Raw genomic sequence first — 54,945 nt, 5'->3', positions numbered from 1 at the left:
TGTTGGCGACGCCCTGGCCGATCGACTCACGGGTCTTGTGGGAGTGCGTGTCGGTGATGTCGTCGACCAGCTTGGCCGTCATCAGCGACTCCATCAGACCGACCAGCGCCATGGCGAGGGCGTACGGGGCGATAGTCGTGAGGGTTTCGAGCGTGAACGGCACGTCCGGCAGACCGGGCACCGGCAGCGAGGACGGCAGTTCGCCCTTGTCACCCACGGTCGGCACCGCGATGCCGGCGGCGACGGTGATGACGGTGAGGATCGCAATGGACACCAGCGGCGCCGGGACCACGGTCGAGACCCTCGGGAAGAACACCATCAGCGCCAGCCCGCCCGCGACCAGCGGGAAGACGGGCCACGGCACGTCCCTCACCTCCGGCACCTGCGCCATGAAGATCAGGACGGCCAGGGCATTGACGAAGCCGACCATCACCGAGCGCGGGATGAACCGCATCAGCTTGGCCACGCCGAGCGCGCCGAGCACGATCTGGAAGACACCGGCGAGGATGACGGCCGCGACCAGGTGGCCCAGCCCGTGCTCCCGGTTCAGGGGGGCGATCACCAGGGCGACCGCTCCGGTCGCGGCGGAGATCATGGCCTTGCGGCCGCCCACGAACGCGATCACCACGGCCATGGTGAACGAGGCGAACAGACCGATGCTCGGGTCGACCCCGGCGATGATCGAGAAGGAGATGGCCTCGGGGATCAGGGCCAGCGCGACGACCAGCCCGGCCAGCACCTCGGTCCGCAGGACCTTGGGGGACTCCAGCCAGTCGGGCTTGGACAGACGCAGCTTGGGAGCTGCGGACAGGGGTGAGGACATGCTGCCGTTTCCGTCTCGGGGCGCGGGGAGCCGAGGGGGCTCGGCCGGGGAACTCTAACCTGACGTGAGGGGAGAGTTCGAATCGCATGTCTCCGTAGAATGACTCACTTCACACTCTCGAAACCGACGGACATCCGAGGGAGACGGCGCGGCGATGAGCGAGCGGCAGATGCAGATCGGCGAAGTGGCCGAGCGGACCGGCCTGTCGCTGCGTACCATCCGCCACTACGAGGAGGTCGGCCTGGTGATCCCCTCGGCCCGCAGCAAGGGCGGCTTCCGGCTGTACACGGAGTCCGACGTCGAGCGGCTGATGGTGATCCGCCGTATGAAGCCGCTGGACTTCTCCCTGGAGGAGATGCGCGACCTGCTGGAGATCACCGACCGGCTCGCCGCCACCGACACCCCGCCGACGGACGAGGAACGGAAGCTGCTGCGCGAACGGCTGGACGCCTACCGCGAGGTCGCCGACGCACGCTGCGAGACCCTGCGCGCCCGCCTGGCGATGGCCGAGGACTTCGCGGACACCCTGCGCCGCCGCCTGCACGCGGAGGCCCACCCGGGCGCCTGAACCATGGCGCCCGGAGCGATCAGTAGGAGGGCCGGACGAACGTCCTGGCTGGTTCGAGACGATCTCGTCGGTGCCCGCCTAGCGGGCCGCTGCGAGGCTGTCGGCCAGGCGGAGCAGGTCCGCACCGAGCGGGGAGTCGGCGCTCCACACGGCCTCGACGGAGATCTGCAGCCCAGACCCAGCTTGGTCCAGTCCTCCAGGACCTGGTAGCCGGAGGCTTCCCCCGGATACGTGCGCAGGGGCATCTCATGCGCCTGGAAGAGCTGCGTGGTGAACGTGGTCAGCCCGCAGGTGTCCGGGACGAGGATGAAGCACTCCTTGCCGGCCTCCACCCTTGTGGCGGGAAGCGGGGCTGGCCGGAGCGGCGTTCAGCAGGACCGGCCCGCTCCAGGAGATCCACGACATGTCGGGGCCCGACGGCCGGCCCTCCGCGCTCTTCGGCTTCGCGCACGCCCACGTCGTCCAACCGCCTTCAAGGACGCCGTCACCGCACAGCTCACCCAACTCTTCGGCCCGGCCGCGGCCAACACTCGACGGCCGCCTGCACTGGGCGTCGACCGAGACGGCACCCGACCACGCCGGACATATCGAGGGCGCCCTGGCAGCGGGCGAACGGGCAGCACAGGCCGTCCTGGCCGCGCCCGACGCTCAACTCCGCCCCGGGAATGGCCAGTCCCCTGCTCATGAGAGCGTCCGCGGTTGACTTGCGAGCCTTCCTTCCGGCTCATACCGCATCGCCGCCGCCCCCGAGCCGAACCCCGACCGGCTCAGGAGAGTGCACCACGATCTCGTACTCGTCGATCAATCCCGGCTCCGCCGGCGCCGGCTTCACGCCCGCCACGGAAAGCCAGGCCGGGCGTGGGGTGCCGGTCAGCGCACGCGGAAGACACCGTGCGCGCCGCGTTCCGCGTCGGTCATGACGTGCGTGACGAAGGGGTAGTCGCCCGCTTCTGGGAAGGTCGTCTCGACGAATCCGCCCGACGCGGGAGCGAGGTCGAGGACCTGTGCGCCACCGCGTTCGGAGCCTCCCGGTTGCAGGTCGTAGGCGCCCTCACGGTAGACGGTGTCGAACTGGCCGCCCACGACGTGGAAGGCGCTGGCCGCATTCGGCCCCGCCGCCAGGACCCAGATCCGTACGCGCTCACCGGTCCTCGCTGTCAGCGGGTCGTGGTCGTACTGGTTGGCGTACCCGTTGAAGGCGACCACGTCGGGCTCCTTGGCGTTCACCTTGTCGGCGTCGGCGGTCCCGTTCTGCCGGCCCAGGTAGAACTCCGACTGGACCAGCACGTACTCACGGTCCACCTTCGGCAGGTCGGGCGGATCGATGATCACCGCGCCGAACATGCCGTTGGCGATGTGCAGGGACATCGGCATGGTCGAGCAGTGGTACATCCACACCCCGCTGCGGGTGGCCGTGAACCGGTACGTCAGTGACTGGCCGGGCTGGATCGTCCGCATCGGCCGGTCCGGCGCCAGCGCTCCGGCGTGGAAGTCGACGGAGTGGCCGATCGTCCCGTCGTTGACGAGGATGATCTCGAAGATGTCACCGACGCGGCCGCGCAGTACGGGCCCGGGAGCCGTCCCGTTGAACGTCCACAGCGTCTGCCGTACACCGGGGGCGACCTCCGCTTCCGCCTCCTTGACGGTGAAGGTCCGCTTGTGCAGCGTGGGGCTGGATCCGCCCGTCAAGGGCGGCAGTTCGGCGTCGCGGGCGGTGAAGCCGTCGGTCGGCTCGGCCATCGGATCGAACGCTTCCGCGGCGGACTCGCCCGTGCCCCGGGAAGTGCCCCCGCCGTGGTCGTGCGCGGTTCCGCTGCCGTCCTGGGACCCGGTGCCGCCGGCTCCGTCGCGGTCGGCCGCCGTGTCCGACGCCTCGGCGCCCGTGACGCGTACCGCGAAGACCATGCCCATCTGGCGGTGCCCGACCACCGAGCACCAGCCCGAGAGGTCCCGGCCGACGACTCCCGCGTCCAGCGTGCCGCGCTTACCGGGGCTGAGCCGGTCGGTGCGGGCGCCGGTCTCCAGCACCAGGTCGTGCGTGTCGGTGCCGGTGTTGTGCAGGCGGATCACCAGGCGGTCGCCCGCGGGCACATCGACCGCGGAAGGGGAGAACCGCATGTCACGGATCGTCACATCGACCGTGGTGGTACGCCCGGTCGGCTCCACCTCGCTCACGCCGTCCGCGCTCGTGGCGGCGGACCGGCCCACGAGGGGCAGCGAACGCACATCCACCGCGCCGCCCCCCGCGACGGCCAGCATCACGACCGCGAGCCCGAACGCCACGCCGCCGAGCACGCGATGCGGGGCCGACGGGCCCTCGGTGCGCGCCGGGGCCGGCGCGGGCACCGGGTCCGCGTGGCCACGGGCCGCCTTACGCCGCTTCCGCGTGCCGCGAACCACCGTGAGCACGAGCAGGACGAGGAAGTACAGCAGCATCACCAGCAGCAGCACCGAGCACACCACCCGGACCATGGACGGCACCGGGAGCACGCACAGCAACAGCGCGGCGTTGGTGATGGCCAGCCGGGCCGGCCAGGCCCGTTCGAGTCCCGTGGTGGCGGCGCGTACGGCCGCGGGGCCACCGCCCAGGACCACGGGCACGAGGAAGCTGAGTGCGCCGAGCAGCACCTGTGCGATCCAGCCGGCCGCCAGCGGCGCGGTCAGCACCGAGGTGCGCTCCGCCACCGTCGTCCAGGACGTGGTGGAAACGAGGATGCCGGCCAGGACCGTCAGGGATCCGGCGAGCCAGAGGCAGCCCGCGGCCACCGACCAGGCCGCAAAGGATCGCGGCGCCTTCGCCCGGGCCTCGCGCAGCCAGGGCCGGCCGGCGACCACGAGCCCGGCGGCGTAGCCGGCCACACCGGGGGCGGCCAGGGGCGGCGGGGCGAGCAGTGCGCCGGCGACGGCCGCGGCGAGGCCGGTCAGCAGGACGGGAAGAGCGGCGCGCCCCGCCCGTTCGGCGCCGTCCGCCACGCGGGTGCGCAGCATCGTCGGCCACAGGGTGATGAGCGTCCCCGCCACGGTGAGGCCGACCCAGCCGAGCAGGTTGATCATCTCGTGCGCGATCAGCAGCCGGTCGGAGAGATCACCGGCGAGATCACCGCGGGCCATGACGACACCGAGCGCGGCACCCGCGGGCAGCAGGGCGGAGGCGGCTATGTAGTAGCGCACGGTCATGGAGAACCGGCCGGGCAGGGCCCGGCGCAGGAGCCGGACCAGCCACACGGCGTGGGCGGTGACCGCGGCCGCGACCAGGCACCCGCCGATGAGCACGGCGTTCCGGCGCCCGATGAGCATGCCGCCGATCACGGCGACGGCTCCGGCGTTCAGGCAGGCCAGCCGCAGGGCCGCGGGGGCGCCCCGGTTCGACTCGGGCAGCCGGAGCACGGACGCGGCGAAGTGTCCCGACCAGATGACGACGGCGTTGGTGACCGCCCCGAGCAGCAGTATGTGGACGAGCAGCCAGGAGGCGTGCGGCAGGAAGTGATGGGCGGTCGCGACCGCGGCGAACAGCCCGAGCCAGGCGACCACGATCGCGTTCACGCCGAGGTGCCAGAGGGCGCGCGGTGATCGTCCTGGCGGCTTCGGGGCGGGTCCGCTCGCCGTGGAAGGAGACAGGTCCGTGGTCACCGGGGGTCCCTCGGGTGGTCGGAGGAGGTCGCCGCGCCGGTCTCGGCGGGCCTGGGCCGGGCGGTGGTCCGTGCCGCCCCGGGCGCACGTCGGGTGGCGGTCACCGACGCGGTCGCCGCCGTCAGGACGAACAGCAGGACGGCGGCGATGTTGAGCGCCCCGCCGAGCTGCCACGCCCCTCTGACGTCGCGGAGGTCACCGATCACCACGCGCAGGGCCAGGGAGAGGTGCAGCAGCCAGGCCGCCACCGCGAACGCCGGGTGGTAGGGCAGGGGGCGGCGGAGTACGGCGGGCAGGATCACCGGGGCATGGGCCATGATCATCGACAGGACGAATCCCAGGAAGACGGCGTGCACCACGGCGTCGTAGCGGGTGCCGTCGGTGACCGGCCCGGCCAGCAGCCACAGGGTGCCGGCGAGGCCCAGCCATGCGTATCCGGCGAGCAGGCACGCCGCGGTGAAGCGGGGCAGTCCGGTGGAGCGCAGCAGACGGCGGGCCACGTCGTGCACGACGAGCCAGGCGACCAGCGCGAGCAGGGCGGCGCCGAGCAGCAGGGTGCCCGTCGCGGGCCACAGGAGCGTGGTGACGACGCCGGTGACGACGGCGCCGACACAGCCCAGGAAGGTCCGTTCCGCCGAGGGTACGAGGGCACCCACCCGGGCGAGTTCCAGCCGCTCCCCCGCGATGGTCAGGACGAGGAACGCGACCAGCCAGGGCAGCATCCGCGGAATGTCCAGGCCGCCCAGCCACAGCAGTGCCGCGCCGAGTGCCGACACGGCGCCCGCGGCCTGCGCGAGCAGGGCGGCACTCGGCTGCCGCTTCCAGAAGCGCATGTACAGGGCGGTCAGGGCGGCGGACCCGGCGACGAGCAGCAGCCGCGGGACGGCCAGGTCGACCGGGCCGAGCAGGAGCAGGCCCCCGGCACCGAGGCAGGCGGGGGCGACGTACGGCAGGCGGCCGCCCAGGGCGACCGCGCGTTCCAGCGCCACCAGCGTGCCGGCGAAGCCGAGCACCAGCAGCACCCCGTGGACCTTCGGCAGCCGGTCGCTGGTCACCGGGGCAGGCAGTCCGAGCAGAACGAGGGCGGCGTCGAGACCGGCGAGCAGACAGAGACCGGCGGCCAGCAGCAGGGGTGCCCGGCGGGTGCCCCTACGCCGGTCGGCGGCGGGGATCACCGGTCGTCCCCAGGCGTCGTGGGCGGGTGCGGGTCCTGTGTCGTGTCCGGGTCCCCCGGTCCGGTACCTGTGTCCAGGTGGAGACGACAGGCATCGGGTTCGGCGAACGGAAGCAGTTCCATGTCCTGGGCCGTCTCGCTCAGGGCGGCGAGGGCGGCCCGGGCCAGCCCTTCATGGACGCCGCAGATGACGCCGGGGTGCTCGCGGGCCGTCTCCACGAAGGGGCAGCGCCGCAGCCGCACCCGGCGGACCTGAGCATCCGCCTCCGGTGCGAAGCCGATCTCCCCGAGAAGGTGCAGCAGCCGTGTCCGCGCTTCCTCGGGATCCGCCGTCGGCTCCTGCCCGGCGGTCAGGACGCGTCCCCAGTCCTTGCCCGCGGCGAGGGCGTCCGCACGCGGATCGCTGCTGGAGCGGGCGATCTGGGCGGCGAGTACGGCGGCGAGCCCGGCGTACTCCCGTGCGGGGGACTCCTGCGGCGGGCGCGCCCGGTAGCGCCAGGCGGGACGACCGCGCCCCGACGGCGCGGACCGCTCGCGTACGGCGAGCCCGTCGGCCACCAGGGCGTCCAGATGTTCACGGACGGTGTTGACGTGCAGCGCGCACACCTGCGCGAGCGCCGTGGCGCTCACGGGGGCGGCTTGGCCGCGCAAATACTGCAGGACACCGCGGCGCTGCCGGGACAGTGGCAGACGGGTCGATCCGCTGCCGGGGAGCGGGCCGTTATTTTCCACGGACATGTCCGTACTATATCGCGGGCAGCAACTCGAACCGACCGGGCTGCCCGTGACCGCGTCCACCTTCAAGGCGGAGATCTCCCACCTGTGCCGGGCCCTCGGCGGCGACATCGCCACCGGCAGGTACGCGCTGAGCACCCCGTGTCCTGCGACGCCGCCGAGGTGCTGCGTGCACTGCGTCACGGTGATGCGGACTCTGCTGCGCCGGTACGGCGGTCCCCTCCTCTCCCGCTCGGACACGCCCTGGACCGGGGCGTGGCGCACCCATCTGGACGTGGCCGTACGCGAGGCGGTCCTGGCCAGCAGCCAGGTGGCCTGGGGTGAGCGCCGCTGTTCCGGAAGGCTCAGTACGGAGGAGGCGTGAGGACGACCTCCCCAACTCGTGACACATCAACGCCCCGTTGCGAGCGTGCATTGACCGGCCTCAGTGAGGCCGGTACTCGCCATCATCGGCTAAACCCTTCGCCCTGAGGGCCCGGCCCATGAACGCCGGCCCGGCCGGCCCAAGCCGACCGGATACAGTGCGCGAGAAGGCAGCCTGGTCAGGGAGGGCAAGCGTGACCGACACCAGCGACACCCGGCCCGCCGAGGGTGAAGCGCAAGCGCCGCGGAAGAGCCGACTGCACCGCCTGATGCGCTACCTCCCCCTGATCGCCCCCGTACTGCTGTGGGCCGTGCCCTGCTGGGTGCTCCTGCACACCGGCCAGCATTGGCCGCTGCCTGTCACGCTGGTCGGCACCGCCCTGTTCGCCCTCGGCCTCATATGTATGCCGCTCGCGATGGTGCGCGGCCACGGCCGGCGCCAGCAGGACCGGGCGGCCATCACCGGTGACACCCTGCTGGGCACCAGCTGGGTCTTGTTCACCTGGTCCGTCCTGCTCGGCGTCCTGTTGCGGCTCGCCCTGACAGTGGCCGGCGTCGGCGAGAGCCAGGACCGGGCCCGAATCGTCACCTGGGCCGTCCTCGGCGTAACCGCCGTACTGCTCGGCTGGGGGTACGCCGAGGCCCGCCGTGTGCCGCGCGTGCGCCGACTCGACGTGCAACTTTCCCGGCTGGGTCCCGGGTTGGATGGCCTCCGCGTCGTCCTCATCACCGACACCCACTACGGCCCCCTCGACCGCGCCCGCTGGTCGGCACGGGTGTGCGAGACGGTGAACACCTTGGAAGCCGACCTGGTCTGCCACACCGGCGACATCGCGGACGGCACGGCCGAACGCCGCCGCGCCCAGGCCGCCCCACTCGGTACCGTGCGGGCAACCCGGGCCCGTGTATACGTCACCGGCAACCACGAGTACTACAGCGAGGCCCAGGGCTGGGTCGACCTGATGGACGAGCTGGGCTGGGAACCGCTGCGCAACCGCCATCTGCTGCTCGAACGCGGAGGCGACACTCTCGTGGTCGCCGGCGTGGACGACGTCACCGCCGAGTCCTCCGGCCTGGAAGGCCACCGTGCCCACCTCGCCGGAGCCTTGAGCAGCACCAACCCCGAGCTGCCCGTCCTGCTCCTGGCACACCAGCCCAAGTTCGTCGACCGGGCGGCAGCCGCCGGCATCGACCTCCAACTTTCCGGCCACACCCACGGCGGCCAGATCTGGCCTTTCCACCACCTGGTCCGCATCGACCAGCCTGTCGTCGCGGGCCTGAGCCGACACGGCACCCGCACCCTCCTCTACACCAGCCGCGGCACCGGCTTCTGGGGCCCGCCGTTCCGCGTCTTCGCCCCCAGCGAGATCACCCTGCTCGTGCTCCGCTCCCCCCACGTGCCCACCTCGCCGTAGCACCAGGTGTGCCATCTCGATCCATCGTGACGCCCGGCTTGCCCTGACCGATGCAGCCGAGGATCTGGTGCGGCGGCTGACGTGCCGTCACGGCCCGCTGGTTTTCCACCAGTCGGGCGGCTGCTGCGACGGCAGCGCACCCATGTGGTACCGCGCGGCGAGTTCCGCGTCGGCGGCGCGGACGTCCTGCTCGGCCATGTCGCCGGGGACACCCCGTTCTGGATGAGCGCCGGCCAGTACCGGTACTGGCCGCACACCTACCTCACCGGTCCCGGGTTCTCACCGACGAGGAGTGGGCGCGTCGAGACGGAACCACCGCTGCCCACTGGGGCCGACGGCGGGTGAACGAGCGTTCCCACCCCTCCAGCAGGACGTACACACCCAAGAATGATCAAGGGCCGGCTTCGGATGCCTCCGAAACCAGCCCTCATCTGCGACTCTCACGAGTCGGGACGACAGGATTTGAACCTGCGACCCCTTGACCCCCAGTCAAGTGCGCTACCAAGCTGCGCCACGTCCCGTTGCGCGACCGTGCGGTGTGCCGCGTGATCGTGCGAGCAGAACTTTACCGCACGGGGGGCGGTGCACCGAAAGGGCACCCGCGCGGGACAATCGCGGTATGGGCAGCACTGGGCACACGAGCGGCCGCCGGCCGGCCGGCGCGCGGGACCGTGACGGTGAGGGGCGGGCACGCAACGCGCGGCCGCGGGACGGGCTGGGGCGGCCGCTGCCGTACGGCGAGCAGGGGGTGGCGCGGCAGCCGGAGGGCGTGGTGCGCACGCCGGAGGAGACCGTCGCCGAGGCGCGGGCGCTGCTCGCCGCGGGCAAGCCGTTCCACGCGCACGAGGTCTTCGAGGACGCCTGGAAGTCGGGCCCGGAGGACGAGCGCGCCCTGTGGCGCGGGCTCGCTCAGCTCGCGGTGGGGCTCACGCACGCGGCCCGCGGCAATGTCACGGGCGGGCCCCGGCTGCTGCGGCGGGGCGCCGGGGCCGCCGAGGAGTGGGCGGCCGGGTCGGGGCGGTGGCGTCCGTACGGCATCGACCTCGCCGGGCTGGCCGCCTGGGCGCGGGAGCTGGCGGCGGACGTCGAACGCGGCGCTGGCCCCGTGGACGCCCGCACCCGGGCACCCCGCCTCTGACCGACCCCGCCCGTGAAGCGGTGCCGGTGCCGTCACCGTCAGTGGGGTACGGCAGACTCGTGGTGTGCGAAAGATTCATGTCATCGGCATCGGCGCGGGCGACCCGGACCAGCTGACCCTGCAGGCGGTGAGGGCGCTGCGGAGCACGGACGTGTTCTTCGTCCTCGACAAGGGCGAGGTGAAGGGCGACCTCACGCAACTGCGTCACGACATGCTCCGCACCCACATACCGGAGGGCGGCTACCGGGTCGTCGAGGCCCGCGACCCGGAGCGGGACCGCCGGGCGGGCGGCGCGGCGTACTCGCCGGCCGTCGAGGACTGGCGCAGCGCCCGCGCGGACATCTACGAGCGGCTGATCACCGAGGAGCTCGGCGAGGAGGAGAGCGGCGCCTTCCTGGTGTGGGGCGACCCGGCGCTCTACGACAGCACGATCGGGATCCTGGAGGAGGTGCTGGCGCGGGGCGCGGTCCCGTTCGCGTACGACGTCGTGCCGGGCATCAGCAGTGTCTCCGCGCTCGTCGCCCGGCACCGCACCGGTCTGAACCGGGTGGCGCGCCCGGTGCAGATCACCACGGGGCGGCGGCTCGCGGAGGGCTTCCCGGAGGGCGTCGACGACGTGGTGGTGATGCTCGACGCCCAGCAGACCTTCCGGAAGTACGCCGACCAGGACATCGACATCTACTGGGGCGCGTACATAGGCACCCCGGACGAGATCCTCGCCTCCGGTCCGATCGCCGAGGCCGCGCCCCGCATCGAGCGGCTGCGCGCCGAGGCCCGTGCGCGCAAGGGCTGGATCATGGACACGTATCTGCTGCGCCGCAACCCGAAGAACACCTGACAAGGACCCACGGTCCCCGGCCGCGAAAACCGGGTGCCTCCGTGGGCGTGCGGCGGCCATACTTCAGGCCATGTCTGCCTCCCCCGTCCGTTTCCGTGACCCGCGCAGCGGCATCTATGAGTTCCTCGACTCGATCCTGGTGCGCTGCCCGCGCTGTGAGGGCGTCGCGCGGGTGCTGGCGGTGCCCGGGGAGGGCGCCCGAGCGGCCCTCGTCGCGCCGCGTCGGCTGATCTGCCGCTCCTGCGGGCCGGCCCGGACCCGTGACAAGGGCTGGGTCGCCTTCTGCGGCAGCTCGCAAGGGCCCGCGCGTGACCCGTACTTCGGTGCTCCCCTGTGGTTGCAGACCGAGACCCGCCACGGCTGGCTGTGGGCCTACAACCTCCGGCACCTGGACCTGATCCGCCGGTTCGTCGCCGCGGACCTGCGGGAGCGGGCGCCCTGGTACGACACGGGGCAGAAGATGACGCTGCTGGCCCGGCTGCCCGCCTGGATCGTCAGCGCCAAGCACCGCGCCGAGGTGCTGCGCGCCCTCGATCGCGTGCGGGCCTCGGTGGTCACGCCGGGCTGAGGCCGAGCCGGGCGAGCGCGCCGGCCACGTCCGGCACCGCCGTGACGCCCTCTGGCAGCGGCGGCCGCCGTACGACCACCACCGGCAGGCCCAGCTCCCTGGCGGCCGTCAGCTTGGCCGCCGTGGCCGCTCCCCCGCTGTCCTTGGTCACCACGACGTCGAGCCGGTGCGACCGCAGCAGCGCCAGCTCGTCCGCCACGGTGAACGGCCCGCGCGCCAGGACCAGTTCGACGTCCGGCGGCATCGGTGGCTCGGGCGGCTCCACGGACCGTACGAGGAAGTGCAGGTCCGTCAGGTGTGCGAAGGCGGCCAGGCCCAGGCGGCCGGTGGTGAGGAACACCCGGCGGCCCACCGACGGCAGCAGCCGAGCCGCCGACTCCAGTGAGGCGACGTCGTGCCAGCGGTCGCCCGGTCCCGCCGTCCAGCCCGGCCTGCGCAGCACCACCAGCGGCAGACCGGTGGCGGCGGCCGCCCGTGCCGCGTTCGCGGTGATCCCGGTGGCGAAGGGATGCGTGGCGTCCGCCACCGCGTCCACGCCGTGCTCCCGCAGCCACCCGGCCAGCCCCTCGGCCCCACCGAACCCGCCGGTCCGTACGTCCCCGTCGAGCGCGCCCGGCCGGGACACCCGGCCCGCGAGCGAGGTGGTGACCCGGACACCGGGGCGGGCGGTGAGGGCGGCGGCCAGTTCGCGGGCCTCGGTGGTGCCGCCGAGGACGAGGACGTGCGGGGACATGGCGTCGAGGGTACGGGTGGGGCTTGTTAGCCTGTCCGCCGGATCGATTCAGCACGGACTCCGTGCATCAGGCACGGCCACGACGGACGAGGGGCGGGACCGCACACCGATGGACGTCGTCCCCACCCTCCCCGGCACCCCCGCCCACGCCCTCCCCGCCACTCCCGCTCACGCCCTCCTCGACGACTTCTCCCTGGAGATGACCGGCAAGGACGTGGCCCGGCTGGAAGAGGCGCACGGCACCATCCCCGCCGGCACCCGCGTCAACGTCACCTTCCTCGGCAACGAGGACCTGGACATGCGTCTGGCGGCCGCCCGCGCCGTGCGGCGGCTCGGCCTCGTGCCGGTCCCGCATGTCTCCGCGCGGCGGCTGCGTTCCCGGGCGGAGCTGGCGGAGTTCCTCGCCGCGCTGCGGGAGGCCGGAGCGGTGGACGACGTCTTCGTCGTCGCTGGTGACCCGGCGGTGCCGCTCGGGCCGTACGACGACTCGCTCGCCGTGCTGCGCTCCGGGCTGCTCCAGGAGTACGGCGTGCGGCACGTCGGTGTGAGCGGCTACCCGGAGGGACACCCGGCGATCGCCGCAACAGTGCTGTGGTCGGCGCTGGAGGAGAAGGCCGCCGTGCTGCGGGAGGAGGGCCTGCAGGGCAGCGTCACCACCCAGTTCGGCTTCGACGTCGACGCGGTGCTGACCTGGGTCGAGTCCGTACGCGAGCGGGGCATCGCGCTGCCGGTGCGGGTCGGGGTGCCGGGGCCGGCCGGGATACGGCGGCTGCTGACGTACGCGCGCCGCTTCGGCGTCGGCACCAGCGCGGGCATCGCGAAGAAGTACGGGTTCTCGCTCACCAACCTGATGGGCACCGCGGGCCCCGACCGGTTCGTGCAGGCATTGGCCGAGGGCTACGACATGCGGCGGCACGGCGATCTGGGGCTGCACTTCTACACCTTCGGCGGTCTGCGGGCCACCTCCGACTGGGCCGCCGCGTTCCGGGCGCAGGGACCGTCGGGCGACTGACGCGCACCGCCGGTGGTGGGCCGCTAGGGTCGGCCGTATGGGTCCGGTGCGTGCCGTGCTGATCGACATCGACGGGGTGCTGACCGTCTCCTGGAAGCCGCTGCCGGGTGCCGTGGAGGCGCTGCGGGCGGTGCGGGAGGCCGGGTTCGGTGTGTCCCTGGTCACCAACACGACATCCCGTACGCGCGCGTCGATCGCACGGACACTCGGCGAGGCGGGCTTCCCGGTGGCCGCCGACGACATCCTCACCGCGCCCGCCGTCACGGCGGCGCATCTGGCCGCGCGGTATCCGGGGGCGCGGTGCTCGCTGCTGAACAGCGGTGACGTACGGGAGGACCTGGTCGGGGTGACGCTGGTGGGCGACGACGAGGACGGTGACGTCGACGTGGTGGTGCTGGGCGGGGCCGGGCCCGAGTTCGGGTACGCGGCGCTGGACCGGGCCTTCGGGCAGGTGCAGCGAGGTGCGCGGCTGGTGGCGATGCACCGGAACCTGTATTGGCGTACCGACGCGGGGCTGCGGCTGGACTCGGGCGCGTTCGTGGCCGGTCTGGAGGCGGCGGCGCGGGTGGAGGCCGAGGTGACGGGAAAGCCGTCACCGGCGTTCTTCGCGGCGGCGCTGGGCCGGCTGGGCGTGGGTGCGGACGAGGCGCTGATGGTCGGCGACGACGTCGAGTCGGACGTGCTGGCGGCGCAGCGGGCCGGAATCGCCGGGGTGCTGGTCAGGACGGGCAAGTTCCTGCCGGAGACGTTGGAGTCGGCGAGCGGTACGCCCGATCACGTGGTCGACTCCTTCGCGGACGTACCGGCGTTGCTAGCGCAGTAGCAGTTGCAGGGCGCCGACGACGGTCGCGGCGATGACGAGTTGTTCGAAGAGTCGCTGGTTGATCCGGTCCACTGCCCATTTACCCAACAGGGCTCCGGGGACGACGAACACGACGAGCGCGGCGTCGAGGAGCAGTGAGCGGCCGTCGATCAGGCCGAGGCCCGCGCTGAACGGCACCTTCGACACGTTCACGATGAGGAAGAAGAACGCCGAGGTGCCGAGGAAGCCGAGCTTGCGGAAGCCGGCCGACAGCAGGTACATCGACATCACCGGGCCGCCCGCGTTGGCGACCATCGTGGTGAAGCCGCCGAGCACACCGTACGAGCGGGCCTTGACCCGGCCCGCCCGCGTGACGACCGCGTCGGGGTCGGCGGCCCGCCCGGCGGTCCGCCGTCGCCACACCGTGACGCCCGCCATCAGCAGCAGGATCGCGCCGATCGAGGTCCGTACGATCGCGTCGTCGGCCCACATCAGGAACAGCGTCCCGACGACCACGCCCGCCGCGACCGCCGGGAACAGCCGCCACAGCGTGGGCCAGTGGGCGTGCCGCCGGTAGGTGAGGACGGCCAGGACGTCCCCGGCGATCAGGATCGGCAGCAGCACGCCGGTGGAGGCGCGGGCGGGCAGCACGGCCGCGAAGATGGCGAGGCTGACGGTGTTGGCCCCGCTCACGGCCGTCTTGGAGAAGCCGACGAGCAGGGCCGCGAGGGCGAGGGCGGCGAACTCCCAGCCGGTGATGTGCCAGAGCGTCATAGTGTCCATGCGGATGCCGATGCTATGCGCACGCATCTGCCGCCGGTAAGGACCGTCTCGCCCAGCGACCCGCCCGGCCCGCCGGAACCGCGCTCAGTGCCGCTCGACCAGGACCGCGCTCCCCTGCCCCACCCCCACGCACATCGTCGCCAGGCCCCGCTCCGCGCCCGTGCGGCGCATGCGGTGCAGGAGGGTGGTCAGGATGCGGGCGCCGGAGCAGCCGAGCGGGTGGCCGAGGGCGATGGCGCCGCCGCTGGGGTTCACCAGGTCGGGGTCGATGCCCAGCTGGTCGACGCAGGCCAGGGCCTGCGCGGCGAACGCCTCGTTGAACTCGGCCTCCTGGATGTCGCCGATGGTCCACTCGGCGCGGGCGAGTGCCTTGCGGGTCGCCGGGACGGGTCCGATGCCCATCACGTCGGGGTGGACGCCGGCGGAGGCACCGGCGACATACCGGCCCAGGGACTCCAGGCCCAGCTCGTTGAGGGCCTCCTCGCTGACCAGGAGGAGTCCGGCGGCGCCGTCGTTCATCGGGGAGGCGTTGCCCGCGGTGACGGTGCCGTCCTTGCGGAAGACGGGCCTGAGGGCGGCCAGCTTCTCGTGGGAGGTGTCCTCGCGGATGGACTCGTCGGTGTCGACGACCACCGAGTCGGGGCGCTCGACCGGCAGGATTTCGTCGTCGAAGTGGCCGTTCTTGCGGGCCAGCGCGGCGCGCCGGTGGCTGCGCAGGGCGAAGTCGTCCTGCCGTTCGCGGGTGATGCCGTACCGCTCGGCGACCTCCTCGGCGGTCTCGCCCATGGACAGCAGCCCGTGCAGGTCCTTCATCGCCGGGTTGACCAGCCGCCAGCCGAGCCGGGTGTCGTAGGTCTCCATCCGGTGCGGGAGGGCCTCGTCGGGGCGCGGCAGGACGAAGGGGGCGCGGCTCATCGACTCGCTGCCGCCCGCCACCACGATGTCCGCCTCCCCGGCGGCGATGGCGCGGGCGGCGGTGGTGACGGCCTCCAGGCCGGAGGCGCACAGGCGGTTGACGGTGGCGCCCGGCACGGACTCCGGCAGGCCCGCGAGCAGGGCGGCCATGCGGGCGACGTTGCGGTTGTCCTCGCCCGCCTGGTTGGCGGCGCCCCAGTAGACGTCGTCGACCCGGGCCGGGTCGAGCGCGGGCATGTCGGCGACGAGTCCGCGGATCACGGCCGCGGCGAGGTCGTCGGGCCGCACCGAGGACAGGGCGCCGCGCAGTCTGCCGATGGGGGTGCGGCGGGCGGCCGCGAAGTGGACGGGACGCACGACAGAACTCCTGAAGCTCCTGGCCGACACATTAATTACCACTGCTAGTTTTGGACTATAGACCGCTGCCCGGCCTCCTGGGAAGATCCCATCCCGGCAACCCCGCTGACGCACCCGGAGGACCGATGGCCGACAGCCGCGAGCACACCTTCACCGGTACCCGGGGCACGATCCACACCCGCGAGTGGCCGAACGACCGGGCCCGGTACCTCGTGCTCCTCGTGCACGGCTACGGCGAGCACACCGGCCGGTACGAGGGGCTCGCCGACGTCCTCGTGGCGCACGGCGCGGCCGTCCACGGCCCCGACCACATCGGGCACGGCAGGTCGGCGGGCGAGCGGGTGCTGATCGAGGACTTCGAGGACGTCGTCACGGACGTGCACACGGTCGCGGACCTCGCCCGGGCCGCGCACCCCGGCCTGCCCCTCGTCCTCGTCGGCCACTCCATGGGCGGTCTGATCGCCGCCCGCTACGCGCAGCGGTACGGCGACGAGCTCGCCGCCCTCGTCCTGTCCGGGCCGGTGATCGGCGCCTGGGAGACCCCGGGCCGGCTGCTGGCGCACGAGGAGATTCCCGACATCCCGATCAACCCGGCGGCGCTCTCCCGCGACCCGGCGGTCGGCGCGGCGTACGCGGCGGACCCGCTGGTGTGGCACGGGCCGATGAAGCGGCCGACGCTCGAAGCCTTCGTACGGACCCTGGAGGCGGTGGACAAGGGCGGGGACGTGGGCCCGCTCCCGGTGCTGTGGCTGCACGGCGACGACGACCGGCTGGTGCCGCTGCCCGGCAGCCGGGCCGGCGTGGAGCGGCTGAGCGGGGGCGCCGCGACCGGGCGGATCTGGCCCGGGGCGCGGCACGAGGTGTTCCACGAGACGGTCCGGGCGGAGGTGTTCACGGCCCTCACGGAGTTCCTCGACCGGGTGCTCCCGGGCTGACTCGCCTGGGGTTTGCGGAGGTGCGCCCGGGGCACCCGCGCCCCCGTGGAGTGGTCGCGCCGTGCGCGGAACGGGCACGTCCGCTCCGCACCGACCGGATGCATCGGGACCGCGTGACAAGGAGAGGCACCGTATGACTGTCGTGAAGAGCCCGCTTCCCGAATCGGCCCGCCGGGTCACCTTCGAGGCCCTGCAGAGCACTCTGGTGGATCTGATCGGGCTCTCCCTCGTCGGGAAGCAGGCGCACTGGAACATCGTGGGGCCCCGGTTCCGCTCGATCCACCTCCAGCTGGACGAGGTCGTCGACGCCGCCCGGTCCTACGCCGACACGGTCGCGGAGCGGGGCGCCGCGCTCGGCATGTCCCCGGACGGACGGCCGGAGACGGTCGCGACGTCGTTCGCGCTGCCGGGCCCGAAGGACGGCTGGCTGCGCGACGCGGACGTCGTGCAGGTGATGGCCGACTCGCTGGGACGGGCCATCGAGGGGCTGCGCGAGCGGATCGACGCGACCGCCGAGCCCGACCCGGTCACCCAGGACCTGCTCATCGGCATCACCGCGGAGCTGGAGAAGCAGCGCTGGATGTTCGAGGCGGAGAACCTGCCGCACGAGAGCTGACCTGCACGGGGCCGGACCGACACGGGAAAGGGGCACGCCATGGCCGACGCCCTCGAACTCGAGGCGCTGTGGGAGGACTTCCACCGCGTGGTGAACATGACCTCGGCGGAGCTCGCCGACTGGCTGCGGGTACGGGACGCCGCGGAGGACGTGGAGCCCCTGCCGGACCGGGCGGGCACCCCGACGGGGCAGCACGTCCTGGCGATTCTGCAGAAGCGGCGCATGGACCTCACCGACGACGACATCCGGGTGATGCGCCAGGTCGTGGACACGGTGTCCGGGCAGACGGACATCGCGAACGAACCCGACGCCGAGGACACCCGGCGCCGGCACCGGCTGATGACCATCGGCCACGATCCGCTCAAACCATGACCGGCGACGACCGGCGCGTGGTGCGCGAACTCCTCGACGCGCACGGGCGGACGTACGCCGAGGAGGCGGGGATCAGGCTGAAGGACACCCCGCAGCCGCTGTACCGGCTGCTCGTACTGGCCCATCTGCTCAGCGCCCGGATCCGCGGCTCGATCGCCGTCGACACCGCCCGCGCCCTGTACGACGCGGGACTGCGCGATCCCCGCCGGATGGCCGACGCGGACTGGCAGGAGCGGGTGGACGCGCTGGGCCGGGGCGGCTACCGGCGCTACGACGAGCGCACCGCGACGCAACTCGGCGAGGCGGCAGAGCTGTTGACCGAGCGCTGGGGCGGCGACCTGCGACGGCTGCGCAAGGAGGCGGACGGCGATCTCGGCGAACTGCGCCGACTGCTGCAGGAGTTCCCGGGCATGGGCCCCGCCGGCGCCGACATCTTCCTGCGGGAGGCCCAGCGGGTCTGGCCGGAGGTCGGCCCCCTCCTGGACGACAAGGCCCTCGCGGGAGCGAAGCGGCTCGGCCTGCCGACCGATCCGGAGCGCCTGCTGAAGCTCGCGGGCGACACCGAACCGGCCGTGCTCGCCGCCGCGTTGGTGCGGGCGGCGCTGGACAAGGAAGTGGTCGAGGAGGTGACCGGCCGGGCGGCCTAGGAGGCGAGCCTGCTCAGCGCCGCCGACACCAGGGTCCGTACCCCCGGCATCAGCACCGACAGGTCCGGGGCGAACAAGGGGCTGTGGTTTCCCGGCACGTTGGCGAGCTTCTCCGTCAGGTCCTCGCCGGGCGCGGCCTCCCACACCGCCGACGGGGTCGACGACACGAACCAGTAGGCGTACGGCACACCCTCGGGGGCGAGCAGGGAGAAGTCCTCGCTGCCCATCGCCGGGCCGAAGTCGAACACCCGCTCCGCGCCGAACAGTTCACGGTGCACGGCGGCGACCGAGGCGTCCAGGTCGGCGTCGTTGACGGTGTTCGGGTAGCCGGGCCGCACCGAGATCTCCGGCGGCACCGGACAGCCCGCGGCCTGGCACTCGCCCTCCACGATCCGCCGGACCACACCGAGGACGTGCTCACGGACCCGCGTGTCCTGGGTGCGCAGGTTCAGGGCGAGCCGCGCGTCGGCCGGGATGATGTTGTGCTGCGTACCGGCATGGAACTGACCCACCGTCAGCACGACGGAGTCGCGGGCGGCGACCTCGCGGGCGAGCACGGTCTGCAGCCGCGTGACGACGTACGCCGCGGTGACGACGGGGTCGACGGTCGACTCGGGGCGTGAGCCGTGCCCGCCCACGCCGTGCACCACGATGTCGAGGTCGTCGGAGGCGGACAGGATCAGCCCGGGGGTGTGCGAGCAGAACCCGGCCGGTCCCGGGGTGACATGCTGCCCGAACAGCGCGTCGGGGCGCGGGAAGCGCTCGTGGATCCCGTCCCGCACCATCGCCGCCGCCCCGCCGCCCGCCTCCTCGGCGGGCTGGCCGACCACGACGAGCGTGCCGGACCAGGTGGCGCGGCCCGCGGCGAGCGCCTCGGCGGCGGCCGCGAGCCAGGTGATGTGCAGATCGTGCCCGCACGCGTGCATCACCCCGGCGTTCCGGGACGCGTACTCCAGGCCGGTTGCCTCCGCCACCGGCAGCGCGTCCATGTCGCCCCGCAGCCACACCACCGGCCCGTCCCCGTTCGCCAGCACCCCCACCACACCGGTGTGGGCGATGCCCTCGACCACCCGGTAGCCGGCGGCGCGCAGCCGGCCGGCGAGCTTCGCCGCGGTGCGGTGTTCCCGGTAGGCCGTCTCCGGGTGGCGGTGCAGGTCCCGGTAGAAGTCCTCCAGGTCGTCCGTCTTCAGCCCGGAGGTCAGCTCCCGGGTGAGACGGGCGACAACGGACGGCTCGGTCATACGGCTTCCCTCTCGACGAAGGCCCGGCGGACATCCCGTCTCACGATGGCACAGTGGAGGCTTCACGACCGACCGCGCACGCTTCACGACCGACCGGGAAACGAAGCCTGCGACTCGGCGAGGCCCACCCCAGCGCTCCCGCCGGAGGCCACCGTGAGTCCCGTGAGGAGGCCGGAGGCCGGCGCGGGCACGGCGGTGCGCACCGGCAGACCGAGCCGCCCCGGCCGCAGCCCCGGGCGGTTGCGCTCTTCATGCCGATCACCGTAGGTCGAGCCGGCCCGCGCCGGGATCGGCCGAACGGCCGAGGGCCGCACCGAACCCAGGCCGGACGGCCGGGGCGCCCCCGGGCAGCGTGACCGTACCCACGGGGAAGGGCGCGTGACCGCATGCGGCTGCGCCGCGAGAGCGCGACCAGAAGCCGACGACCGCACCCGGAGCCCGCACCATGACCACCCGGCGCCCATCCGAGTCCTGATCGCGGACGACCAGGAGATGGTCCGCACGGGCTTCCGCTTCTTCCTCGACGCCCAGCCCGACATGACGGTGATCGCCGAGGCGGCGGACGGCGAGGAGGCCGTGGAGCTGGCCCGTCGCCACCGCCCGGACGCCTGTCTCCTGGACATCCGCATGCCGAAGCTGGACGGCCTTCGACCTCGACGAGCACGTCTGGTCTCCCCCTCCGTCACGGTCCGCCTGCTGAGGCAGCTCACGGCCCCGCAGGACCCGGCACCGCCCCGCCCGGCCACACCCCCGCCGGCCGAACCGCTCACCGACCGGGAGGGCGAAGTGGTCCGCCTGGTGGCCCTGGGCCGCACCGACGCGGAGATCGCGGCCTGGGCCTGGCCGCACGGCCACGTGCAGCGGGCCTGACGCGCGCTCAGCCCGCGAGCGGCAGGTCGAGCACCCGGGCGATGGTCCGCAGCACACCGTTGTCGTTGTTGGACGGGGCGAGATGGCGGGCCCGCCGGACGACCTCCGGGTGGGCGTTGGCCATGGCGAAGGACCACTCCGCGGCGTCCAGCATCTCCAGGTCGTTGAGGTAGTCGCCGAAGACCATGGTCTGCGCGGGTGTGACGCCCAGCTCCCGCTGGAGGCGGCGCAGGGCGGCGCCCTTGTTGGCGGTGCGGTTCATGACGTCGACCCAGTGCTCGCCGGAGACGACGACCTGGTGAGTGGCGGCGAAGGACGCCAGCGCCGGGGCGGTGGTCCGTTCGGCCGAGCCGAAGTCGTAGAGGGCGACCTTGATGACGTCGTCGTCGACGGCGGTGACGTCCTCCACGATCTCGTGGCGGAGGTAGTACTTGCGCACCTCGGCGAGGAACGCCTCGTCGGTGCGCTCCACGTAAGCGGACCGTTTGCCGCAGACCACGGCCCCCACGTCGGCCGCCAGCCCGCGTACGCACCGCACCACCTCCGCGGCGACGCCCCGTTCCATCGGGTCGGAGCTCAGCTCCCGCCCGTCGCGCACCACGTAGGTGCCGTTCTCGGCGATGAACACCATCCCGTCGGCGACCTCGGCGAACTCCCGCTCCAGGGTGGCGTACTGCCGTCCGCTCGCCGGGCTGAACAGCACCCCGCGCTCCCGCAGCCGCGCCAGCACGTCCCACAGCCCGGCGGGGGGCCGCTTGTCGTCGTCCAGCAGCGTGCCGTCCATGTCGGTGACGATCAGCCGTATGTCGGCGGCGGGCGCCGACGACTGCGCGGGCCGGTTCAGGGGCGAGGCGGAGGAGTAGGGCATGTCCTGCCTTCTGTGCGGTGAGGGGCCGCTCGTCACCCTACCGGGGGCCCGGGACAGCCCCGGTCGTACCGCCGAGCGCATCGTTTCCGGGACATGCCGATCTTCGGGGGGCACAATGGCCGCGTGACCGGCAGGGACGTGGAGGGGACCGAGACGTGAGCGACGAGGGCACCCCGGCGGAGGGCACGGCGCGGCTGAACACCGCTGTGGCGCACAACGCACGGGTGTGGAACTACTGGATCGGCGGCAAGGACAACTACGAGGTCGACCAGCACATCGGCGAGCAGGTCGCCGGTATGTTCCCGGTGATCCGTGAGGTGGCCCGCGCGGACCGCGACTTCCTGGGGCGGGCGGTGGCGCATCTGACCGCCGAGCGCGGGGTGCGGCAGTTCCTGGACATCGGCACCGGACTGCCCACCGTCGACAACACGCACGAGATCGCGCAGCGGATCGCGCCCGAGTCGCGGATCGTGTACGTCGACAACGACCCGATCGTGCTGGTCCACGCCCGGGCCCTGCTGACCGGGGCGGAGGAGGGCGTCACCGACTACGTCGACGCCGATGTGCACGACCCGGACGCCATCCTGGAGCGTGCCGCGCACACCCTCGACCTGACCCGGCCGGTCGCGGTGATGATGCTCGGCATCCTCAACTTCGTGCTGGACACCGAGGAGGCCCGGGACATCGTGCGCCGGATCATGGCCGCGGTGCCCTCCGGGAGCTTCCTGGTGCTGACCCATCCGACGTACGACGACGAGCTGGGCGGGGCGGGCCAGGTCCCGGCGATGCGGTTCTGGAACGAGAACGCCACTCCGCCGATCACCGCCCGCGGCGGCGCCGACATCGCCGCGTTCTTCGAGGGCCTGGAGCTGCTGGAGCCGGGCCTGGTGTCGTGCTCCCAGTGGCATGCCGAGCCCGGTGCCGCGGCGGTGCCGCAGTACGGCGCGGTGGCCGTGAAGCCGTAGGACGATCCACGAGACCCGGACGTTCCAGACGATCCACGAGACCCGGAGCCGGATGATGACCACCCTTGGCGACCCGGTGCCCGGCGGGCGCCCCGGTGACGTGGAGCGGGCGACCGCGCTGAGCGGGGAGCTGTCCGGGCGGGGGGTGCACGGTGTCGTCCTCGCCTACGTCGACACCGCGGGCGTCGCCCGGGTGAAGACGGTGCCGACGGCGAAGCTGCCCTCGGCCGCGGCCTGGGGTGTGGGGATGTCCCCGGTGTTCGACACCTTCCTGGCGAACGACCAGATCGCCACCACGGACGTACTCGGCACCCCGGACGGCGATCTGCGGCTCTACCCGGACTTCGACCGGCTGGTGGTGCTGGCGGCGCAGCCCGGCTGGGCGTGGGCGCCGGTGGACCGGATCACCCAGGACGGCGCACCTCACCCGGGATGTGCGCGCACCTTCCTGCGGCACACCGTCGCCGCGGCGGCCGCTGAACGGGGTCTGTCCTTCCGCGCGGGCATCGAGGTCGAGTGGGCGGTCGGCCTGGGCTCGGCGCCCGAGGGAGAGTTCGTCCCGGCGGCGACCGGGCCGGCGTACGGCGCGGCCCGGCAGGTGGAGCTGAGCGACTGCCTCGCCGATCTGCTGGCGGCCTGCGCGGCGCAGGGGGTGGAGGTCGACCAGGTCCATCCGGAGTACGCAGCCGGGCAGTTCGAGATGTCGGTCGGTGCCCTGGACCCGGTGGCGGCGGCCGACCGCAGTGTGCTGGTGCGCCAGACGATCCGGGCGGTGGCCCGCCGCCACGGACTGCGGGTGTCCTTCTCCCCCGCCGTGTCCGCGCTGGGCGTCGGCAACGGCGGCCATGTCCACCTCTCCGCGTGGCGCGACGGCCGCAATCTGCACACGGGCGGTGAGCGCCGCCACGGCATGACCGCCGAGGCGGAGTCCTTCGCGGCCGGTGTCCTGGCCCGGCTGCCCGCGCTGACGGCGGTGACCGCGCCCAGCCCGGCCAGCTATCTGCGGCTCAAACCGTCCCAGTGGGCGGGGGTGTTCACCGCCTGGGGCCTGGAGACCCGCGAGACGGCGATCCGGCTGGTCCCCGGAACGGCGGGGCACCGCGCGGAGCAGGCCAACCTGGAGGTGAAGCCCGTGGATCTGGCCGCCAACCCCTATCTGGCGCTGGGCTGTCTGATCGCGGCCGGCCTGGACGGCGTCACGGCGGGCGCGGCGCTGCCCGAGGAGACGACCGGCGACCCGGTGCGGCTGCCCGCCGGTCAGGCGGCGGCCCGGGGTGTGCGCCGGCTGCCCACCTCGCTGGACGAGGCCGTCGCGGGCTTCCGTACGGACGACGTGCTGCGCACCGCGCTGGGCCCGGTTCTCGCGGACGCGGTGATCGCCGTCCGGGAGGGTGAGTGCGCGGCGGTGGACGGCCTGGACGACGCGCGGGTGGCGGCGGCCTACCGCTGGCGGTACTGACATGGGCGCCGCGCGGGGGCCGGTGCACGAGGCGCTGGCGGAGCTGGAGCTGGTGGACCACCACTGCCACGGCGTGGCCATCGCCGACCTGGACGGCCCGGCCTTCGAGTCACTGCTCACCGAGGGCGAGTCCTGGCCCGGCGTCTCGGCCTTCGACACTCCGGCGGGCGTGGCGGTACGACGCCACTGCGCACCCTTGCTGGACCTGCCCCGGCACACCCCCGCCGAGGTGTACCTGGCCCGGCGCGCCGAGCTGGGCGCCGGGGAGGTCAACCGGCGGTTCCTGGCAGCCGCCCGCACCGGCGTGCTCTGCGTCGACACCGGTTTCGCCCCGCGGGCGCTGGCCTCGCCGGCCGAGCTGGCCGAGGCCGCGGGCGCCGTCGCCTGCGAGGTGGTACGGCTGGAGGGCGTGGCGGAGGGTGTGGCCGCGCGCGGCGTGGAGGCGGGGGCGTACGCCGATGCCTTCCGGGCGGCCGCGCTGGACGCGGTGCGGCGGCCCGGTGTGGTCGCGGTGAAGTCGGTGGCCGCCTACCGCACCGGCTTCGACCTGGACCCGGCCCGCCCCTCGGACGCCGAGGTCACCTGGGCGGCCCGACGGTGGCTGACGCGGGGCGGCCGGCTGGCCGATCCGGTGCTGGTGCGGCACCTGCTGTGGACGGCCGTGGACCTGGGGCTGCCGCTTCAGCTGCACACCGGGTTCGGGGACAGCGACCTCCGGCTGCACCGGGCGGACCCGAGCCTGCTGACGGACTGGCTGCGCCTGGTCTCCGGCACGATCCCGGTCCTGCTGCTGCACTGCTGGCCGTACCAGCGCCAGGCGGCCTACCTGGCGGCGGTCTTCGAGCACGTCTACCTTGACGTGGGACTCACCCTGCACCATGTCGGACCGGTGCGGGCGCGGGCGGTGCTGGCCGAGGCGCTGGAGATCACACCGTTCCGCAAACTGCTGTACAGCTCCGACGCCTATGGTGTCGCCGAGTTCTACGCGCTCGGCTCGCTGGCGTTCCGCCGGGGTCTCGGGGACCTCCTCCAGGACCGGGTGGACGCCGACGAACTGAGTCCGTCCGACGCGCTGCGCCTGGCGCGCTGGGCGGGCGCGGACAATGCCCGCCGGATCTACCGGCTCCCTCACAGTCATTGAAAGTATGATCAAGCAATGTCTGACATGACCGAGACCACGCCCGGTTGGCTGAGCCAGGACGAGCTGGAGCTGGCCCGCGCCCGTATGCCGATCCTGTACGTCGAGGCCGTACCCGTGCGCGTCGACGACAGCGGCGAAGTCACCCGGATCGGCCTGCTCCTGCGCATCGGACCGGACGGCAATGTCAGCCGCACCCTGGTCTCCGGCCGGGTCCTGCACCACGAGCGGGTCCGTGACGCCCTGCTGCGCCACCTGGAGAAGGACCTGGGCCCGGTTGCGCTGCCCCGCCTGCCGGCCTCCCTGCAGCCGTTCACCGTCGCGGAGTACTTCCCGACGCAGGGCCTCACCCCCTACCACGACCCCCGGCAGCACGCGGTGTCGCTGGCGTACATCGTGCCGGTGACCGGTGACTGCCAGCCCCGGCAGGACGCCCTGGACCTGGTGTGGTTCGACCCTCAGGAGGCGGCGTCGCCGGCGGTGCAGAGCGAGATGCCGGGCGGGCACGGGTTCCTGCTGCGGCAGGCGCTGGCCCACGTCGGCCTGTCGGCCTCCTGACCGGGGTGGCAGCGAGTTCCGGGCTGCCCGGGCCGCGCGCGGCGAGCGGGCGGGTGGCGATCGGGGCCGCCGCCCGCCGCCCCTGCACGGTGGTCGTCTGCCGGGGCTGCTGCTGCGGCGTGGCCCGCAAGCACCCCGGTTTCGACCACGCCTGGCAGCTGGAGCGGCTGCGCGCCGGTGCGGCCGAGCACGGCTTCCAGGTCCGTACGACGGACTGCCTCGGCCCCTGCGATCAGGCCAACGTCATCGTCGTCCAGCCCTCCGCCGAGGGACGCCGGGCCGGTGGCCGGGCCACCTGGGTGGGGTTCGCGACGGACGACGACTGCACGGAGGAGATCGTGCGCTGGGCGGCCGAGGGCGGCCCGGGCGTGGCCGAACCGCCGGTCACACTGGAGCTGCAGTTCATCGCGCCGCCGAGGGACGCCCGGGTGCGCAGCCGCCGCTGAGGCACTGCCCGACGGATGTCGGCAGGTCGTAGCGCACCCCGGTCAGCCGTTCCGACAGGTCCCACACGCGGCGGCCCGTCTCCTCGTCGGCCGCCGCGTCGGACAGCCGTACCCGGGTCGGCGCGCCGCGCAGCTCGCCCCGGCCGTCGGGGCCGATGAAGTCGCCGCCGTGCGCGTCGGGCGCGGTCGCGGCGTACAACTGCGGGAGCGCTCCCTGTTCGGCGGGCTGGGCGAACAGGGGTGCGAGGAGATGCCCGAAGACCAGCCGCACCGCACCGACCGTGCCGTTGAACTGCAGGTTGGTCCGGGTGTAGCCGGGGTGGGCGAGCAGGCTGCGCACCGGGCTGCCCGCCGCGGTGAGGCGACGGTGCAGCTCCCGGCCGAAGACGGCGTTGGCGAACTTGGACTGGTTGTAGAACACCATGGGTTTGTAGCCCCGCTGCCCTGACGGGTCGTCATGGAGCGTGCCCTGCCGGTGGTTGAGGGAGCTGACCGTGACCACCCGGGGATCGCGGCCGGCCGTCAGCAGGTCGAGCAGCAGCCCGGTGAGCGCGAAGTGACCCAAGTGGTTGGCGGCGAACTGCAGTTCGTTGCCCTGGGCGCTGAGAGTGCGGGGCGGCGCCATCACGCCGGCGTTGTTGACCAGTACGTCCAGCCGTGGACGGTCCGCCCGCAGCCCGTCGGCGAAGGCGCGCACCGAGTCGAGGTCGGCGAGGTCGAGCCGGCGCACCTCCAGTCGGGCGTCGGGCTGTTCGGCGGTGATCACGTCGGCCGCGGACCGTCCCTTGGCCGGGTCCCGTACGGCGAGGATCACCTGCCCGCCGCGCCGGGCGAGGGCCCGGGCGGTCGCGAGGCCGAGGCCGCTGTTGGCCCCGGTGACGAGGGCCACCCGCCCGGTCTGGTCCGGTATCCGGTCTGCGGTCCAGCGCTGCTGTTTCGTCATGCACCCCACGCTGCCGAAGCTGTCACCAAGTGTCAAGACGCTACTCAGTGACATCAATGGCAGCAGGTACGATGGGGCGGTGAACACGCGTCCAAAAGCCAGCCTCGCCCAGCGCAAGCGTCAGCTCGTCACCGAGGAACTCATGGAGGCCGCCCTGCAGTTGCTCGCCCGACGCGGCTTCGACGCGGTCACCATCGACGAGATCGCGGCCGCGGCCGGCGCGTCCAAGCGGACGTTCTTCCGGTACTTCGCGTCCAAGGAGGACGTGGTCGTGCAGTTCCTGTCCGGTATGGGCGAGCAGATGTCCGCCGAGCTGGCCGGCCGGCCCGCCGGGGAGCGCCCGTCCGTCGCCATGCGGCACACCGTCCAGGTGCCGCTGGCCGCCTGCGCCGACCGCTCCGACCATGCCGAACGGGCCCTGCGGGTCGTGCAGTTGATCCTGCGCACCCCGTCCCTGCGGGCCCGGTTCCTGGAGCACCAGGCTCAGTGGCGTGACGCGCTCGCCGAGCAGCTCGCCCCACGGCTGGCGCCCGGCCCCGACACGGAGCTGCGCGCTCGCCTCGCCGCCGGTGTCGTCCTGACCGCCTTCGACACCGTCCTCGGGCAGTGGAGCGACAGCGACGGCACGGCGGACATGACAGCCCTGGTCGACCGGGTGTTCACGGTGCTCGCCCCCGCGCTGGACGGCGGGCGTTAGCGTGCGGCCATGGCTGATCCGTATGAGCTGACGCTCAGGCGGGACCTGCGGGACCAGCCGTCGGAGGCGGAACTCGCGGAGCTGCGCCGACAACCGGGCCTGGGACCCGAGCCGGAAACGCTGCGCATCGTGACCGACTTCCCGGTCGTGCCGGCGGGCGGGGACGCGGAACTCGTCGTCGAGAACTGCCCCGAGCCGCTGGTGGTGCGGGACGGCACGGTCGCCCGGCCGCGGTAGCCGGGCGCTCAGGCGTTCCCGGCGAGCGTCGCGAGCACCTGCGCGCCGATCGCCAGGGCCGTCTCGGCGGGCGTACGGGCGCCGACGTCGAGGCCGATCGGGCACGCCCCGCGCGGCCCTCCCGTCAGGCCGCGGTGTACCCCAACCGGCGCCGCATGTACGGCGTCAGCAGGGTCTTGCCCTTGGCCAGGGTGGAGGTGCCGCCGCCGTAGAAGCGGGGCTGCCTGCGGTCCGGCCCGAACCGCGCAGGTACGTACGGATGTTGCGGGCCGCGAGGTCCGCCTGCGCGAGCGCGGCCGGGGTGATCTCGAGCTCGCTGACGTCGTTCACGTCGCCCACCGCGAAGACGTCCTGTCGGCCCTCGACCCTCAGCATCCGGTCGACCTTCACATGCGCACTGCCGCTGAGCCAGTCACCGTGTCCGGCGAGCCGCAGCCAGAGCGTGTTGGCGGTGGTGCCCGTGGCCCAGAAGGATGAGGTCGGCGGCGAGGACGTCGCCGCGCTCGTCGCGGTAGGTGCCGAAGCCCTTGCCGGGCGACATGAAGGAGTCCAGGCGTACCTCCACGCCGTGAGCCTCCAGCCACGCGCGGGCCTTGCGCCCCGCCCGGTTCCTGCCGGTGGCGTGCAGCAGCTCCGGCCCGGAGTGGGCGAGCGTGACCCGGGCGTCCGGCCGGGCCGGCCGGATCTCGGCACCGAGTTCGTCACGTCGCCTCCCTGCGCGCCGCCCGGAGTGGACGACGGCACCGTTCATCCCGTACGACAGACTGAAGAAGACCTCCTTGCGGTCCTCGAGGGTGACCCGCGCCGTCCCGTCCAGCCGCCTGGCCAGCCGCACGCCTGCGTAACCGCCGCCGATCACCACCACGTCGCCGTCCTGCACGCCCGACTCTCCAATACCTGCGGGGCGCCCGACCCCTCCCCGCCCGGCGCGCCCGCGCGAAATTTCCTGGCAACAAGCCATTGACATGACATTCGACGCGGGCCATTGTTCTCGCACTAGAGCGCGCTAGTAGACCGCTCCAGCCACCACCCTGGAGCGTTCTCGCCGCACGCCGAACACAGAGGCCCCGGCACCACCACCGGCCTCGCCCCCGTTCCGTGCCGTCGAAGACCGCCGTCGATCCCGCATGCCCGCGGCCGCGCGGCGCGGCTCCCGACAGACTCCGCAGAGAGGTAGAACCATGCCGCACCCGGCTCCCTCACCCCGAAGAACCCGTCGGCTCCCGGGCTGGCGTGCCCTCGCCCTCGCCCCCGCCGTCGCCCTGCTCGCCGTCGGCTGCTCGGCGGGCTCCGACGACTCCGCGTCGGCCTCGGGCAAGGGGACGTCACTGGCATCGGGCCTCGGCAGCAAGGCCGAGGACCGCAAGATCACCTTCCTGCTCCCGCAGGACCCCGGGGACCCGTTCTGGACGACCATCGCGCAGGGCGCCAAGGACGCCGCGCAGCTGCTCAACATCGACCTGAACATGCAGACCAGCTCGGGCGACCAGTCCAAGTACAACGACCTGATCGGCAGCGCGGTCGCCGACAAGCCCGCCGCCCTGGCCGTCGTACTGGACGACCCCAACAAGTACACCGAGAACGTCTGCGCGGCCCAGAAGGCCGGCATCCCCGTGATCAGCTACAACATCACCCAGGAGGGCGAGGTCGGCGCCTGCACGCTCGGCTTCGTCGGCCAGGACTTCGAGGAGGTCGGCTATCTGCTCGGCAAGCGGCTGCTCGCCGACAACCCCGACATCGGCCGGGGCGACACCGTCCTCACGCCGGTCGAGTTCCCGGACCAGGTGTACGCCGTCCAGCGCCACGCGGGCGTCAAGCGCGCGCTCGACGAGGTCGGCGCCAAGACCGAGATCCTCGGCACCGGCATCGAGGACTCCGCCGCCCTCGACAAGATCACCCAGTATCTGCTCGGCCACAAGAAGACGGCCGCGATCGTGCCGCTGGGCGGCACCCCGCACCGCAACATCCCCAAGGCCCTGGAGGACTCCGGCCTGAAGGTGCCCGTCGTCGGCTTCGACCTGGCGCCGCAGATCGTCTCCGGCATCGAGTCCGGGGCCATCGGCGCCGCGGCCGACCAGCAGGGCTACGTCCAGGGCTTCCAGTCGGTCATGCAGCTCGGTCTTCTCCTGGACTTCGGCCTCAGCCCGGCCGACATCAACTCCGGTGGCAGCGGCCTGGTCGACAAGGACAACGTCGGCATCGCCAAGGAACTGGCCGGCAAGGTCCGCTGACCACATCCCCGACCACCACCCCGCCCACCCCATCCAGGAAGGCAGTACGACCATGAGCGAGCGGAGCGGTCAGGCGACCGCGGGGACCACCCCGGCGGAAGGGGGCACCGCGATCCCGGGGGACGTCACCACTCCACAGGAGGTGACACCCCGGAAGCGGACCCTCGCGGACTCCGCCCCCACCACCAGGGCGGAGCGGCTGAGCGAACGGCTGCGCCATGTCCGCGGGCGCGGCGCACTGGAGATCGGCCTGGTCTTCGCCCTGGTGCAACTCGGCTGCGTCATCTACTACTTCATCGACCCCGCGGGCTTCCCCTACCTGGAGAAGTCGAACTTCAACGTCCTCAGCCAGTCCATCCCGGTGCTGGCGATCCTGGCCATCGGAGCCGGCATCCTGATCATCGCCGGCGAGTTCGACCTGTCCCTCGGCGCCAACTTCACCTTCTGCGCCCTGGTGTTCACCCGCTGGTACGCCGACGGGGCGGGCGCCTGGGCCGCCGCCGGCATGGCCGTGCTCACCGGTGTGGCGATCGCGGTGGTCAACGGCCTCCTCGTCACCAAGGCGAAGATCCCGTCCTTCATCGTGACGCTCGGGATGATGCTCTTCTGGGAGGGGGCGGCGCTGTTCTACAACGGCACCACGGCCGCCCTGATCGTGCCGAGCGAGACCCTGAAGCAGGTCTTCACCGCCGACCTGGGCTTCTTCCGCGGTCAGGTGCTGTGGCTGATCGCCGTGGGGGTCGTGTTCTGGCTGCTGGTGCACCGGCACAAGCTCGGCAACCACATCACGGCCGTCGGCGGCAACCCCGCCGCCGCCCGCGCCATCTCCATCAACCCCGACCGGGTGAAGATCATCGCGTTCGGCATCCTCGGACTGTGCGTGGCGCTCGCCGCCATCCTGACCGCCGTCCGCACCGGGTCCGTCCAGCCGGGCACCGGCCGGGGCATGGAGCTCAAAGCGATCGCGGCCGCCGTGGTCGGCGGTGTGGCGCTGTCCGGCGGGCGCGGCAGTGTCCTCGGAATGGTCCTCGGTGCGGCCCTCATCCTCACCGTGCAGGACATCCTGCTGCTCGGCGGCGCGCCCGGCTTCTACCTGGACCTCTTCGTCGGTCTGATCATCGTCGCCGCGGCCTTCTTCAACCGCATGATCGAGGGGAAGGCGAAGTGAGCGCCACCGCGCCCGCCGCCGGAAACGGAGCACCCATGTCCCCCACCGCCACCGAGGAGCGCACCGGCGAGGTGCTGCTGGAACTGTCCGGCATCACCAAGCGGTACGGCGCGAACACCGTCCTCGACGACGTCAGCTTCCGCATCCACCAGGGCGAGGTCGTCGGTCTGCTCGGCGACAACGGCGCCGGCAAGTCGACGCTGGTCAAGACGATGTCGGGGGTCGTCACCGCCGAACAGGGCGACTATCTGTGGCGCGGCGAGAAGCTGACCACGCTCAACCGCCAGGAGACCGAGAAGCGCGGGGTCGAGACGATCTTCCAGGACTCCGCCCTGGTGCCGTCGATGACCATCACCCGCAACATCTTCATGGGCCGCGAGCTGACCAACCCGCTGGGCATGCTCAGGCTCCGCAGGATGGACGAGATCGCCGCCCGGATCCTCGACAGCGTGGTGACCATCGAGGGCATCAAGAGCCCCCGGCAGCTGGTGGGTTCGCTCTCCGGCGGCCAGCAGCAGGCGGTGGCCATCGCCCGCGCGGTGCACTTCAAGCGCAGCCTGCTGATCCTGGACGAGCCGACCAGCGCGCTCGCCGTCCGCGCGACCGAGGCCCTGCTCAACTATCTGCTGCAGCTCAAGCAGGAGGGCGTCAGCTCGGTGCTGGTCACGCACAACCTGCACCACGCCTTCCAGATCTGCGACCGGCACATCGTGATGAACCACGGCCGCAAGATCCTCGACGTGCGCCGTGAGGACACCAGCGTCGAGGAGCTCACCGCGGCGGTCGTGGAGGGAGCGGAGGGCCTGCGCCGCCACCGTGAGGGCCGCGCCCTCTGAGCCCTGGGGGCTCGGATCTGCCCGGAGGCCGTGCCGGTGTCCCCGGTACGGCCTCCGGGCCGCCGTTTCCCCGAGGTCCAGGAAACCCCGTAGCCTCGGAGCGGCGAGAGAGGCGGGAGCGCGCGGATGATCGAACAGGCCGGCCACGAGGAGACGCGGTCCCGCGCGGACGGGCAGCCGCCGGCGACGACGACCCGGGTGTTCGTCGCGCTCGCCCCGCCCGACGAGGCCAAGGACGAGCTGGCGCGCGCACTGGCCCCCGCGTACGAGGCGTACCCGCTCATGCGGTGGAACCGTATCGAGGACTGGCACCTCACCCTGGCCTTCCTCGGGGAGCTGCCCGTCACGGCCGTTCCGTCGCTGCGGCCGCCCCTCGCGGAGCTGGCGGCGACGCGCCCGCCCCTGGAGCTGGTACTGCGCGGCAGCGGCCATTTCGACGAGCGGGTGCTGTGGAGCGGGATCGACGGGGACCTGGCGGGGCTGCACACGCTCGCCACCGACGTGCGCGCCCTGGTCGAGGAGTGCGGTGTCCCCTTCGCGGGGCGTCCCCTGCGACCGCATCTCACCCTCGCCCGTGCTCGACGCGCCGACACGTCGAGCGTGGTGGCGGCGGCCGCCGGCCTCTCGGAGTTCACCGGCCGGCCCTGGCGCACGGCCCGTCTGCACCTGGTGGGCAGCAACCTCGGCCGCAGTCCCGGGCCGATCCGCTACCGCGACATCGAGTCGTGGGCCTTCGAGGGGCGCTGACCGTGCGGTCCGTGCACAGCGGCCGGCGTGCCGGCCGCCAGGCCCTGCCCGCTCGCGGCCGAAGGCGGGGTCCGCCGAGTCAGGCGCTCTCAGCTGTCCTGGACGCGCCGGAAGGGGCGGTCCGCCTCCAGCTGGAACGCGGCCTCCAGCAGCGTGCGTTCACTGCCGGGGCGACCGGAGAACATCACGCCGATGGGCAGCCCGTCCTGCGTCGCGCTGTTGGCGGGCACCGAGATCGACGGTGTGCCGACGACGTTGTTGACCGGGGTGAACGCGACGTAGGCGAGGATCCGCTCGATCAGCGTCGGATAGGGGACGGCCGGGCTGAGGTGACCGATGGGCGGCGTGGTATGGGCGAGCACCGGCGACAGGACGAGGTCGAGCCCGCGGAAGGCCGCCGCGTACGCCTCCTTCGTCCGCCTCAGTCTCCGCAGCACGCCCGGAGTGCGCCGCCAGTTCCTCAGGTACGCCTCGCGGAGCCCTCCGCTGAGGCCGTCCATGTGGCGCCGGTCGAAGTCCGCGCCGAAGGTGCGGCCCGTGGCGCCGATGAGGAAGGACAGCAGTCCCCAGTAGGTGAGGAAGTCGTCGGTGAAGCGGGGGTCGATGGCCAGCTCCACCGGCTCCACGGTGTGTCCGAGCCGTTCGAGGGTCGCCGCGGTCTCCGTGACGGCCGCCCGGGTGGCGTCGTCGGACCGCACCCCGTTCGGCGAGTCCAGCAGGAACCCGATGCGCAGCCGTCGCCCGGTCGGGCCCTCGACCAGACCCACCGGCGGCAGCTTGGGGTTGCGCCAGTGTGTCTCGGCGGCGGCGAGGAACGCGGCGGTGTCCCGCACGGAGCGGCTCACGATGCCGTCGGAGACGATGTCCAGCGGCAGTTGACGGCTCTGCGCGTTCGCGACGACCCGGCCTCGGGTCGGCTTGAGACCGACGAGTCCGCAGCAGGCGGCGGGGATGCGGATCGAGCCCCCGCCGTCGTTGGCGTGCGCGATCGGCACCGCCCCGGCGGCGACGAGCGCCGCGCTGCCGCCGGACGAACCGCCGGCCGAGTGGCCCGTGTTCCACGGGTTGCGCACCGGCTCGGCGCCGTCGTACTCCGTGGTCGGGCTGAATCCGAACTCGGGCAGCCGGGTCTTGCCCAGCACGGTGACGCCGCTGCTCAGGAACTGCCGGGTGAACGGCGCGTGCCGCCGCGCGGCCCTCGGGGTGAAGGCGGCGCTGCCGTGGCCGGTGGGCAGTCCCCGGTAGTCGGTGTTGTCCTTGACGAAGGTCGGCACCCCGGCGAGAAGACCGTCCGCCCCGCCCGTGTCGGCCGGGGCGTCGAGGTGCACCTGGACCGCGTGGAGACGCGCGTCGACCTCCCGTACCCGCTCCGCCGCGTCCCGCGCGGCCTCCGCGGCGCTGACCTCACGCCGCCGGATCGCGGCGGCGAGGCCGACGGCGTCATGCTCTCCGAGAGCGTCGTCCCGGAAGGCGTGCACCCTGGTCCGTTCCTCGAATGTCGTCACGTCCGCCTCAGTCCCCGCCCGTATGGATGCTTCCTGCCCATCATTCCTTACCGGCAAGTAACACGCGAGGGAAACGATCGGAAACAGACCGAGGGGCCGTTTCAGATGCTCTCTGAAACGGCCCCTGACCTCCGACTTTCACCAGTCGGGACGACAGGATTTGAACCTGCGACCCCTTGACCCCCAGTCAAGTGCGCTACCAAGCTGCGCCACGTCCCGATGCCGTCTGACCTGGGGTTTCCCCTGGCCGAACGCGCAGGAAAACAATACCGCACTCCGGTCGGTGATCGCGCACCGGTTTCTTCCGGCCCGGTGTCACCCGGCGAGTTGACCTCAAGTTTGGTCGAGGTTGCACGATCGTCGGCATGACGATCACCGAGCGACACACATCTGCGCGCCCCTACACCGAGCTGCCCCGGCTGATGAGCCTGATGACGGGCGACGAGAAGCACGGGCCGGCCGCCACCTCCACGCTGGACGTGCTGTGGGTGCTCTACGACCGGGTCCTGCGGGTCGATCCCGGACGCGCGAAGGCTCCGGACCGGGACCGGTTCCTGCTGTCGAAGGGGCACGGCCCGATGGCGTACTACGCGGTGCTCGCCGCGAAGGGCTTCCTGCCGGAGGAGTGGCTGCCGGGCTTCGGGTCCTACGACTCCCCGCTCGGCCACCACCCCGACCGCACCCTGGTGCCGGGGGTCGAGATCGGCAGCGGGTCACTGGGGCACGGGCTGCCGATCGCCGTCGGCACGGCCCTCGGGCTGCGCGCGCAGGGGCTGGACGAGCCGCGGGTGTGGACGCTCATCGGGGACGCCGAGCTGGACGAGGGCAGCAACCACGAGGCGATCGCCTTCGCCGGTCCTGCCGGCCTGGAGCGACTGCACACGGTCGTCGTCGACAACTCCTCCGCCAGCCACGCCCGGCCCGGCGGGATCGCCGCCCGCTTCGAGGTCGCGGGCTGGTCCACGGCGACCGTCGACGGGCGCGACCACGAGGCGCTGTACGCCGCCTTCACCGCCCCGCATCCGGGCCGGCCGCACGCGGTGGTCGCCCGGGTCGAGCCGAAGTCCGTCTGAGCCCCGCTTCTCTTCCGAAAGGCCCCTTCCATGGAATCCATGCGTGACCGTTTCGCCCCCGTCGTCACCCGGCTGCTGGACGAGGATCCGCGGGTCGCGGTCGTCCTCGCCGAGATCGGCAAGGACCGCCTCACTCAGGCGCTGCGCCGCCATCCCGACCGGGTGATCAACGTCGGCATCCGCGAGCAGCTGCTGGTCGGCGCGGGCGCCGGGCTGGCGCTGACCGGGCTGCGGCCCGTCGTGCACACCTTCGCCAGCTTCCTGGTGGAGCGGCCCTTCGAGCAGGTCAAGCTCGATCTGGGCCACCAGGGGGTGGGCGCGGTGCTGGTGAGCGCCGCGGCGTCCTTCGACTGGCCGGCGGGCGGCTACACCCATATGGCGCCCGGGGACGTGGCGCTGCTGGACACGCTGGACGGGTGGACCGTCCATGTGCCGGGCCACCCGGACGAGGCGGAGACGCTGCTGCGGCACGCGGTGGCCGCGGGCGACGACAAGGTGTACGTCCGGTTGTCCGAGCTGGCGAACGGCGACGCCCACGCCGTGGACGGCCGGCGCTTCCTGACCGTCCGCGAGGGCCGCTCGGGCGTGGTGGTGGCCGTCGGGCCGGTCCTCGACGACGTGCTCACGGCCACCGAGGGCCTCGATGTGACGGTGCTCTACGCGACGACCGTGCGTCCCTTCGACGGGGCCGCGCTGCGCCGCGCGACCGAGGCCGCGGGTACGGACGTCGTGCTCGTCGAGCCGTACCTCGCGGGCACCTCCACGGCCGCCGCGAACGACGCCCTCGCCGACCTGCCCCACCGGGTGCTGGGCCTGGGCGTGGGCCGCCGTGAGCTGCGGCGCTACGGGACGGTCGAGGAGCATGTCGCCGCGCACGGGCTGGACGCCGGGTCGCTGCGAGAGCGGATCGGGGAGTTCCTGGCGGGCGCACGGGTGTGAGCACCGCTTCCGCGGAGCCCCCGCCTCAGGAGCCGGTCGCCAGCCCCAGGCCCGGGTACGCCTCCAGGAGTCTCGTCGGGGCGGCCTGGCGCCAGGAGTCGGCGAGGATGTCGCGCAGCTCCTGCTCGTCCTCCAGCGCGGCGAGCCGGGCCCGCACCCAGGCGAACTGGGCCTCGTGGTCGGCGATCCAGAACTTCTCCGGCTCGGCGAGGACCAGTTCGTCGCGCTCCTCCTTGGGGCAGCGCACGGCGACGGAGGTCTCGTCCTCGGGCAGTGTGGCGAACATCTTCCCCGCGACCCGGAACGTGGGCATGCTCCAGGCGATCTTCTCCGTCGTGTCCGGGAGGGACAGGGCGATTCTGCGTACGTCATCGGCGTCCTGCATGCTTCGCACCGTAGCCGTTCCCACTGACAGTCACCCCGCGGCGGGTTCCAGCCGCTTGTAGTACAGGGTCGTGGGCCGCAGCGCTCCGCCGGGCGCGGCCGCGTAGTCGGGGATGACGCCGGCCCTGGTCCAGCCGCCGGTGCGGTACAGATGCTCGGCGGGGCTGTCGGTCTCGGTGTCCAGGTGGAGCAGGGTGATCCCGGCCGCGGCGGCCGCCGCCTCCGCGGTGGTGAGCAGGGTGCGGCCGAGGCCCCGGCCCCGGGCGTCCCGGTGGACCATCAGCTTGACGAGTTCGGCGCGGTGCCGGCTGTTGGGCTTGTCGGGGAAGGCCAGGCTGACCGTGCCGACGACGCGGTCCCCGTCGTGGGCGCCCCAGACCGCGAGCTGTCCGGCGGCCAGCGCGGCAGCGCGCTCCCTCCACCAGGCGGCGGCCTCGGCGCGGTCGAGCGGGTGGAGGAAGCCGACCGAGGCGCCGCCGGCCACGGTGTCGAGCAGCAGGTCGGCGAGGTCCTCGACGCGGGAGAGGAGTCGCGCGGCGTCCAGCCGGGTGACGGTCACGGCAGCACCACCGCCACCAGGTACCGGACCTCGGTGTCCCCGGCGCACCGGAAACGCGTCGCCCCCCAGACCCGCAGCCGCAGACAGTCACCGGCGTCGAGCTGGTGCGTCGCGTTGTCGGCGGTCAGCTCCAGGGCGCCCTCCAGGACCCAGATGTGCTGTTCCAGGCCGGGCACGGGCGGCCGGTCGTAGGCGATGTCGGCTCCGGGTGCGAGCCGGCCCTCGACGAGTTCGCCCCGCAGCCCGGGGTGCGGCGGCGACACGGACCGCCGTACGAAGCCGGAGGCGCGGTCCTCCCAGACCGGCTGGTCGGCGGCGCGCACCACTGGCGCCGGCTCGGCCTCGACCTCGCTGAGCAGCTGGGACATGGTGCGGCCGTAGACGTGGCACAGGCGGTTCAGCAGGGACGCGGTCGGGCTGATCTCGGCCCGCTCGGCCCGCGACAGGGTCGACCGGCTCACTCCGCTGCGCTCGGCCAACTCGCCCAGGGACCAGCCGCGTTCGGCGCGCAGTGTGGCCAGCCGGGCGCCGAGTCGGGCATCGACGGGGTCGGGGGCCTCAGCCCCGAGATCTCGTTTCACATGTGGGACGATATCCCGAATTTGCAACGACCGGAAGCTCAGAGTCGGGCCGCCGCCTCCCCCAGCGCGTCCAGCACCGGGCGGATCAGGGGGTGCCCCTCCGCTCCCCGCCGTATGGCCGCGAAGACGCGGCGGGTGGGGGCCACTCCGTCCACGGGGCGGACGACCACGCCCGTCAGGTCCATGCCGCGCAGCGCCGAACGCGGTACGAGGGCCACGCCCACATCGGCCGAGGCGAGGGCGACGACCGCGCGGAAGTCGTCCGAGGAGTGCTCCATGCGGGGCTGGAAGCCTGCGCTCTCACAGGCCAGGACCACCACGTCATGGCAGGGGTTGCCGGGGTAGGGGCCGATCCACGCGTCCTTCGCCAGCTCGGAGAGGGGGACCTCGGCCGTGTCGGCCAGCCGGTGGCTCACCGGGACGACCGCGTCGAAGGGCTCCGCGTAGAGGGGCACATGGGTCAGCCGGGGGTCGTCGGCCGACGGTGCCCCGCGGTACTCGACGGCCACCGCGACATCGACCTGCCGGTCCAGGACCATCGGCAGGCTGGCGTCGCCCTCCGCGTCCCGCACCCGGATCCGTATGCCGGGCGCCGTCCCGGCGAGGTACGCCACGGCGGGTGCCACGACCAGCGCGATCCCGGTCGCGAAGGCGGCCACGGTGACGGTGCCGGCCTGGCCCGACCCGTAGGCGGCCAGCTCGGCCTCCGCGCGCTCCAGCTGGGCGAGGACGGCGTTGGTGTGGCCGAGCAGGATCTCGCCGGCCGGGGTGAGCCGTACGCCCTTGGCGCCGCGCTCGACCAGGCGGTGGCCGGTCTCCTGCTCCAGGGCGGTCAGCTGCTGGGAGACCGCGGAGGGGGTGAGATACAGCGCGGCGGCAGCCGCCGTCACCGTACGGTGGTCGGCCACCGCACGGAGGATGTGGAGCCGCCGCGCCTCGATCATGGGATCGATTATCGCAATATGTCCGGGCCGCTCAGCCCTCCAGCTCGGCCCGGGCCGCCACGAAGGCGTCCACCGCGCGGTTCACGTCCTCGGTGGAGTGCGCGGCGGACAGCTGGACCCGGATGCGGGCCTGGCCCTGCGGCACCACCGGGTACGAGAACCCGATCACGTACACCCCGCGCTCCAGCAGCAGCTCCGCCATCCGGCCCGCCTTCGCCGCGTCGCCGATCATGACCGGCGCGATGGCGTGGTCGCCGGGGAGGATGTCGAAGCCCTCCTCGGTCATCCGGCGCCGGAACAGGGCGGTGTTCTCCTTGAGGCGGACCCGCAGGTCGTCCGCCGACTCCAGCAGGTCGAGGACCTTCAGCGAGGCCGCGGCGATCACGGGCGCCAGGGTGTTGGAGAAGAGGTACGGCCGCGAGCGCTGCCGCAGCAGGGCGACGATCTCGGCGCGGGCGGCGACATAGCCGCCGGAGGCGCCGCCGAGCGCCTTGCCGAGGGTGCCGGTGATGATGTCGACGCGGTCCATCACGCCGTGCAGCTCGGGGGTGCCGCGGCCGCCGGGGCCGACGAAGCCGACGGCGTGCGAGTCGTCGACCATGACCATGGCGTCGTAGCGGTCGGCGAGGTCGCAGATCTCGGCCAGCGGGGCCACATAGCCGTCCATGGAGAACACGCCGTCGGTGACGATCAGCCGGCGCCGGGCGTCGGACGCGTCCTTCAACTGGCGTTCCAGGTCGGCCAGATCACGGTTGGCGTAGCGGAAGCGGCGGGCCTTGGAGAGCCGGATGCCGTCGATGATCGAGGCGTGGTTGAGCGCGTCGGAGATCACCGCGTCCTCGGGGCCGAGGAGGGTCTCGAAGACCCCGCCGTTGGCGTCGAAGCAGGAGGAGTACAGGATCGTGTCCTCCTGGCCGAGGAACGCCGACAGCCGCGCCTCCAGCTCCTTGTGCACCTCCTGCGTGCCGCAGATGAAGCGCACGGACGCCATGCCGTAGCCCCAGCGGTCCAGGGCCGCGTGGGCGGCGGCGATCACCTCGGGGTGGTCGGCCAGGCCGAGGTAGTTGTTCGCGCAGAAGTTGAGGACCTCGCCGGGGCGGCCGCCCGCGGTCACGTCGACGGTCGCGGACTGCGGGCTGCCGATGACCCGCTCCGGCTTGTGCAGACCGGCGGCGCGGATCTCGTCGAGGGTGGTGCGCAGGTCGTCGCGCACGGAGTCGAACATCGAAGAAGCTCCTTGAGGATGAAGCGGTCCGGTCGAGTTACGCGGTCCAGTCGAGGATGACCTTGCCGCCCTTGCCGCTGGCGGCGTCGGCGAAGGCCGCCTCGAAGTCGCGGTAGTCGTACCGGCCGGTGATCACGGGGGCGAGGTCGAGGCCGCCCTCCAGCAGGACGGACATCGCGTACCAGGTCTCGAACATCTCCCGGCCGTAGATGCCCTTGATGGTGATCATCGAGGTGACGATCCGGGCCCAGTCCACGGCGAACTCCTGCGACGGCAGGCCGAGCATGGCGATCCGGCCGCCGTGCGTCATGTTGGCGATCATGTCGCGCATCGCCTCGGGGCGGCCGGACATCTCCAGGCCGATGTCGAAGCCCTCACGCAGGCCGAGTTCGCGCTGTCCGTCGGCGATGGACGCCTGCGACACGTTCAGGGCGAGGCTCACGCCGATCTTGCGGGCCAGCTCCAGCCGTTCCTCGCTGACGTCGGTGATGACGACGTTGCGGGCGCCGGCGTGCCGGGCCACCGCGGCGGCCATCAGGCCGATCGGGCCGGCGCCGGTGATGAGCACGTCCTCGCCGACCAGCGGGAAGGACAGGGCGGTGTGCACGGCGTTGCCGAACGGGTCGAAGATCGCGGCGACATCGAGGTCGACGGGGACGCGATGCACCCAGACGTTGGTCGCGGGCAGCGCCACGTACTCCGCGAAGGCGCCGTCGCGGCCCACGCCGAGGCCGACCGTGGCCCGGCACAGATGGCGGCGGCCGGCCAGGCAGTTGCGGCACTTGCCGCACACCAGGTGGCCCTCACCGCTGACCCGGTCGCCGACGGCGATGTCGGTGACGTCGCGGCCGGTCCCGACGACCTCGCCGACGAACTCGTGGCCGAGCACGAGCGGGGTGCGGATCGCCTGCTGCGCCCAGCCGTCCCAGGACCGGATGTGCAGGTCGGTGCCGCAGATGCCGGTGCGCAGCACCTTGATCAGTACGTCACCGGGGCCGATCTCCGGCTCCGGGACGTCCGCGAGCCGCAGCCCCGGCTCCGCCTTCTCCTTGACCAGCGCCTTCAACGCTACGGCTCCTGTGGTGAGGTCCCGGGCGCGCGGGCATGACGAAAAGGCCCGCAGCCGGGGAGAGGGGTGGAATCGGGTAGCAATCTGCCGTACCGGACCCGCCCCGGTCCATCGAGGTTTTCTTAAGCGGAGCCGCAGCTTTCCTTCACGCCCGGCTTTCCTTCACCCCCGGCTCTGCCTCACGCCCAGGTCGGCTGGAGCGGCAGGCCGTCCCGTTCGCTGCGCTCCATCTCGACGGCGAGTTCGGCCGCGCACGCCTTGATGGTCTCCAGCCCGCTCTTTCCCCAGCTCCGGGGCGTGAGATCGGCGGCGCAGACGGTGCCCATCACGGCACCGGCGCTGTCCATGAGCGGGGCGCCCAGATAGGAGCGCACCCCGTGGTCGTCCACGATCGGATTGCCGGCGAACCGCGGGTAGTCGCGGACGTCCTCCAGGGCCAGGGCCCGCCGCCGCGCGATGACGTACGGGCAGTAGCCGTGGTCGCGGGGCAGCGACCGGCCCAGTTCGGGTTTGCCGCGCCGGGCGGCGGGCTCGGGGGTGTGCAGTCCGGCGAAGAACTGCTCTGTCTCGCCGGTGAAGTTGACCATGGCGTACGGCGCGCCGGTGAGCTCGGCGAGCCGGTCGGCGAAGCCGTCGAGGACGGGCTCCGGCCGGTTCCCGAGGCCGAGTCGGCACAGCCTCAGGGTGCGGGCGGGAGCGTCGCGGTCCTCGGGCGTGAGCAGCAGCCGCCCGGCCGGGCGCGGCGGGTCGTAGCTCATGGCCGGGCTCATCGCCGGGCTCCTGCCGTCTGGTCGTACGTCATGTGCGGCTCCGTGGACGATGGTTCGGGTATCACAGGTGGGCGCCACGGCTCGGCCGGGGTGCGGCCGGCGCGTGCGCGATGAGGTGTCTGACGAGGGTGAGCAGGGTCTGCACACCGGAGGCGGAGATACGGGCGTCGCAGCGCACGACCGGGATCGCCGGGTCGAGGTCGAGGGCGCAGCGCACCTCCTCGGGGTCGTAGCGGTGGGCCCCGTCGAACTCGTTGACGGCGATGATGAAGCCGAGGCCGCGCTCCTCGAAGAAGTCGACGGCGGCGAAGCATTCCTGCAGCCGGCGGGTGTCGGCGAGGATGACCGCGCCGAGCGCGCCCTCGCACAGCTCGTCCCACATGAACCAGAACCGCTCCTGCCCGGGCGTGCCGAACAGGTACAGCACGTGCTGCGGGTCGAGGGTGATCCGGCCGAAGTCCATGGCGACGGTCGTCTCGACCTTGTTCTCGATGCCCTCCAGGCTGTCGGTGGCGGCGCTGACGGTGGTGAGCAGCTCCTCCGTGCTGAGCGGCGCGATCTCGCTGACCGCGCCGACGAAGGTGGTCTTGCCGACGCCGAAGCCGCCCGCCACGAGGATCTTCAGCGCGGTGGGGAAGGGGTCCGAGCCGTCGTCGTACTTGCCGTTCGGACCGTACGCGCCGTACTCAGAGCTTTCGTCGTAGTCCATCGAGTACTGCCTCCAGTAGCGCCCGGTCGGTGGGGTTGTGGTGGAACGCGGGGGGCTTCGTGGTCAGCGCCCCGCAGTCGACGAGGTCCGACAGCAGCACCTTGGTGACCGCCGCCGGCAGCTTCAGGTGGGCGGCCACCTCGGCGACCGGGACGGGCGCGCGGCACAGGTCGAGGGCCTGCGCGTGTTCCGGGCCGAGGTAGCCGAGGGGGGTCGTCCCGGTGGCCATCACCTGTGACATCAGGTCCAGGGCGACGCTGGGTCTGGTGCGGCCGTTGCTGACCGTGAAGGGGCGCACCAGCCGTCCGGCCGCGTCGTCGAGCCAGGGCCCGTCGCCGGCCGCCGCCACGCTCAAGACCTCATCACCGGGGGTTCGACGGTGTGCTGCCGGGGCGCGGTCACCAGGTACGGGCGGACGCTCTTGACCAGCATCGCCATCTCGTAGCCGAGGACGGCCGCATCGGCCTCGCGGCCGGCCAGCACGGCGAGGCAGGTGCCGGAGCCGGCGGTGGTGACGAACAGCAGCGTCGAGTCGAGTTCGACGACGACCTGGCGCACGTCGCCGCCGTCGCCGAAGCGGACGCCGGCGCTGCGACCGAGGGAGTACAGGCCGGAGGCCAGGGCGGCCATGTGGTCGGCGCTGTCGGGGTCGAGGCCGTGGACGGACTTCACCAGTCCGTCGCAGGAGAGGAGAACAGCGCTGGTCGTGTGCGGTACGCGCTGGACGAGGCCGCTCATCAGCCAGTCGAGATCGGATACCTGGGCGGTCGGCGCATCGCTCGCCATGGTGGATCGACTCCTTGGGGTACGAAGGTCTGCGGGAGCGCTGGGGGGTGGGGTGGTCATCCGGCGGGTGCGCTCCCGTCGTGCCGGGCGGTGGGCTGGTCGGGTCCGGGCACGTCCAGTGCGTCGCGCGCGCCGTACGTCTCGGGGGGAAGGCCGGTGACCGGTGGGGGGACGGAGTACGGGGCAGATGGGGCCGACGGGTCGGCCTCCAGGCTCTGCTGGGCCTCGGCGAGCCCGATGCCGCGCTGGAAGGCCGCCATCAGGCCGGGGTCGTGCCCGACGAGTTGCTCGGGCTCCTGCCGCGGCACGGGCCCGCCGCGCAGCTGGGGCACGATGTGCTCCTGGGCGCGGCGCCGGGGCAGCGTCGGCTTGCCCATGGTCCCGCGCACCGCGCCCGCCCGCGGCACGGGCGCCTGCCCCGAGTTCTCCTCGACGATCCACCGCTCCCCGGCCCGGATCCCGGGCACGGCGTCGGCGGGGTTGGGCCGGGCCTCCTGCGCACCCCGCACCGGAAGCGGCGCGGGCCGCCCGTCACCGGGGGCTCCGGACGACTGCGCTACGACGCTGTCGTGCCCCTGCGCGGATACGACGCCCTGCTGCGCGTCGGCGCTCTCCTGACCGCCCCCGGATCCGCTGCCCGGCCGCTCACCGAAACCGGCCCGCGCTTGCGCGCCCCGCGCGTCGAACCCGTCCTGGGCCTGCGCGGACACGGCTGACCGACCGCCGTCGACAGCTCCCTGCGGCTGCCCGGACCCCACCGGCCGGTGGGCGTCGAAGGGGTCCCGGGACTGAGGGGAGCCGGTCGCGCGGTGTGCGCCCTGGGTGGCTGGTGCCGGGGTGAGGGGCTGGGCGGAGCTCGAGGACCCCTGGTGGCGGGAGGAGCCGGCCGGGCGGCCGCCGGCGGTGTCATCCGCGAAGTGCGCCGGGGCGAGCGGCCGGCCGCCGCTGGTGCTCTCCGGGAGATGCGCCGGGGCGAGCGGCCGGCCGCCACCAGTGCTCTCCGGGAGATGCGCCGAGGCGAGCGGCCGGCCGCCACCAGTGCTCTCCGGAAAGTGCCCCGCGGCGGACTCCCCTGCGGACCCGGAGCTCGCCCGGCGGTGCTCCGACCCGGACTCCCGACCGGACCCGGAGTTCTCCCGGAGCTGCCCCGACCCGGACTCCCGACCAGACCCGGAGTTCCCCCGAAGCTGCCCCGGGCCGGACTCCCGACCAGACCCGGAGACCTCCCGAAGCTGCCCCGGGGCGAGCTCCCGACCAGACCCGGAGTTCCCCCGAAGCTGCCCCGGGCCGGACTCCCGACCAGACCCGGAGACCTGCCGAAGATGCCCTGCGGCGGACTCCCGACCGGACCTGGAGCTTTCCCGGAGCTGCCCCGGCCCGGACTCCCGACCAGACCCGGAGTTCCCCCGAAGCTGCCCCGGGGCGGAGACCCGGCCAGACCCGGAGACTTCCCGGAGGTGCTCGGGGGCGGAATCCCGACTGTGCCCGGGGTCCTGTTGGGTGTGGGGGCTCGGGGACGGGCTGGTGGTGCCGGGCGTGGGTCGGGTGTCGTGGGGCTGTGGTGGTACGGGGGTCAGGCCGGGCCTGGTCGTGTCGTTGCCGGTGGGGCGGGTGGGTGTTGCGGCGGTGTCGGGGCGGGGCCGGGTGCGCGCGGCACTGGGGGAGCGGCGGCCGCCCTGGATCTGCCGGCCGTTGGGGCCGGCCGCGGGCCGCGCGTCCTGGGTGGACCGGGTGCCCTCCGGTGGGGCCGGGGTGGGCGTGTCCGCTCCCTGGGGGGCGACGTCGGGGAGGCCGGGCACCGACCCCAGCAGGGCCTGCGGCACGACGAGCACGGCCTGGACGCCGCCGTAGATGTTGGTCTGCAGCCGGACCCGGATGCCGTGCCGCCGGGCGAGCTGGGAGACGACGAACAGGCCGATCCGGCCGTCGGCGAGCAGCCGCCCGACATTGACCTGGTCGGGGTCGGCGAGCAGCGCGTTCATCCGCTTCTGCTCGTCGACGGGCAGCCCGAGCCCACGGTCCTCGACCTCGACGGCGAGCCCGGAGGTCACGAGGTTGGCCCGCAGGAGCACCTGGGTGTGCGGGGCGGAGAACACCGTGGCGTTCTCGACGAGTTCGGCGAGCAGATGGATGACGTCGGCGACGGCGTGCCCGCGCAGCTCCCCGTCGATCGGCGGGACCAGTCGGACCCGCGAGTACTGCTCGACCTCGGCGATGGCCGAGCGCAGCACCTCGGTCATGGAGACCGGGTTGCTCCACTGCCGCCGGGAGACGGCCCCGCCGAGCACGGCGAGGTTCTCGGCGTGGCGGCGGATGCGGGTGGCGAGGTGGTCGACGTGGAAGAGCCCCTTGAGCAGGTCGGGGTCCTCGATCTCGTTCTCCAGCTCGTCGAGGATGGAGATCTCGCGGTGCACCAGCGACTGCAGCCGGCGTGCGAGGTTGACGAACACCTCGAGTTTCTGTTCGCTGCCGGCCTGGCTGGACAGCTGGGCGGCCCGGACGACGGCGGTGACGGCCCCGTCGTGGGCGCGGGCGAGATCCGCGGCGAGCAGTTCGAAGTCGTCGGCGTCGGCGGGCGGCCCGCCGCGCGTCTTGCGCTGGGGCGGCACCTCGCCGCGCCGCAGTGCCTCGACGAGGGCCCGTAGATCGGCCTCGCCGCGCGCGCTGTTGCGGCGCAGGGCGCCGATGCGGTCGCTGACCGAGCGGGCGGCGCGGTCGGCGGCCACGGCGGCGATGAGGATGCCCACGCCGGTGACGGTGACCGCGCCGGTCAGGACGGCCCACAGGGTGGCGCTGGGGCGGGCGCCGGTGGAGCGGACGGTGAACAGGACGGCGGCGCAGCCGCTGAGGGCGACGGCGATCGGCGGGAGCACGGCGAGCCGCAGGAGCTGGGGCCGTATGTGTGTCTCGGCCGTCGCTGAGGCGGTGCGGGCGACCGGTCGCCCGTGCCGCCCGCCCTCACGGCGGTCTGCGCGTGCGGCCGGTGCGCGGAGGTGAGACATCGGTGTCCTCGTACTGGGTACTGGTCCGTCGGGCCTGGTTGCTCGCGCGTCGGGCGCGAGCCGGGCATGCGGCATCGCGAAATCGGTCGACTGGACCGGGAGTTCGGCCTCACATCGTCCGACGGACACTCACAGTAGTCGCCAACGCATCATGTGCGGTGGGCAGTTGACAAACTCCCCCGAGAAGCGTCCCACTCTGGTATGAGGCTTCGTACGACAGACCGATAACTTCCCCGAAGACAGGACGGCGAGTCGACTGGAAGCGATCACTGCTGGTCAAGCGTGGCCACAAAGAGGCGGCGAGGGTCAGGAAGTTGCACTCCCCGCCCCTCACCGTCAATGAATTCACTTCCTTCACCCGTTCATGGTCAACCTGCCGGAACCCCCTCCACCCTCCCGCCACCTTCTGCTGCACCCGCCAGATCGTCACTCCCCGTATCTCCTTTGGCCTTGCCTCCGAGGTGGCACGTCACACGCGGATGACGCGCAGGCCCACCTCGGTGAAGTCCACGACCGCCTCCGGCTCCATACCGGTGTCGGTCACCATGACGTCGAAGTCGCGGAGGTCGGCAAAGCGGCAGAAGGTGTCGTTGCCGATCTTGCTGCTGTCGGCGAGCAGCACGCGTCGCCGCGCGCGTCGGCACATCGCCCGTTTGACCTCGGCCTCGGCCAGGTCCGGTGTGGTCAGGCCGTGTTCGACCGAGACCCCGTTGGTCGCGAGGAAGGAGACGTCGATCAGGAACGTCCCCAGGGTGCGGATGGCGACCACATCGACTTCCGCGAGCGTACGGGCCCGTACGCGACCGCCCGGGGTGAGCACCGTGAGTTCGGCGTGGCGGGCCAGCAGCTGGGCGATCGGCAGGCTGTTGGTGATCACCGTCAGTTCACGGCCGGCCGGCAGCAGCTCCGCCAGGTGGTACGTGGTCGACCCGGCGTCCAGCAGGATCACCCCCTCGTCGGGCACCTCGTCCAGCGCCGCGGCGGCGATCCGCTTCTTCTCCTTCTCCATCACCTCACCACGCGTGGGAAGGTCCGGCTCGAAGCCGAGCCGCCGCAGCGGGATCACTCCACCGGGCACCCGCCGCAGCAGCCCCTGGCGCTCCAGCAGCGCCAGATCCTGCCAGATCGTCTCCAGGCTCTCCGAGAGGGCATCGGCCAGCCGCTCCACACTCGCCTGTCCCTCCTCACGCGCAAGCGCCACGATCCGCCGCTGGCGTTCCTTGGCCTGCATGATGCGCCTCACCTCCTGGGTCACCAGAGCGACGGGTCCGGGAACTCCGCTGCGGGAGACAGGGGCTGCTCGGCCCAGATGACCTTGCCCCGGGGCGTGTAGCGGGTTCCCCAGCGCTGGGCGAGCTGGGCGACGAGGAACAGCCCGCGCCCGCCCTCGTCGGTCGCCGTGGCCTGACGGAGGTGGGGCGAGGTGCTGCTGCCGTCGGAGACTTCGCAGATGAGCACCCGGTCGCGGAGCAGACGCACCTGAACGGGCCCGGTGGCGTGCCGGATGGCGTTCGTGGCCAGCTCGCTGAGCAGGAGTTCCGTGGTGAACGCGCAGTCCTCCAGGCCCCATTCGGTCAACTGCCGGACGGCGGCCTCCCGGACGCCGGAGATCGCCGCCGGATCGGCGGGCACGTCCCAGCACGCGGTGTGTTCGGCGCCCAGGGCGCGGGTGCGGGCGACGAGCAGGGTGACGTCGTCCGAGGAGTGCGGGCCGGGCAGTTCCCGCAGCACCGCCTCACAGGTCTGCTCGGGAGCCCGGTCGGCGTGCGACAGGACGGCCCGCAGCCGTTCGAGGGCCGTGTCGATGTCCCACTCCCGGTCCTCGATGAGTCCGTCGGTGTAGAGGACCAGCTGACTGCCCTCCGGCAGATCCAGTTCGGCGGTCTCGAAGGGAAGGCCGCCCAGGCCGAGGGGAGGCCCGGCCGGCAGGTCCGGGAAACGGACCGCGCCACCGGGGTCGACCACCGCGGGCGGGGGATGGCCGGCCCGGGCCATCGTGCAGCGCTGGGAGACCGGGTCGTACACGGCGTACAGGCAGGTGGCGCCGATGATGTCGTCGCCCCCCGGGCGTGACGTCCCCTCCTGGCCCAGGGCGATGACCAGGTCGTCGACGCGTCCGAGGAGTTCGTCGGGTGCCATGTCCAGGGTGGCGAAGTTGTGCACGGCGGTGCGCAGCCGGCCCATGGTGACGGCGGCGTGCAGGCCGTGCCCGACGACGTCGCCGACGACCAGGGCGACGCGCCCCCCGGACAGCGGAATGATGTCGAACCAGTCGCCGCCCACCCCGCCCACGGCGATCTGGGCGGGCAGATAGCGATGGGCGACCTCCACGGCGGTCTGCTCCGGGAGTACGCCCGGCAGCAGGCTGCGCTGCAGGGTGAGGGCGACCGTCTGCTCGCGGGTGAAGCGCCGGGCGTTGTCGACGCAGATGGCGACCCGAGCGATGAGTTCCTCCGCCAGGTGCAGGTCGTCCTCCTCGAAGGGCCTCGACTCGCGGCAGCGGTAGAAGGTGGCGAGCCCCAGCGACGCCCTGCGGGTGCGCAGCGGGACGGCGATGAGCGAGTGGACGCCGTACTCCACGATCTCCCGGATCCGGTCGGGATCCTGCGCCAGCCATTCGGGGACGGCCTGCACATCCGGTTCGAGGACGGCCTGTCCCTCGGCGAAGCACCGGGCCTGCGGCGCGGACGAGGCGAAGCTGATCCGCTTGCCCACCGGGGGGAACGGTGGTTCGGCGAGGTGGGCACCGAGCGCCGCCCGCTGCAGGGGCGCGTCCCGGGCGACCGCTTCCTCGCCGCGCAGCACGGGTTCCAGCAGATCGACCGTGACGATGTCGGCGAACCGGGGAACGACCACCTCGGCCAGCTCCTCCGCGGTGCGTGCCACGTCCAGTGTGGTACCGATGCGGATGCTCGCGTCGTACAGCAGTTCAAGGCGCTCCCGTGCGGCCATCGCGAGCTGCCCCAGCTCCGGGTGACCTACGGCCAGCAGCCACTCGTCGGGGGCCGCGGTCGCCGCGCCGTCGGCGGGTCCCGGCTCTCCTGGCGGCTCATCCGGCGGGGCTGCAACCAACGGCTGCTCGGAGGAGGGAGCCGGAACCATCACCTGCGGTGTGCCGCCCGCGTCCCCGACGAGGCTCAGCTTGACCACCACGCCCTCCTCGCCCGAGGTCCCCGCCACGGGACGGCAGACGAGCGCGGCCGTGCGGCCCCCGGACAGCGACACCTGCACGGTGGTGCCGCCGGCCGCGGAGATCAGCTCGGTGGCCTTCTCCCGCAGGACGTTCCGGTCGCTGTCGGTGAGAGCGGAGAGAGAGGACGCGGGCAGAGGGACGTCCTGTCGGCGCTCGACCTGAAGGGCCTCCTGGAGCAGAGCCTGCTCCCGGACCCTGCGGTCCTCCAGCAGCCGTAGCCCGACGGCGTCGGCCGCCTGACGGACCCGGGCCGCCATGTCCGTATCCGCGTCGCCGCACAGGCAGGTGAGGCCGATCACGCCTTCGAGGCTTCCGCTGAGGGCGTCGCGGACGACGGCGCCCGCCGACACGAAGGGCCGCAGACAGGCGGCGAAGTGTTCGGCGCCGAAGACATGGAAGTCCTGCCGCTCCTCCAGGGCCGTGGCGATGCCGTGGGTGCCGACGTACTCCTCGGTGTAGGTGAAGCCCGGTGCGAGCCGGACCGCCTCCAGGTGCCGGTACAGCGCCCTCTCACCGGAGCGGCAGCGCAGGATCACGCCGTGCCGGTCGGCGAGGACGACGGCCACGCGCGCACCCGCCAGCTCGGTTTCCAGCCGCTGCAGCACCGGCGCCGCCGCCCGGGCAAGACGGTTCTCCAGGTCGGCGTCCGCCTGGTAGGGAGGTGCGATCCGGTCCGGCGACAGTCCCATGACGGCACAGCGCCGCCATGAGTTCAGGATCGGGGCCCGCAGGCCGGTGACGGCCGACTCGCCCCTCAGGAACCGCTCCCGGTCTCGGGCCACACCGTCGGCGCCCCAGAAGTCCGTCACGGAGATCTCCTCTCCTGGAGGAAGAACCCCGAAGGCTCTGCTCGATCGGGGGCCGGAGCGTGGCCGCCGCCCTGGGCCCCCGGTCTGCCGGCATGTCGGGCCGAAGGGCTCCGGCCTGCGGGGCACGTCCGTTTTTTCACGATACTCCGTCCGTCCCGCCGTGGAACCCGGGCAGCCGGACAGCCCCTCCGGGCCAGGTCACCGGCCGGGGGTCGCGGGCAGAGCCGCCGGCCCTTCGGGTACGGGGCGTGCGAGGTGCTTGGCGATCAGCACACAGGCGGCGCCCACCAGTACGCCCGCCGCGATGGCCGCCAGGTACAGGCCGGGCCTCCCGATCAGGCCGATGACCCACAGCCCGCCGTGCGGGGCGCGCGAGGTGGCGTCCACGGCCATGGACAGGGCACCGGTGACCGCGCTCCCGGCCATGATCGACGGGATGACCCGCAGCGGGTCGGCCGCCGCGAACGGGATGGCGCCCTCCGTGATGAACGAGGCACCGAGCAGCCAGGCGGCCTCCCCCGCCTTGCGCTCGCTGTCGGTGAAGCGCGCCGGCCGTACGACCGTGGCCAGGGCGAGGGCGAGCGGAGGCACCATGCCGGCTGCCATGACGGCGGCCATCACCTGCAGATCGCCGCTGGCCAGGCCGGCCACGCCGAAGGTGTACGCGACCTTGTTGACCGGACCGCCCATGTCGAAGGCCATCATCAGGCCGAGCAGAGCGCCCAGCAGGATCTCGTTGGCCCCGGTCAGACCGTCCAGCCAGTCGGTGAGGCCGCGCTGCGCGGCGGCGATCGGCTCCCCGATGACGATGATCATCAGCAGGCCCATCACCAGCGTGGACACCAGCGGAATCCCGACCACGGTCATGACGCCCGCGACCGCCCGCGGCACGGGAATCCTGCGCAGCGCCGTCACCACCGCACCGGCGAGCAGACCGCCGGCCAGGCCGCCGAGGAAGCCCGCGCCGATCTCGACGGCCAGCAGGCCGGAGACGACGCCGGGTACCAGGCCCGGCCGGTCGGCGATGGCGTAGGCGATGAAGCCCGCGAGGATCGGCACCAGCATGGCGAAGGCCGTGGTGCCGATCTTGAACAGCACACCCGCGTAACCGGCCCGGTCGAGCAGCTCGGACAGGTCGGTCACGGCCTGGTAGGTCTGCCCCTGCCAGGTGCCGCCGTCGACCTTCGCGGCGACCTCGGCGCCGCCGATCATGAAGGCGAGCGCGATCAGGATGCCGCCCGCGGCGACGAACGGAATCATGTAGCTGACCCCGGTCATCAGCCACTGCCGCAACCGGGTCGCCGGGTGGACCTTGGCCTGCTCCGGGGGCGCGCCCCGCGCGGGGCCGCCGGCCGCGGCTTCACGGGCCTCGGCGGACCGGTCGGCCTCGCCGCCCGCGGCTCCTCGGGCCTCGTCGGCGGCGCCCGGACCGGTGCCTTCCCCCGTGGCCGTCGCGTCCGTCCGGGCCGTCGCCCGCGCGGCCTGCTCGGCCCGGGAGACGAGTTCGCCCGGATGGTTGATGGCCCGTTGCACCGGGGCGGCCACGACGGGTTTGCCCGCGAACCGCTCGCGGTCCTGGATCTCGGTGTCGGCCGCGAGGATCACCGCGTCGGCCGCCGCGATCTGCGCGGCGGTCAGCCGGACCGCACCGGCGGCGCCCTGCGTCTCCACCACGATGTGGTGCCCGGCGTCGCCGGCGGCCTGCTCCAGGGCCTCGGCGGCCATGTAGGTGTGGGCGATGCCGGTCGGACAGGCCGTGACGGCGACGATCCTCATCGTCCGCCCACCTCCTGGTTGATGAGATCGACGACCGCCCGCGCGTCCACGGCATGGCGCAGGGCCCCGGTGAAGGACGCGTGCACCAGGCGGCGGGCGAGCGACGCCAGGATGTCCAGGTGTTCGGCGTGGCCGCCGGCCGGCGCGGCGATCAGGAAGACCAGGTCCGCCGGGCCGTCCGCGGCACCGAAGTCGACGCCGTCGGCGCTGCGCCCGAAGGCGAGTGTGGGCCGGGTGACATGGACGGAGCGGGCGTGCGGGATTCCGATGCCGCCTTCGAGGCCGGTGGGCATCTCCTCCTCCCTGGCCCGTACGTCGGCGAGGAACCCGTCGAGGTCCGTGACGCGGCCTTCGGCGGTGAGCCGGGCGGCGAGGGAGCGGACCGCCTCGTGACGGTCCGTGGCCCGCAGGTCCAGATCCACGAAATCCTGGGTGATGAGGTCGGGCATCGCGTCAGTTCCGTTCGGAGATCGGGCGTCCGGGATCGAGGTGTGTGTGCACGACGACAGCCGACCGGTCCAGGTCCCACTGTCCTGGCATCCCGCTGCCGGGCTGCGACACCGCGGCGGCGCCCCAGGCCAGGGCCTCCGCGAGGGCGGCGGGTCCCCCGGCGGGCGCCGCCAGGTATCCCGCGAGGAGAGCGTCGCCGGCGCCGACGGAGCTGCGCGGTTCGGCGACGCGCTGCTCCGCGTGCAGCACCGCGGAGTCGTCGACCAGCAGGGCACCGTCGGGACCGAGGCTGGCCAGCACCGTCCGGGCACCGCGAGCGCGCAGCACGTTGGCCGCGGTCAGTGCCTCGCCGAGCGTGGTCACCGGTATCCCGGCGGCCTCCGCGAGTTCACCCCGGTTGGGCTTGACCAGATCCGGACCGGCTGTGAGGGCGGCGGTGAAGGCGGCGCCGCTGGAGTCGACGGCGATCCGCGAAACCCCGCTGCGGCGCAGCAGGGACACCAGGTGCGCGTAGAGGTCGACGGGGGCGCCGGGTGGCAGATTGCCGGCGAGAGCCACCCACCGGACGCCCTGGGCGGCGGCACGGGTGGCTGCGGCGAGCGCGTCGATCTCGGCGGCGGAGAGCTGTGGGCCGGCCGCGTTGAGCTTGGTGACGGTGCCGTCGGGCTCCACGACGCTGATGTTGACCCGGACCCTGTCGGCGATCGGTACGGTGACCACCTCGACGCCTTCGGAGGCGAGGAGTTCACCGAGCCGCTCGCCCTCGGATCCGCCGCAGGGCAGGACGGCCACCGTCCGGTGACCGTTGGCAGCCAGCGCCCGGGAGACATTGACCCCCTTGCCTCCCGGATCGAGTCGGCTGCCGGTGGCACGGATGACCGAGCCGGGCCGCAGATCCGGGACCTCCAGGGTGCAGTCCAGGCTCGGATTGGGGGTGAGGGTGACGATCACGCGCGCACCACACTGGAACCGAGGGCAGTGAGGGTGCCGGTCCGCCGGAACATTTCCCGACCGGCAGAACCACAGTACCTCTGGCCCGTCGGAGCGCAGCCGGAGAGAGCCTCCGGCTCGTGGTCAGCCCTCGCTCACCAGGTCGAGGTCGTCACGAGACGCCTCACGGGTGATCTTCGGAACGGGCCACTCGCGGTTCAGCGGCCGGGACACGTCGCGCCACCAGGGGTGCGCGGGGAGATCCCCGGCGGGCTCGAAGGACCGGCCCGGGACAGGGGCGGCGACCTTCTGTCCGACCGCGGCGGCCGCGGCCAGCGTCCACTCGCCGGGCTCGGCCCAGGGGTGGGTCGCCAGATTGAAGGTGGCCCAGTGGATCGGCAGCAGCACACCGCCGGGGCCACCGCCCTGCAGGTCGAGATGGGCGCGCAGGGCCTCCTCGGGGGTCATGTGGATGTCCGGCCAGAACTCGCTGTACGCGCCGAGCTGGATCATCGTGGCGTCGAAGGGGCCGTGGGCGGCGCCGATGTCCTTGAAGCCCTCGAAGTAGCCGGTGTCACCGCTGTGGTAGACGCGGTGCTCCTCGCCGGCGACGGCCCAGGACGCCCACAGCGTGTGCTGTGTGTTGCGCAGGCCGCGGCCGCAGAAGTGGCGGGCCGGGGTCGCGGTGAGGGTGAGGCCGCCGACCCGCGTCGCCTCGTGCCAGTCCAGCTCGCGCAGCCGGCTCTCGGACACGCCCCAGTGCTCCAGATGGGCGCCGACACCCAGCGGGACGGCGAACAGGGTGTCCGTGCCGGCCAGCGCCTTGATCGTGGGCAGGTCGAGGTGGTCGTAGTGGTCGTGGGAGATCACGACGACGTCGACCGGGCCGAGGGCGGCCAGCGGCAGCGGGACCGGGTGCAGCCGCTTGGGGCCCGCGAAGGCGAAGGGCGAGCAGCGCTGCCCCCAGACGGGGTCGAACAGCACCCGCTGCCCGTCTATCTCCGCGAGCACGCTGGAGTGGCCCATCCAGGTCAGGCGCAGGCCGGTGGCGGGCGGCTTGGCGAGGTCGGCGAGGGTGGTGGCGTGCACGGGGATCGTGCCCGTGGGGGCGCGGCGTGCGCGCGATTCCTTGTCGAACAGGGTCTTGGCGAATTCGCCCGCCGCACCCGAGGGGCGGGTGCGGGCGGGGCCGCCGGGGTTCTGGAACACCCCGTCCTTGAAGTGGGGCGATCTGCGGATACGTGCGAGCCGCTCACCGCTCGGCTCCGCGCCGAACGCCTCGGGCTGCAGGGAACGGAGCCCGGGGCTCAGGGAACGGAAACCGGCCACGCTACCTCCAGGTGGAGTCGTTAGGCGTTCCATTATGGTCCGTCCGACTGACAGTCCCTCGGGGTGTGGGCCGCCGGTGGCGTT

The 54,945-nt window shown here is 72.9% G+C and carries 55 protein-coding genes, 2 tRNA genes and 2 pseudogenes (1 of these 59 cut by a window edge); 28 read left to right on the top strand and 31 right to left on the bottom strand.

The genetic code is table 11. The annotated features are described in order from the left end of the window. Positions 1 to 823, bottom strand: the 5' portion of a protein-coding gene (locus ACH5AC_RS33050; protein ID WP_398865957.1) for a SulP family inorganic anion transporter. 680 nt of this gene lie to the left of the window's left edge; 823 of the gene's 1,503 nt are visible here — the first part of the coding sequence; its start codon is at positions 821 to 823; its stop codon lies off the left edge, out of view. Between the two features lie 154 nt (positions 824 to 977). Between ACH5AC_RS33050 and ACH5AC_RS33045 the strand changes: the two genes are divergently transcribed. Further along, positions 978 to 1,391, top strand: coding sequence for a MerR family transcriptional regulator (locus tag ACH5AC_RS33045; RefSeq protein ID WP_398865956.1), 414 nt, complete (start codon positions 978 to 980; stop codon positions 1,389 to 1,391). A gap of 403 nt (positions 1,392 to 1,794) precedes the next feature. Beyond that, a complete protein-coding gene (locus tag ACH5AC_RS33040) occupies positions 1,795 to 2,094 on the top strand; it encodes an FAD-dependent oxidoreductase (protein WP_398865955.1) in 300 nt (99 codons plus the stop codon). A gap of 167 nt (positions 2,095 to 2,261) precedes the next feature. On the opposite strand, the gene ACH5AC_RS33035 is transcribed toward ACH5AC_RS33040, so the two are convergent. The 3 genes from ACH5AC_RS33035 to ACH5AC_RS33025 all read right to left on the bottom strand — a co-directional run bounded on the left by ACH5AC_RS33035 (position 2,262) and on the right by ACH5AC_RS33025 (position 6,933). Next, complete coding sequence (locus ACH5AC_RS33035; RefSeq protein ID WP_398865954.1) at positions 2,262 to 4,934, bottom strand: multicopper oxidase domain-containing protein; 2,673 nt, start codon at positions 4,932 to 4,934, stop codon at positions 2,262 to 2,264. Between the two features lie 83 nt (positions 4,935 to 5,017). Continuing rightward, complete coding sequence (locus tag ACH5AC_RS33030; RefSeq protein WP_398865953.1) at positions 5,018 to 6,196, bottom strand: hypothetical protein; 1,179 nt, start codon at positions 6,194 to 6,196, stop codon at positions 5,018 to 5,020. Beyond that, complete coding sequence (locus ACH5AC_RS33025) at positions 6,193 to 6,933, bottom strand: helix-turn-helix transcriptional regulator (protein WP_398865952.1); 741 nt, start codon at positions 6,931 to 6,933, stop codon at positions 6,193 to 6,195. Before ACH5AC_RS33025 ends, ACH5AC_RS33030 begins: the two co-directional genes overlap by 4 nt. Between ACH5AC_RS33025 and ACH5AC_RS33020 the strand changes: the two genes are divergently transcribed. From ACH5AC_RS33020 to ACH5AC_RS33010, 3 genes and pseudogenes are all read left to right on the top strand, one after another. After that, positions 6,932 to 7,294 carry a hypothetical protein gene (locus ACH5AC_RS33020; RefSeq protein ID WP_398865951.1) on the top strand — a complete coding sequence of 121 codons (363 nt, stop codon included), beginning with the start codon at positions 6,932 to 6,934 and terminating at the stop codon, positions 7,292 to 7,294. The genes ACH5AC_RS33025 and ACH5AC_RS33020 overlap by 2 nt on opposite strands. 193 nt (positions 7,295 to 7,487) lie before the next feature. Then, positions 7,488 to 8,708, top strand: a complete 1,221-nt coding sequence (locus tag ACH5AC_RS33015; RefSeq protein WP_398865950.1) for a metallophosphoesterase — start codon at positions 7,488 to 7,490, stop codon at positions 8,706 to 8,708. A 19-nt stretch (positions 8,709 to 8,727) separates the two neighbouring features. Next, a pseudogene (locus tag ACH5AC_RS33010) lies at positions 8,728 to 9,053 on the top strand (DUF779 domain-containing protein). Positions 9,054 to 9,155: 102 nt separating this feature from the next. Here the strand turns inward: ACH5AC_RS33010 and ACH5AC_RS33005 are convergent. After that, positions 9,156 to 9,229: transfer RNA gene (locus tag ACH5AC_RS33005), tRNA-Pro, on the bottom strand. Positions 9,230 to 9,327: 98 nt separating this feature from the next. Here ACH5AC_RS33005 and ACH5AC_RS33000 point away from each other — a divergent pair. From ACH5AC_RS33000 to ACH5AC_RS32990, 3 genes are all read left to right on the top strand, one after another. Continuing rightward, positions 9,328 to 9,846, top strand: coding sequence for a DUF309 domain-containing protein (locus ACH5AC_RS33000; protein WP_398865949.1), 519 nt, complete (start codon positions 9,328 to 9,330; stop codon positions 9,844 to 9,846). Positions 9,847 to 9,910: 64 nt separating this feature from the next. Beyond that, the gene (gene cobF / locus ACH5AC_RS32995) at positions 9,911 to 10,684 is read left to right on the top strand and encodes a precorrin-6A synthase (deacetylating) (protein ID WP_398865948.1); all 774 of its coding nucleotides are present in this window, start codon (positions 9,911 to 9,913) and stop codon (positions 10,682 to 10,684) included. 70 nt (positions 10,685 to 10,754) lie between these two features. Then, positions 10,755 to 11,252, top strand: coding sequence for a hypothetical protein (locus ACH5AC_RS32990; protein ID WP_398865947.1), 498 nt, complete (start codon positions 10,755 to 10,757; stop codon positions 11,250 to 11,252). Here the strand turns inward: ACH5AC_RS32990 and ACH5AC_RS32985 are convergent. Next, the gene (locus ACH5AC_RS32985; RefSeq protein WP_398865946.1) at positions 11,239 to 11,985 is read right to left on the bottom strand and encodes a cobalt-precorrin-6A reductase; all 747 of its coding nucleotides are present in this window, start codon (positions 11,983 to 11,985) and stop codon (positions 11,239 to 11,241) included. The two genes, ACH5AC_RS32990 and ACH5AC_RS32985, sit on opposite strands and share 14 nt — an antisense overlap. Before the next feature lie 109 nt (positions 11,986 to 12,094). Here ACH5AC_RS32985 and ACH5AC_RS32980 point away from each other — a divergent pair, with 109 nt between their 5' ends. Together ACH5AC_RS32980 and ACH5AC_RS32975 are read left to right on the top strand one after the other, a co-directional pair. Then, complete coding sequence (locus ACH5AC_RS32980; RefSeq protein WP_398865945.1) at positions 12,095 to 12,997, top strand: methylenetetrahydrofolate reductase; 903 nt, start codon at positions 12,095 to 12,097, stop codon at positions 12,995 to 12,997. A gap of 37 nt (positions 12,998 to 13,034) precedes the next feature. Further along, positions 13,035 to 13,820, top strand: a complete 786-nt coding sequence (locus tag ACH5AC_RS32975) for an HAD-IIA family hydrolase (protein WP_398865944.1) — start codon at positions 13,035 to 13,037, stop codon at positions 13,818 to 13,820. Here the strand turns inward: ACH5AC_RS32975 and ACH5AC_RS32970 are convergent. Further along, positions 13,809 to 14,582 (bottom strand): sulfite exporter TauE/SafE family protein, encoded by a 774-nt coding sequence (locus ACH5AC_RS32970; RefSeq protein WP_398865943.1) that lies wholly within the window; start codon positions 14,580 to 14,582, stop codon positions 13,809 to 13,811. The genes ACH5AC_RS32975 and ACH5AC_RS32970 overlap by 12 nt on opposite strands. A gap of 84 nt (positions 14,583 to 14,666) precedes the next feature. After that, entirely contained in the window at positions 14,667 to 15,854 is a 1,188-nt protein-coding gene (locus ACH5AC_RS32965) for a thiolase family protein (RefSeq protein WP_398865942.1), read from the bottom strand. A gap of 125 nt (positions 15,855 to 15,979) precedes the next feature. Between ACH5AC_RS32965 and ACH5AC_RS32960 the strand changes: the two genes are divergently transcribed. The 4 genes from ACH5AC_RS32960 to ACH5AC_RS32945 all read left to right on the top strand — a co-directional run bounded on the left by ACH5AC_RS32960 (position 15,980) and on the right by ACH5AC_RS32945 (position 18,424). Then, positions 15,980 to 16,789, top strand: a complete 810-nt coding sequence (locus ACH5AC_RS32960) for a lysophospholipase (protein ID WP_398865941.1) — start codon at positions 15,980 to 15,982, stop codon at positions 16,787 to 16,789. Between the two features lie 133 nt (positions 16,790 to 16,922). Beyond that, entirely contained in the window at positions 16,923 to 17,405 is a 483-nt protein-coding gene (locus ACH5AC_RS32955) for a Dps family protein (RefSeq protein WP_398865940.1), read from the top strand. A 39-nt stretch (positions 17,406 to 17,444) separates the two neighbouring features. Then, positions 17,445 to 17,777 (top strand): DUF3140 domain-containing protein, encoded by a 333-nt coding sequence (locus ACH5AC_RS32950; RefSeq protein ID WP_398865939.1) that lies wholly within the window; start codon positions 17,445 to 17,447, stop codon positions 17,775 to 17,777. After that, positions 17,774 to 18,424 carry an endonuclease gene (locus ACH5AC_RS32945; RefSeq protein ID WP_398865938.1) on the top strand — a complete coding sequence of 217 codons (651 nt, stop codon included), beginning with the start codon at positions 17,774 to 17,776 and terminating at the stop codon, positions 18,422 to 18,424. The genes ACH5AC_RS32950 and ACH5AC_RS32945 overlap by 4 nt, the downstream gene beginning before the upstream one ends. Here ACH5AC_RS32945 and ACH5AC_RS32940 read toward each other — a convergent pair. Next, positions 18,421 to 19,665, bottom strand: a complete 1,245-nt coding sequence (locus tag ACH5AC_RS32940; RefSeq protein ID WP_398865937.1) for an amidohydrolase — start codon at positions 19,663 to 19,665, stop codon at positions 18,421 to 18,423. The genes ACH5AC_RS32945 and ACH5AC_RS32940 overlap by 4 nt on opposite strands. Positions 19,666 to 20,127: 462 nt before the next feature. Between ACH5AC_RS32940 and ACH5AC_RS32935 the strand changes: the two genes are divergently transcribed. Beyond that, positions 20,128 to 20,535 carry a response regulator transcription factor gene (locus ACH5AC_RS32935; protein ID WP_398865990.1) on the top strand — a complete coding sequence of 136 codons (408 nt, stop codon included), beginning with the start codon at positions 20,128 to 20,130 and terminating at the stop codon, positions 20,533 to 20,535. A gap of 7 nt (positions 20,536 to 20,542) precedes the next feature. Here ACH5AC_RS32935 and ACH5AC_RS32930 read toward each other — a convergent pair whose 3' ends face one another. Further along, positions 20,543 to 21,403 carry a Cof-type HAD-IIB family hydrolase gene (locus ACH5AC_RS32930; RefSeq protein WP_398865936.1) on the bottom strand — a complete coding sequence of 287 codons (861 nt, stop codon included), beginning with the start codon at positions 21,401 to 21,403 and terminating at the stop codon, positions 20,543 to 20,545. A gap of 155 nt (positions 21,404 to 21,558) precedes the next feature. Between ACH5AC_RS32930 and ACH5AC_RS32925 the strand changes: the two genes are divergently transcribed. The 5 genes from ACH5AC_RS32925 to ACH5AC_RS32905 are packed head-to-tail and all read left to right on the top strand — an operon-like array spanning position 21,559 to position 25,969. Then, a complete protein-coding gene (locus ACH5AC_RS32925) occupies positions 21,559 to 22,368 on the top strand; it encodes an SAM-dependent methyltransferase (RefSeq protein WP_398865934.1) in 810 nt (269 codons plus the stop codon). A gap of 55 nt (positions 22,369 to 22,423) precedes the next feature. Next, a complete protein-coding gene (locus ACH5AC_RS32920) occupies positions 22,424 to 23,827 on the top strand; it encodes a glutamine synthetase (RefSeq protein WP_398865989.1) in 1,404 nt (467 codons plus the stop codon). 1 nt (position 23,828) lies between these two features. Then, a complete protein-coding gene (locus ACH5AC_RS32915; protein ID WP_398865933.1) occupies positions 23,829 to 24,968 on the top strand; it encodes an amidohydrolase family protein in 1,140 nt (379 codons plus the stop codon). A 15-nt stretch (positions 24,969 to 24,983) separates the two neighbouring features. Further along, a complete protein-coding gene (locus ACH5AC_RS32910) occupies positions 24,984 to 25,523 on the top strand; it encodes an NUDIX hydrolase family protein (RefSeq protein WP_398865932.1) in 540 nt (179 codons plus the stop codon). 59 nt (positions 25,524 to 25,582) lie between these two features. Then, complete coding sequence (locus ACH5AC_RS32905; protein ID WP_398865988.1) at positions 25,583 to 25,969, top strand: (2Fe-2S) ferredoxin domain-containing protein; 387 nt, start codon at positions 25,583 to 25,585, stop codon at positions 25,967 to 25,969. On the opposite strand, the gene ACH5AC_RS32900 is transcribed toward ACH5AC_RS32905, so the two are convergent. Beyond that, complete coding sequence (locus tag ACH5AC_RS32900; protein ID WP_398865931.1) at positions 25,926 to 26,912, bottom strand: oxidoreductase; 987 nt, start codon at positions 26,910 to 26,912, stop codon at positions 25,926 to 25,928. The genes ACH5AC_RS32905 and ACH5AC_RS32900 overlap by 44 nt on opposite strands. A gap of 79 nt (positions 26,913 to 26,991) precedes the next feature. Between ACH5AC_RS32900 and ACH5AC_RS32895 the strand changes: the two genes are divergently transcribed. Further along, a complete protein-coding gene (locus ACH5AC_RS32895; protein WP_398865930.1) occupies positions 26,992 to 27,609 on the top strand; it encodes a TetR family transcriptional regulator in 618 nt (205 codons plus the stop codon). Positions 27,610 to 27,618: 9 nt separating this feature from the next. Further along, positions 27,619 to 27,846 (top strand): hypothetical protein, encoded by a 228-nt coding sequence (locus ACH5AC_RS32890; RefSeq protein WP_398865929.1) that lies wholly within the window; start codon positions 27,619 to 27,621, stop codon positions 27,844 to 27,846. A 165-nt stretch (positions 27,847 to 28,011) separates the two neighbouring features. On the opposite strand, the gene ACH5AC_RS32885 is transcribed toward ACH5AC_RS32890, so the two are convergent. After that, the gene (locus tag ACH5AC_RS32885; protein ID WP_398865928.1) at positions 28,012 to 28,221 is read right to left on the bottom strand and encodes a hypothetical protein; all 210 of its coding nucleotides are present in this window, start codon (positions 28,219 to 28,221) and stop codon (positions 28,012 to 28,014) included. Between the two features lie 37 nt (positions 28,222 to 28,258). Beyond that, positions 28,259 to 28,726 carry an FAD-dependent oxidoreductase gene (locus ACH5AC_RS32880; RefSeq protein WP_398865927.1) on the bottom strand — a complete coding sequence of 156 codons (468 nt, stop codon included), beginning with the start codon at positions 28,724 to 28,726 and terminating at the stop codon, positions 28,259 to 28,261. A gap of 301 nt (positions 28,727 to 29,027) precedes the next feature. On the opposite strand from ACH5AC_RS32880, the gene ACH5AC_RS32875 reads away from it, so the two are divergent. From ACH5AC_RS32875 to thpR, 4 genes are all read left to right on the top strand, one after another. Further along, positions 29,028 to 30,077: a substrate-binding domain-containing protein gene (locus ACH5AC_RS32875; RefSeq protein ID WP_398865926.1), complete on the top strand. Its 1,050-nt coding sequence runs from the start codon at positions 29,028 to 29,030 to the stop codon at positions 30,075 to 30,077. A 52-nt stretch (positions 30,078 to 30,129) separates the two neighbouring features. Next, the gene (locus ACH5AC_RS32870; protein WP_398865924.1) at positions 30,130 to 31,245 is read left to right on the top strand and encodes an ABC transporter permease; all 1,116 of its coding nucleotides are present in this window, start codon (positions 30,130 to 30,132) and stop codon (positions 31,243 to 31,245) included. A 35-nt stretch (positions 31,246 to 31,280) separates the two neighbouring features. After that, positions 31,281 to 32,081, top strand: coding sequence for an ATP-binding cassette domain-containing protein (locus ACH5AC_RS32865; protein WP_398865923.1), 801 nt, complete (start codon positions 31,281 to 31,283; stop codon positions 32,079 to 32,081). A gap of 126 nt (positions 32,082 to 32,207) precedes the next feature. Continuing rightward, positions 32,208 to 32,828 (top strand): RNA 2',3'-cyclic phosphodiesterase, encoded by a 621-nt coding sequence (gene thpR, locus ACH5AC_RS32860; protein WP_398865922.1) that lies wholly within the window; start codon positions 32,208 to 32,210, stop codon positions 32,826 to 32,828. A gap of 89 nt (positions 32,829 to 32,917) precedes the next feature. On the opposite strand, the gene ACH5AC_RS32855 is transcribed toward thpR, so the two are convergent. Beyond that, positions 32,918 to 34,333, bottom strand: a complete 1,416-nt coding sequence (locus ACH5AC_RS32855) for an amidase (protein WP_398865921.1) — start codon at positions 34,331 to 34,333, stop codon at positions 32,918 to 32,920. A gap of 145 nt (positions 34,334 to 34,478) precedes the next feature. After that, positions 34,479 to 34,552 (bottom strand) — tRNA-Pro (locus ACH5AC_RS32850). 146 nt (positions 34,553 to 34,698) lie between these two features. On the opposite strand from ACH5AC_RS32850, the gene ACH5AC_RS32845 reads away from it, so the two are divergent. Together ACH5AC_RS32845 and ACH5AC_RS32840 are read left to right on the top strand one after the other, a co-directional pair. Beyond that, the gene (locus tag ACH5AC_RS32845) at positions 34,699 to 35,406 is read left to right on the top strand and encodes a transketolase (RefSeq protein ID WP_398865920.1); all 708 of its coding nucleotides are present in this window, start codon (positions 34,699 to 34,701) and stop codon (positions 35,404 to 35,406) included. A 30-nt stretch (positions 35,407 to 35,436) separates the two neighbouring features. Continuing rightward, positions 35,437 to 36,345, top strand: coding sequence for a transketolase family protein (locus ACH5AC_RS32840; RefSeq protein WP_398865919.1), 909 nt, complete (start codon positions 35,437 to 35,439; stop codon positions 36,343 to 36,345). Between the two features lie 25 nt (positions 36,346 to 36,370). On the opposite strand, the gene ACH5AC_RS32835 is transcribed toward ACH5AC_RS32840, so the two are convergent. The 16 genes and pseudogenes from ACH5AC_RS32835 to ACH5AC_RS32760 form a co-directional block, all read right to left on the bottom strand. Continuing rightward, positions 36,371 to 36,730, bottom strand: a complete 360-nt coding sequence (locus ACH5AC_RS32835; protein ID WP_398865918.1) for an MmcQ/YjbR family DNA-binding protein — start codon at positions 36,728 to 36,730, stop codon at positions 36,371 to 36,373. A 30-nt stretch (positions 36,731 to 36,760) separates the two neighbouring features. Next, the gene (locus ACH5AC_RS32830) at positions 36,761 to 37,288 is read right to left on the bottom strand and encodes a GNAT family N-acetyltransferase (protein WP_398865917.1); all 528 of its coding nucleotides are present in this window, start codon (positions 37,286 to 37,288) and stop codon (positions 36,761 to 36,763) included. Beyond that, on the bottom strand, positions 37,285 to 37,869 hold the full coding sequence (locus tag ACH5AC_RS32825) for a helix-turn-helix domain-containing protein (RefSeq protein WP_398865916.1): 585 nt from the start codon (positions 37,867 to 37,869) through the stop codon (positions 37,285 to 37,287). Before ACH5AC_RS32825 ends, ACH5AC_RS32830 begins: the two co-directional genes overlap by 4 nt. A 38-nt stretch (positions 37,870 to 37,907) precedes the next feature. Next, the gene (locus tag ACH5AC_RS32820) at positions 37,908 to 38,813 is read right to left on the bottom strand and encodes a LysR family transcriptional regulator (protein WP_398865915.1); all 906 of its coding nucleotides are present in this window, start codon (positions 38,811 to 38,813) and stop codon (positions 37,908 to 37,910) included. A gap of 31 nt (positions 38,814 to 38,844) precedes the next feature. Beyond that, a complete protein-coding gene (locus ACH5AC_RS32815; RefSeq protein WP_398865914.1) occupies positions 38,845 to 40,038 on the bottom strand; it encodes a glycine C-acetyltransferase in 1,194 nt (397 codons plus the stop codon). Between the two features lie 37 nt (positions 40,039 to 40,075). After that, a complete protein-coding gene (tdh, locus tag ACH5AC_RS32810) occupies positions 40,076 to 41,104 on the bottom strand; it encodes an L-threonine 3-dehydrogenase (protein ID WP_398865913.1) in 1,029 nt (342 codons plus the stop codon). A 182-nt stretch (positions 41,105 to 41,286) separates the two neighbouring features. Further along, positions 41,287 to 41,865 (bottom strand): GAF domain-containing protein, encoded by a 579-nt coding sequence (locus ACH5AC_RS32805; protein WP_398865987.1) that lies wholly within the window; start codon positions 41,863 to 41,865, stop codon positions 41,287 to 41,289. 73 nt (positions 41,866 to 41,938) lie between these two features. Further along, positions 41,939 to 42,586, bottom strand: coding sequence for a GTP-binding protein (locus ACH5AC_RS32800; protein ID WP_398865912.1), 648 nt, complete (start codon positions 42,584 to 42,586; stop codon positions 41,939 to 41,941). Beyond that, entirely contained in the window at positions 42,564 to 42,935 is a 372-nt protein-coding gene (locus ACH5AC_RS32795; RefSeq protein WP_398865911.1) for a DUF742 domain-containing protein, read from the bottom strand. The genes ACH5AC_RS32800 and ACH5AC_RS32795 overlap by 23 nt, the downstream gene beginning before the upstream one ends. A 2-nt stretch (positions 42,936 to 42,937) precedes the next feature. After that, complete coding sequence (locus ACH5AC_RS32790) at positions 42,938 to 43,372, bottom strand: roadblock/LC7 domain-containing protein (protein ID WP_398865910.1); 435 nt, start codon at positions 43,370 to 43,372, stop codon at positions 42,938 to 42,940. Positions 43,373 to 43,428: 56 nt separating this feature from the next. Further along, positions 43,429 to 46,374 carry an ATP-binding protein gene (locus ACH5AC_RS32785; protein ID WP_398865909.1) on the bottom strand — a complete coding sequence of 982 codons (2,946 nt, stop codon included), beginning with the start codon at positions 46,372 to 46,374 and terminating at the stop codon, positions 43,429 to 43,431. 469 nt (positions 46,375 to 46,843) lie between these two features. Beyond that, positions 46,844 to 47,605 carry a DeoR/GlpR family DNA-binding transcription regulator gene (locus ACH5AC_RS32780; RefSeq protein ID WP_398865908.1) on the bottom strand — a complete coding sequence of 254 codons (762 nt, stop codon included), beginning with the start codon at positions 47,603 to 47,605 and terminating at the stop codon, positions 46,844 to 46,846. A gap of 20 nt (positions 47,606 to 47,625) precedes the next feature. Further along, complete coding sequence (locus ACH5AC_RS32775) at positions 47,626 to 50,376, bottom strand: SpoIIE family protein phosphatase (protein ID WP_398865907.1); 2,751 nt, start codon at positions 50,374 to 50,376, stop codon at positions 47,626 to 47,628. Positions 50,377 to 50,574: 198 nt separating this feature from the next. Beyond that, a pseudogene (locus tag ACH5AC_RS32770) lies at positions 50,575 to 52,601 on the bottom strand (fructose-specific PTS transporter subunit EIIC). 4 nt (positions 52,602 to 52,605) lie between these two features. Next, positions 52,606 to 53,553 (bottom strand): 1-phosphofructokinase family hexose kinase, encoded by a 948-nt coding sequence (locus tag ACH5AC_RS32765; protein ID WP_398865906.1) that lies wholly within the window; start codon positions 53,551 to 53,553, stop codon positions 52,606 to 52,608. A 123-nt stretch (positions 53,554 to 53,676) separates the two neighbouring features. Then, positions 53,677 to 54,861 (bottom strand): MBL fold metallo-hydrolase, encoded by a 1,185-nt coding sequence (locus ACH5AC_RS32760; RefSeq protein WP_398865905.1) that lies wholly within the window; start codon positions 54,859 to 54,861, stop codon positions 53,677 to 53,679. Between the last annotated feature and the right edge of the window lie 84 nt (positions 54,862 to 54,945).

Origin of the sequence: Streptomyces sp. NPDC018693, from assembly GCF_044391385.1 — a bacterium.
In the GTDB taxonomy this organism is placed as follows: domain Bacteria; phylum Actinomycetota; class Actinomycetes; order Streptomycetales; family Streptomycetaceae; genus Streptomyces.
The sequence above is the reverse complement of the archived record's forward strand: the minus strand, read 5'-3'. Positions and strand labels throughout refer to the sequence as shown.

Excerpts from the sequence above, each read along its gene's own strand:
- ACH5AC_RS33045 (WP_398865956.1), top strand. The coding sequence starts at position 978 with ATGAGCGAGCGGCAGATGCAGATCGGCGAAGTGGCCGAGCGGACCGGC.
- ACH5AC_RS33040 (WP_398865955.1), top strand. The coding sequence starts at position 1,795 with ATGTCGGGGCCCGACGGCCGGCCCTCCGCGCTCTTCGGCTTCGCGCAC.
- ACH5AC_RS33020 (WP_398865951.1), top strand. The coding sequence starts at position 6,932 with ATGTCCGTACTATATCGCGGGCAGCAACTCGAACCGACCGGGCTGCCC.
- ACH5AC_RS33025 (WP_398865952.1), bottom strand. The coding sequence starts at position 6,933 with ATGTCCGTGGAAAATAACGGCCCGCTCCCCGGCAGCGGATCGACCCGT.
- ACH5AC_RS33000 (WP_398865949.1), top strand. The coding sequence starts at position 9,328 with ATGGGCAGCACTGGGCACACGAGCGGCCGCCGGCCGGCCGGCGCGCGG.
- ACH5AC_RS32990 (WP_398865947.1), top strand. The coding sequence starts at position 10,755 with ATGTCTGCCTCCCCCGTCCGTTTCCGTGACCCGCGCAGCGGCATCTAT.
- ACH5AC_RS32985 (WP_398865946.1), bottom strand. The coding sequence starts at position 11,985 with ATGTCCCCGCACGTCCTCGTCCTCGGCGGCACCACCGAGGCCCGCGAA.
- ACH5AC_RS32980 (WP_398865945.1), top strand. The coding sequence starts at position 12,095 with ATGGACGTCGTCCCCACCCTCCCCGGCACCCCCGCCCACGCCCTCCCC.
- ACH5AC_RS32975 (WP_398865944.1), top strand. The coding sequence starts at position 13,035 with ATGGGTCCGGTGCGTGCCGTGCTGATCGACATCGACGGGGTGCTGACC.
- ACH5AC_RS32970 (WP_398865943.1), bottom strand. The coding sequence starts at position 14,582 with ATGGACACTATGACGCTCTGGCACATCACCGGCTGGGAGTTCGCCGCC.
- ACH5AC_RS32960 (WP_398865941.1), top strand. The coding sequence starts at position 15,980 with ATGGCCGACAGCCGCGAGCACACCTTCACCGGTACCCGGGGCACGATC.
- ACH5AC_RS32955 (WP_398865940.1), top strand. The coding sequence starts at position 16,923 with ATGACTGTCGTGAAGAGCCCGCTTCCCGAATCGGCCCGCCGGGTCACC.
- ACH5AC_RS32950 (WP_398865939.1), top strand. The coding sequence starts at position 17,445 with ATGGCCGACGCCCTCGAACTCGAGGCGCTGTGGGAGGACTTCCACCGC.
- ACH5AC_RS32945 (WP_398865938.1), top strand. The coding sequence starts at position 17,774 with ATGACCGGCGACGACCGGCGCGTGGTGCGCGAACTCCTCGACGCGCAC.
- ACH5AC_RS32940 (WP_398865937.1), bottom strand. The coding sequence starts at position 19,665 with ATGACCGAGCCGTCCGTTGTCGCCCGTCTCACCCGGGAGCTGACCTCC.
- ACH5AC_RS32930 (WP_398865936.1), bottom strand. The coding sequence starts at position 21,403 with ATGCCCTACTCCTCCGCCTCGCCCCTGAACCGGCCCGCGCAGTCGTCG.
- ACH5AC_RS32920 (WP_398865989.1), top strand. The coding sequence starts at position 22,424 with ATGACCACCCTTGGCGACCCGGTGCCCGGCGGGCGCCCCGGTGACGTG.
- ACH5AC_RS32915 (WP_398865933.1), top strand. The coding sequence starts at position 23,829 with ATGGGCGCCGCGCGGGGGCCGGTGCACGAGGCGCTGGCGGAGCTGGAG.
- ACH5AC_RS32910 (WP_398865932.1), top strand. The coding sequence starts at position 24,984 with ATGTCTGACATGACCGAGACCACGCCCGGTTGGCTGAGCCAGGACGAG.
- ACH5AC_RS32900 (WP_398865931.1), bottom strand. The coding sequence starts at position 26,912 with ATGACGAAACAGCAGCGCTGGACCGCAGACCGGATACCGGACCAGACC.
- ACH5AC_RS32890 (WP_398865929.1), top strand. The coding sequence starts at position 27,619 with ATGGCTGATCCGTATGAGCTGACGCTCAGGCGGGACCTGCGGGACCAG.
- ACH5AC_RS32885 (WP_398865928.1), bottom strand. The coding sequence starts at position 28,221 with ATGCTGAGGGTCGAGGGCCGACAGGACGTCTTCGCGGTGGGCGACGTG.
- ACH5AC_RS32875 (WP_398865926.1), top strand. The coding sequence starts at position 29,028 with ATGCCGCACCCGGCTCCCTCACCCCGAAGAACCCGTCGGCTCCCGGGC.
- ACH5AC_RS32870 (WP_398865924.1), top strand. The coding sequence starts at position 30,130 with ATGAGCGAGCGGAGCGGTCAGGCGACCGCGGGGACCACCCCGGCGGAA.
- ACH5AC_RS32865 (WP_398865923.1), top strand. The coding sequence starts at position 31,281 with ATGTCCCCCACCGCCACCGAGGAGCGCACCGGCGAGGTGCTGCTGGAA.
- thpR (WP_398865922.1), top strand. The coding sequence starts at position 32,208 with ATGATCGAACAGGCCGGCCACGAGGAGACGCGGTCCCGCGCGGACGGG.
- ACH5AC_RS32845 (WP_398865920.1), top strand. The coding sequence starts at position 34,699 with ATGACGATCACCGAGCGACACACATCTGCGCGCCCCTACACCGAGCTG.
- ACH5AC_RS32840 (WP_398865919.1), top strand. The coding sequence starts at position 35,437 with ATGGAATCCATGCGTGACCGTTTCGCCCCCGTCGTCACCCGGCTGCTG.
- ACH5AC_RS32835 (WP_398865918.1), bottom strand. The coding sequence starts at position 36,730 with ATGCAGGACGCCGATGACGTACGCAGAATCGCCCTGTCCCTCCCGGAC.
- ACH5AC_RS32820 (WP_398865915.1), bottom strand. The coding sequence starts at position 38,813 with ATGATCGAGGCGCGGCGGCTCCACATCCTCCGTGCGGTGGCCGACCAC.
- ACH5AC_RS32815 (WP_398865914.1), bottom strand. The coding sequence starts at position 40,038 with ATGTTCGACTCCGTGCGCGACGACCTGCGCACCACCCTCGACGAGATC.
- ACH5AC_RS32805 (WP_398865987.1), bottom strand. The coding sequence starts at position 41,865 with ATGAGCTACGACCCGCCGCGCCCGGCCGGGCGGCTGCTGCTCACGCCC.
- ACH5AC_RS32800 (WP_398865912.1), bottom strand. The coding sequence starts at position 42,586 with ATGGACTACGACGAAAGCTCTGAGTACGGCGCGTACGGTCCGAACGGC.
- ACH5AC_RS32790 (WP_398865910.1), bottom strand. The coding sequence starts at position 43,372 with ATGGCGAGCGATGCGCCGACCGCCCAGGTATCCGATCTCGACTGGCTG.
- ACH5AC_RS32785 (WP_398865909.1), bottom strand. The coding sequence starts at position 46,374 with ATGTCTCACCTCCGCGCACCGGCCGCACGCGCAGACCGCCGTGAGGGC.
- ACH5AC_RS32780 (WP_398865908.1), bottom strand. The coding sequence starts at position 47,605 with ATGCAGGCCAAGGAACGCCAGCGGCGGATCGTGGCGCTTGCGCGTGAG.